Annotated in this window: 46 protein-coding genes and 2 tRNA genes (1 of these 48 running past the window's edge); 20 read left to right on the forward strand and 28 right to left on the reverse strand. The window is 72.9% G+C overall.

Translation table 11 applies throughout. The features are described from left to right. Window positions 1-224 (forward strand): hypothetical protein (locus tag MNZ39_RS05795; protein ID WP_374202546.1); only part of this gene is annotated, 224 nt, incomplete at its 5' end. Window positions 225-353: 129 nt separating this feature from the next. On the opposite strand, the gene MNZ39_RS05800 is transcribed toward MNZ39_RS05795, so the two are convergent. The 6 genes from MNZ39_RS05800 to MNZ39_RS05825 all read right to left on the reverse strand — a co-directional run bounded on the left by MNZ39_RS05800 (window position 354) and on the right by MNZ39_RS05825 (window position 4316). After that, window positions 354-428 (reverse strand) — tRNA-Glu (locus MNZ39_RS05800). A 67-nt stretch (window positions 429-495) separates the two neighbouring features. Beyond that, window positions 496-569 (reverse strand) — tRNA-Gln (locus tag MNZ39_RS05805). A gap of 5 nt (window positions 570-574) precedes the next feature. Next, window positions 575-916 (reverse strand): hypothetical protein, encoded by a 342-nt coding sequence (locus MNZ39_RS05810; RefSeq protein WP_242336092.1) that lies wholly within the window; start codon window positions 914-916, stop codon window positions 575-577. A gap of 74 nt (window positions 917-990) precedes the next feature. Next, window positions 991-1536 (reverse strand): hypothetical protein, encoded by a 546-nt coding sequence (locus tag MNZ39_RS05815; RefSeq protein WP_242335903.1) that lies wholly within the window; start codon window positions 1534-1536, stop codon window positions 991-993. A gap of 38 nt (window positions 1537-1574) precedes the next feature. After that, complete coding sequence (locus tag MNZ39_RS05820) at window positions 1575-2846, reverse strand: general secretion pathway protein GspE (protein ID WP_242335906.1); 1272 nt, start codon at window positions 2844-2846, stop codon at window positions 1575-1577. Between the two features lie 24 nt (window positions 2847-2870). Beyond that, entirely contained in the window at window positions 2871-4316 is a 1446-nt protein-coding gene (locus MNZ39_RS05825) for an aspartate ammonia-lyase (RefSeq protein WP_242335909.1), read from the reverse strand. Window positions 4317-4682: 366 nt separating this feature from the next. Between MNZ39_RS05825 and MNZ39_RS05830 the strand changes: the two genes are divergently transcribed. Further along, window positions 4683-6989: an OmcA/MtrC family decaheme c-type cytochrome gene (locus tag MNZ39_RS05830; protein ID WP_242335912.1), complete on the forward strand. Its 2307-nt coding sequence runs from the start codon at window positions 4683-4685 to the stop codon at window positions 6987-6989. Window positions 6990-7133: 144 nt separating this feature from the next. Continuing rightward, window positions 7134-7814, forward strand: coding sequence for a hypothetical protein (locus MNZ39_RS05835; RefSeq protein ID WP_242335915.1), 681 nt, complete (start codon window positions 7134-7136; stop codon window positions 7812-7814). 22 nt (window positions 7815-7836) lie between these two features. Here the strand turns inward: MNZ39_RS05835 and MNZ39_RS05840 are convergent, their stop codons facing one another. Next, on the reverse strand, window positions 7837-8511 hold the full coding sequence (locus MNZ39_RS05840) for an NUDIX hydrolase (protein WP_242335918.1): 675 nt from the start codon (window positions 8509-8511) through the stop codon (window positions 7837-7839). Window positions 8512-8667: 156 nt separating this feature from the next. Here MNZ39_RS05840 and MNZ39_RS05845 point away from each other — a divergent pair, with 156 nt between their 5' ends. Next, a complete protein-coding gene (locus MNZ39_RS05845; protein WP_242335920.1) occupies window positions 8668-9144 on the forward strand; it encodes a ferritin-like domain-containing protein in 477 nt (158 codons plus the stop codon). 72 nt (window positions 9145-9216) lie between these two features. Continuing rightward, complete coding sequence (locus MNZ39_RS05850; protein ID WP_242335923.1) at window positions 9217-9684, forward strand: ferritin-like domain-containing protein; 468 nt, start codon at window positions 9217-9219, stop codon at window positions 9682-9684. Between the two features lie 98 nt (window positions 9685-9782). Here the strand turns inward: MNZ39_RS05850 and acnB are convergent, their stop codons facing one another. From acnB to MNZ39_RS05880, 6 genes are all read right to left on the reverse strand, one after another. Continuing rightward, entirely contained in the window at window positions 9783-12332 is a 2550-nt protein-coding gene (gene acnB / locus MNZ39_RS05855) for a bifunctional aconitate hydratase 2/2-methylisocitrate dehydratase (protein WP_242335927.1), read from the reverse strand. 258 nt (window positions 12333-12590) lie between these two features. Then, window positions 12591-14888 carry a polysaccharide biosynthesis tyrosine autokinase gene (locus tag MNZ39_RS05860; protein ID WP_242335930.1) on the reverse strand — a complete coding sequence of 766 codons (2298 nt, stop codon included), beginning with the start codon at window positions 14886-14888 and terminating at the stop codon, window positions 12591-12593. Between the two features lie 17 nt (window positions 14889-14905). Further along, entirely contained in the window at window positions 14906-16942 is a 2037-nt protein-coding gene (locus MNZ39_RS05865) for a nucleoside-diphosphate sugar epimerase/dehydratase (RefSeq protein ID WP_242335933.1), read from the reverse strand. 367 nt (window positions 16943-17309) lie between these two features. Beyond that, window positions 17310-18629 (reverse strand): nucleotide sugar dehydrogenase, encoded by a 1320-nt coding sequence (locus MNZ39_RS05870; RefSeq protein WP_242335936.1) that lies wholly within the window; start codon window positions 18627-18629, stop codon window positions 17310-17312. Window positions 18630-18682: 53 nt separating this feature from the next. Beyond that, window positions 18683-19846 carry a DegT/DnrJ/EryC1/StrS aminotransferase family protein gene (locus MNZ39_RS05875; RefSeq protein WP_242335940.1) on the reverse strand — a complete coding sequence of 388 codons (1164 nt, stop codon included), beginning with the start codon at window positions 19844-19846 and terminating at the stop codon, window positions 18683-18685. A 33-nt stretch (window positions 19847-19879) separates the two neighbouring features. After that, a complete protein-coding gene (locus MNZ39_RS05880; protein WP_242335943.1) occupies window positions 19880-21439 on the reverse strand; it encodes a class I adenylate-forming enzyme family protein in 1560 nt (519 codons plus the stop codon). Window positions 21440-21653: 214 nt separating this feature from the next. Between MNZ39_RS05880 and nadE the strand changes: the two genes are divergently transcribed. Genes nadE through MNZ39_RS05895 form a run of 3 tightly spaced genes read left to right on the forward strand, consistent with a single transcriptional unit; the run spans window position 21654 to window position 24950 of the window. Further along, window positions 21654-22628: an NAD(+) synthase gene (gene nadE, locus MNZ39_RS05885; RefSeq protein ID WP_242335946.1), complete on the forward strand. Its 975-nt coding sequence runs from the start codon at window positions 21654-21656 to the stop codon at window positions 22626-22628. Window positions 22629-22630: 2 nt separating this feature from the next. Continuing rightward, complete coding sequence (gene asnB / locus MNZ39_RS05890) at window positions 22631-24661, forward strand: asparagine synthase (glutamine-hydrolyzing) (protein WP_242335949.1); 2031 nt, start codon at window positions 22631-22633, stop codon at window positions 24659-24661. 1 nt (window position 24662) lies between these two features. Next, entirely contained in the window at window positions 24663-24950 is a 288-nt protein-coding gene (locus MNZ39_RS05895) for an acyl carrier protein (RefSeq protein ID WP_242335952.1), read from the forward strand. A gap of 95 nt (window positions 24951-25045) precedes the next feature. Here MNZ39_RS05895 and MNZ39_RS05900 read toward each other — a convergent pair whose 3' ends face one another. The 3 genes from MNZ39_RS05900 to MNZ39_RS05910 form a co-directional block, all read right to left on the reverse strand. After that, window positions 25046-25687, reverse strand: coding sequence for a hypothetical protein (locus MNZ39_RS05900; protein ID WP_242335954.1), 642 nt, complete (start codon window positions 25685-25687; stop codon window positions 25046-25048). A gap of 76 nt (window positions 25688-25763) precedes the next feature. Beyond that, window positions 25764-26828: a GNAT family N-acetyltransferase gene (locus MNZ39_RS24825; protein ID WP_242335957.1), complete on the reverse strand. Its 1065-nt coding sequence runs from the start codon at window positions 26826-26828 to the stop codon at window positions 25764-25766. Next, complete coding sequence (locus tag MNZ39_RS05910) at window positions 26825-27550, reverse strand: sugar transferase (RefSeq protein ID WP_308197186.1); 726 nt, start codon at window positions 27548-27550, stop codon at window positions 26825-26827. The genes MNZ39_RS24825 and MNZ39_RS05910 overlap by 4 nt, the downstream gene beginning before the upstream one ends. A 434-nt stretch (window positions 27551-27984) precedes the next feature. Between MNZ39_RS05910 and MNZ39_RS05915 the strand changes: the two genes are divergently transcribed. Genes MNZ39_RS05915 through MNZ39_RS05930 form a run of 4 tightly spaced genes read left to right on the forward strand, consistent with a single transcriptional unit; the run spans window position 27985 to window position 33063 of the window. Then, window positions 27985-29346, forward strand: a complete 1362-nt coding sequence (locus MNZ39_RS05915) for a lipopolysaccharide biosynthesis protein (protein WP_242335960.1) — start codon at window positions 27985-27987, stop codon at window positions 29344-29346. Continuing rightward, the gene (locus MNZ39_RS05920) at window positions 29343-30584 is read left to right on the forward strand and encodes an O-antigen ligase (protein WP_242335963.1); all 1242 of its coding nucleotides are present in this window, start codon (window positions 29343-29345) and stop codon (window positions 30582-30584) included. Before MNZ39_RS05915 ends, MNZ39_RS05920 begins: the two co-directional genes overlap by 4 nt. Window positions 30585-30610: 26 nt before the next feature. Further along, window positions 30611-31792: a non-hydrolyzing UDP-N-acetylglucosamine 2-epimerase gene (gene wecB / locus MNZ39_RS05925; protein WP_242335966.1), complete on the forward strand. Its 1182-nt coding sequence runs from the start codon at window positions 30611-30613 to the stop codon at window positions 31790-31792. After that, window positions 31789-33063 (forward strand): glycosyltransferase family 4 protein, encoded by a 1275-nt coding sequence (locus MNZ39_RS05930; protein ID WP_242335969.1) that lies wholly within the window; start codon window positions 31789-31791, stop codon window positions 33061-33063. Before wecB ends, MNZ39_RS05930 begins: the two co-directional genes overlap by 4 nt. 71 nt (window positions 33064-33134) lie before the next feature. Here MNZ39_RS05930 and MNZ39_RS05935 read toward each other — a convergent pair whose 3' ends face one another. Next, window positions 33135-35426, reverse strand: coding sequence for a choice-of-anchor D domain-containing protein (locus tag MNZ39_RS05935; RefSeq protein WP_242335972.1), 2292 nt, complete (start codon window positions 35424-35426; stop codon window positions 33135-33137). Window positions 35427-36129: 703 nt separating this feature from the next. Between MNZ39_RS05935 and MNZ39_RS05940 the strand changes: the two genes are divergently transcribed. From MNZ39_RS05940 to MNZ39_RS05950, 3 genes are all read left to right on the forward strand, one after another. After that, on the forward strand, window positions 36130-36381 hold the full coding sequence (locus MNZ39_RS05940) for an acyl carrier protein (RefSeq protein ID WP_242335975.1): 252 nt from the start codon (window positions 36130-36132) through the stop codon (window positions 36379-36381). Between the two features lie 128 nt (window positions 36382-36509). Then, window positions 36510-37235: a GNAT family N-acetyltransferase gene (locus MNZ39_RS05945; protein ID WP_242335978.1), complete on the forward strand. Its 726-nt coding sequence runs from the start codon at window positions 36510-36512 to the stop codon at window positions 37233-37235. Between the two features lie 6 nt (window positions 37236-37241). Next, window positions 37242-38276 (forward strand): endonuclease/exonuclease/phosphatase family protein, encoded by a 1035-nt coding sequence (locus MNZ39_RS05950; RefSeq protein WP_242335981.1) that lies wholly within the window; start codon window positions 37242-37244, stop codon window positions 38274-38276. A gap of 21 nt (window positions 38277-38297) precedes the next feature. Here MNZ39_RS05950 and ccoS read toward each other — a convergent pair whose 3' ends face one another. The 11 genes from ccoS to MNZ39_RS06005 form a co-directional block, all read right to left on the reverse strand. Beyond that, on the reverse strand, window positions 38298-38501 hold the full coding sequence (ccoS, locus tag MNZ39_RS05955) for a cbb3-type cytochrome oxidase assembly protein CcoS (RefSeq protein ID WP_242335984.1): 204 nt from the start codon (window positions 38499-38501) through the stop codon (window positions 38298-38300). A 9-nt stretch (window positions 38502-38510) separates the two neighbouring features. Next, window positions 38511-40991, reverse strand: coding sequence for a heavy metal translocating P-type ATPase (locus MNZ39_RS05960; protein WP_242335987.1), 2481 nt, complete (start codon window positions 40989-40991; stop codon window positions 38511-38513). After that, complete coding sequence (locus tag MNZ39_RS05965; protein WP_242335990.1) at window positions 40988-41650, reverse strand: sulfite exporter TauE/SafE family protein; 663 nt, start codon at window positions 41648-41650, stop codon at window positions 40988-40990. Before MNZ39_RS05965 ends, MNZ39_RS05960 begins: the two co-directional genes overlap by 4 nt. Next, window positions 41647-42492: a FixH family protein gene (locus MNZ39_RS05970; protein WP_242335993.1), complete on the reverse strand. Its 846-nt coding sequence runs from the start codon at window positions 42490-42492 to the stop codon at window positions 41647-41649. The genes MNZ39_RS05965 and MNZ39_RS05970 overlap by 4 nt, the downstream gene beginning before the upstream one ends. Further along, window positions 42489-43715: a 4Fe-4S dicluster domain-containing protein gene (locus MNZ39_RS05975; protein ID WP_242335996.1), complete on the reverse strand. Its 1227-nt coding sequence runs from the start codon at window positions 43713-43715 to the stop codon at window positions 42489-42491. Before MNZ39_RS05975 ends, MNZ39_RS05970 begins: the two co-directional genes overlap by 4 nt. Beyond that, window positions 43699-43845 carry an LPXTG cell wall anchor domain-containing protein gene (locus MNZ39_RS05980; protein WP_242335999.1) on the reverse strand — a complete coding sequence of 49 codons (147 nt, stop codon included), beginning with the start codon at window positions 43843-43845 and terminating at the stop codon, window positions 43699-43701. The genes MNZ39_RS05975 and MNZ39_RS05980 overlap by 17 nt, the downstream gene beginning before the upstream one ends. Then, the gene (locus tag MNZ39_RS05985) at window positions 43842-44153 is read right to left on the reverse strand and encodes a cbb3-type cytochrome c oxidase N-terminal domain-containing protein (protein WP_242336002.1); all 312 of its coding nucleotides are present in this window, start codon (window positions 44151-44153) and stop codon (window positions 43842-43844) included. The genes MNZ39_RS05980 and MNZ39_RS05985 overlap by 4 nt, the downstream gene beginning before the upstream one ends. A 9-nt stretch (window positions 44154-44162) precedes the next feature. Further along, a complete protein-coding gene (locus MNZ39_RS05990; RefSeq protein ID WP_242336004.1) occupies window positions 44163-45194 on the reverse strand; it encodes a cbb3-type cytochrome c oxidase subunit II in 1032 nt (343 codons plus the stop codon). Between the two features lie 14 nt (window positions 45195-45208). Continuing rightward, the gene (locus MNZ39_RS05995) at window positions 45209-46642 is read right to left on the reverse strand and encodes a cbb3-type cytochrome c oxidase subunit I (protein WP_242336007.1); all 1434 of its coding nucleotides are present in this window, start codon (window positions 46640-46642) and stop codon (window positions 45209-45211) included. Window positions 46643-46921: 279 nt separating this feature from the next. Continuing rightward, on the reverse strand, window positions 46922-48922 hold the full coding sequence (locus MNZ39_RS06000; protein ID WP_242336010.1) for a molybdopterin oxidoreductase family protein: 2001 nt from the start codon (window positions 48920-48922) through the stop codon (window positions 46922-46924). A gap of 72 nt (window positions 48923-48994) precedes the next feature. Then, window positions 48995-49399, reverse strand: a complete 405-nt coding sequence (locus MNZ39_RS06005) for a hypothetical protein (RefSeq protein WP_242336013.1) — start codon at window positions 49397-49399, stop codon at window positions 48995-48997. Window positions 49400-49596: 197 nt separating this feature from the next. Between MNZ39_RS06005 and MNZ39_RS06010 the strand changes: the two genes are divergently transcribed. The 5 genes from MNZ39_RS06010 to MNZ39_RS06030 form a co-directional block, all read left to right on the forward strand. Beyond that, on the forward strand, window positions 49597-50568 hold the full coding sequence (locus MNZ39_RS06010) for an NAD(P)-dependent oxidoreductase (RefSeq protein WP_242336014.1): 972 nt from the start codon (window positions 49597-49599) through the stop codon (window positions 50566-50568). Between the two features lie 82 nt (window positions 50569-50650). Next, window positions 50651-51328, forward strand: coding sequence for an HAD family phosphatase (locus MNZ39_RS06015; protein ID WP_242336017.1), 678 nt, complete (start codon window positions 50651-50653; stop codon window positions 51326-51328). Window positions 51329-51331: 3 nt separating this feature from the next. Further along, complete coding sequence (locus MNZ39_RS06020; protein ID WP_242336020.1) at window positions 51332-52945, forward strand: lactate racemase domain-containing protein; 1614 nt, start codon at window positions 51332-51334, stop codon at window positions 52943-52945. After that, complete coding sequence (locus tag MNZ39_RS06025) at window positions 52942-57642, forward strand: AMP-binding protein (protein ID WP_242336023.1); 4701 nt, start codon at window positions 52942-52944, stop codon at window positions 57640-57642. The genes MNZ39_RS06020 and MNZ39_RS06025 overlap by 4 nt, the downstream gene beginning before the upstream one ends. Further along, window positions 57639-57671, forward strand: partial view of an NAD-dependent epimerase/dehydratase family protein gene (locus tag MNZ39_RS06030; RefSeq protein ID WP_242336026.1) — the 5' portion only. 1002 nt of this gene lie beyond the right edge of the window; the window shows 33 of its 1035 coding nt (coding positions 1-33); it begins with the start codon at window positions 57639-57641; its stop codon lies off the right edge, out of view. The genes MNZ39_RS06025 and MNZ39_RS06030 overlap by 4 nt, the downstream gene beginning before the upstream one ends.

The following is a 57671-nucleotide window of genomic DNA, read 5'->3' on the forward strand; positions in this document are numbered from 1 at the left end:
CCACGGGCGGGCGCGGCGGCGACGGCGGCGCCGGGGGCGCCGGCGGTGCGGGAGGCGCCGGCGGCGGGGGCGCGGGCGGGCCGTCGATCGGGATCTTCCAGGACCCGTCGAGCGCGAGCACGCGCCAGAACGTCGACTTCACGATCAGTTCGGGGGGCGCCGGCGGGGCGAGCCCGGGGATCGCGGGGCAGCCCGGCGTCGCGGCCAGCTTCTACCAGCTCTAGAGCGGTCCCGAGAGTCGAGCCCCGCCTCCTCTGCCCGAGGGGGCGGGGCTGCTCTTCTTCTGCGTCGCCGGGCAGGCGCTCAGCACTAAATGAAAAACCCCGCCTCCTGGACAAGGGAGGCGGGGCAAATGGTGACCCGTACGGGACTTGAACCCATGCTCTCGGCGTGAGAGGCCGATGTCCTAACCGCTAGACTAACGGGCCAACAGCGGGCGCTTATGTATCCGCGAGCGGTTCGGCAGTCAACGCTCGCCGTGCTTCTTTTTGATGCTGGCTGGGGGACTAGGATTCGAACCTAGATAGCCAGATCCAGAGTCTGGCGTCCTGCCGTTAGACGATCCCCCAGAAACCTATTTCCCCTTCACGAGCACGAAGACGCGGGTCTCGCCCTTCAGCTCGTAGACGTTCAGCCCTTCCCACTGCCCCGGCTTCGAGTCCGGGTTCTCGATGTGCACGGCCTTCACGGCGGGCTGGTCCGCGATCGGCCGTCTCCTGAACTTCCCCGGCGAGTAGACCGACCGGAAGAACTTCAGCGTGTCGTCGTAGCTCTTCGCGACCCGGTACCGGTTCTCGCCGACCTTCACCGCCTCGTCGGGGAGGACCGCTCCGGCGACTCGCTCCGCGAGCGCGACGCCCGGCAGCGTGAGGAGAACCGCTGCGAGCGCGGCCTTATAGCGAGGCGGAAGGGGCACAGTCAAGCGGCACGTGTACCGGTCCGGGCCGCCCGCGTCAACCGCCGAGATCGGCCCCGGCCAGCGGCCCGCGCTCACCGCCAGACCCCCACCAGCTTGCCCTTGTGGCCGGCCTCCCGCAGCTTCAGCTCGCCCCGCTTGAAGGCCGCGCCGGCGTGGGGGCCGACCCAGAAGCCCTTCGGATCGCTGCGCCGCCAGTTCTTGCGGAACAGGTCGTGGATCTCCTGGAAGAGCGCCTTCAGCGCGAGCGGCTTGCCGAGCTTGGTGTTCGCGTCGTCGGTCACGTCGAGCTCCGCCCAGACCCTCCCGGCGATGAGCTCCCCCTCCGCGTTGGGCAGCGAGCGCTCGTAGTGGAGCACGGGCGAGGGGACCTCCTCGATCGCCAGCATGCCCCTGTCTCGCCCGCGCTTCACCGGGTGGACGATCACGGGCCCGAGCCGCTCCATGGCGAGGTAGTAGGCGGACTGGTCGAGCTTCGCGACGAGGTCCGGCGCGACGCGAGGCGCCGTGTAGCCGGGCGGCACGAGCTCGGGGTAGACCGTGAGGTCGCGTCGCTCGAGGTGGCGGAAGAGCGCCCGCTCGTCGTCGGGGAGCATGAAGTAGTGGAGGGTCGCAGCCATGGGGTTCTGGAGGCCGGCGAGGGGCCGGGGGGCCCGTTCTACCGCACGCGGGCGACGAGCGTCTCGTAGCTCTTCGCGATGCGCGTCGCGAGGATGAGGAGCTCCCCCACGCCGCCCGCGTCGACGAGGCCGCCCCGCCCGTTGTCCGCATAGAAGACGTTCACGACCCGCCCGAGGGCCAGGATGGGGACGAGGAACGCGTTGCCCGGCACGCCGCCGCCGAGCCGCTTGAGGAGCCGGATGTTCGCCTCGGTCTTCGGGAGCGGCCCGAGGAAGTGCGCCCGGGTGCGGACCACGGTGTCGCCGACGCCCGGGGCGCCGAGCCCGAGCCGCAGGCGGCGGACCTGCTCCGCGTCCACCCCCTCGCCCAGCCCCGCCCAGCCTCGCAGCTCGCCTCGATTCACGGTGAGGAGCACGGCCCGCCGGAAGCGGGAGCGCGCGTGGCGCAGCACGATCCGGGCGATGGCGTCGCGCTCCGTGACGCCCTCGAGCGAGCGGAGCGCCTCGTCGAAGCCGAGCGGTGAGGGCTCGGGCTCCGCGCGCCGCGGCGCGGGCGCGACGAAGCGGGCCGGCGGCGCGTGCCCGGGCGCCCCCGCGAGCGACGCCAGCACCTCCGCCGCGAAGGGCGGCGCACCGGCGTCGTCCGGCAGCACGAGGTCGTCGAGCTCGATGATCTCCTCGTCGTCGGCGGGGACGGCCGGGGCAGCGGCGGCCGAGGGCGGCGCGAGCGCGAACGCGCCGGTGCCCGCGTAGAGCGCGTCGAACTCCCCCACTCCGAGCAGATCCTCCGGCGCCTCGGCGACGGGCGCCGCGGCGCCCTCGAGCGGCACCTCGGCCGTGAGCCGGCGCCGGAGCGACCCGAACTCCACCTCGATGCCGCGGAGCTGTCGCTCGATGCCGTAGCCTTGCTTGAGGAGCGCCCAGATCCGCGCCTCGGGGGCGACGATCGGGTGGACCTGCTTGCCCGTCGCGAAGGCGACCTCGTCGAGCATCGCGAGATCGGAGGGATCGCAGGCGAGGATCGCGAGGCGGCGGTCGGCGACGAGGTACGGGACGACGTCGTGCCGGTCGGCGACGTCGGCGCGCAGGAGCGCCAGCGCCTTGGGATCGAGCGGGAGCTCGCCCGAGAGCGCCGGCAGCCGGTGACGCCTGCCGAGGGCGGCCGCGAGCGCCTCCTCCGTCACCGCGCCCATCTCCAGCAGGTTCGTGCCGAGCCGCCCGCCGAAGATGACCTGGTTCTCGAGCGCGCCCCGGATCGCCTCGGGATCGCACGCGCCGTCCTGCAAGAGGATCTCGCCGAGCCGGGGCACGGCGCGATGATACCCCGGATCGGGTCAGGCCCTCCCCGGCCGCGTGAGCTTGGCCGCGTCGAGGATCCGGCGCACCTGCCGCGCGGGGAGGCCTCCGCGCTCCACCGCGACCTCGACGATCGACCGCCCGGTCCGCACCGACTCCTTCACGATCTCCGCGGAGGCGGCGTAGCCGAGCCGCGGCGCGAGGGCCGTCGCGAGGCTCACGGTCCGCTCGGCGTAGTGCCGGCAGCGGGCCTCGTCCGCCTCGAGGCCCCGCGCGCAGCGCTCGTCGAAGGCGCGCACCGCGTTCGCCAGGATCTGGAGCGCGTGGCAGAGATCGGCGGCCACGAGCGGCATCATGACGTTCAGCTCGAGCTGGCCCCCGCTCGCGGCCCAGGCGATGCCGGCGTCCATGGCGACGACCTGGTACGAGACCATCGCCAGCATCTCCGCCATCGAGGGGTTCACCTTGCCCGGCATGATCGACGAGCCCGGCTGGACCGGCGGGAGCCGCAGCTCGGCGAGGCCGGTGTTCGGGCCGCTGCCGAGGAGCCGGACGTCTCCGCCGATGCGGAGGAGCTCGAGCGCGGCCGCGCGGAGGGCGCCGGAGAGCGCCACGGCAGGGGCGAGGGACTGCATGGCGTAGAAGAGGTTCGGCGCGGGGGTGAGCGGGATCCCGGTCAGCCGCTCGAGCTCGCCGACCACGAGCCGCCCGTAGCGCGGATGTGCGTTCAGCCCCGTGCCCACGGCCGTACCGCCGAGGCCGATGACGGACAGCTCCGGCAGCGCGTCGCGGACCCGTCCGCCCGCGGCGCGGAGCGCGGCCGCCCACCCGGAGACCTCCTGGCCGAGCCGGATGGGTGTCGCGTCCATGAGGTGCGTCCTGCCCGACTTCACGACGCCGTCCCACGCCCGCGCCTTCTCCTCGAAGGTGCCGGCCAGGCCGGCGAGCGCCTCGATCACGGCGGGGGCGAGCTCGAGCGCGGCGAGCCGGATCGCGGTCGGCACGACGTCGTTCGTCGACTGCGCCATGTTCACGTCGTCGTTGGGGGAGACGAGCGGCGCGCCGCGGCGCCCGCCGAGGAGCTCGGTGGCGCGGTTCGCCAGCACCTCGTTCACGTTCATGTTGTGGGAGGTCCCCGCCCCGGCCTGGTACACGTCCACCACGAACTGGTCGCGGTGCCGGCCCGCGAGGACCTCGCGCGCGGCGGCCTCGATGGCCCGGGCCTTCGCCCGCGGGAGGAGGCCGAGCCTCGCGTTGACGCGAGCGGCGGCGAGCTTGACGCGCACCGTCGCGTCCACGAAGGCGGGGTGGGCGTGGAGCCCGGAGATGGGGAAGTTCTCCACGGCGCGCGCCGTCTGCGCGCCGTAGAGCGCGCCGGCGGGGACCGGCACCTCGCCCAGGGTGTCCTTCTCGATGCGCGTGCGCGGGCTCGCCCGCGGCGCGGGGCGCGCCGCGGGGCGGCGCGAGGATCGGGTCGTCGGCATGAAACGGATATTCACGGTTCGTCGCGTCCCGCGCAATCGCGCACGCGCGCCGCGAAGGGGCTCGGCGCTCGGTGGGCCGGGAGCCGGGCAGGCGCCGGCAGCGGGGTTGCGTGCGCACGTTCTGCGCCTACATTCACCTCGCGTGGTGGGCGCGCGACAACGCGCCCCGTTCGCCCGCCCGAAGCGCGGCCCGGCGATTAGCTCCGCATGCGTCTCGCCCCGCCGCGGGGTCTGCCTTCTCTCCCCAAGGTGGTGCAACGTGGCGTGAACGCGGGGCAACTTTCGCCTGCGGGGCACGTCGCGCATCCGGCGCTCCAGCGCTTCTCTCCGCGTCACGTGACCCACGGTGCACGTAAGGAGGACTCGATGACGTGGCGTGTGCGAGGCGCGGCGTGGAGCATCGCCGCTGCGGTGGTGATCGCGGCGATGGCGTGCGGCGACAACAACAACAAGGGCGGAGGTGGAGGCGGCGGCGGCGGCGGCACGGGCGACACGTCCTCGAACCAGAACGGCGCGCTCAAGGTCGAGATCCAGAACGTCGAGGTGCCCGAGAGCGGCGCGCCGGTGCTCACGTTCCGCGTGACCTCCGACGGGACCGCGGTGACCGACCTCGCACAGGAGGTGAAGAACGGCGTCGTCCCCTCCGGCTCGCCCCCGTCCACGACGTTTCCGTGGGTGAGCCCGATCCGCGTCGTGCTCTCGAAGTACGACCCCACGACGTCCGAGTTCACCTCCTATTACACCGTGAACGCGACCGGTCAGCCGTTCACGCCACCGGGCGGCACCGCGCAGCAGCCGAAGCAGGCGACCGCGACGCAGGCCACCTTCGACGCGGGACCCACGGACGCCACGCTCGATCAGCGCCTCACGCACCAGGGCGACGGCGTGTACAAGTACACGCTCGCGGCCATCCCCGCCGGCGCGCAGGTGGACCGGACGAAGACGCACACGGCAGGGATCTGGCTCACCCGGCACACGGCCGCTGGTGAGCCGGGCACGTCGTCGGCGACCTCGACCCGGAACTTCATCCCGGCGGGCGGGACCCCGAAGCGTCTGCAGATCGTGAGCAACGACGCGTGCAACGCGTGCCACGCTCCCGCGATCGCCGCGCACGACGAGCGGCTCGGCGCGACCGTCTGCCAGACCTGCCACTCCCCGCAGTCCACCGATCCCGAGTCGGGCAACAGCGTCGACTTCAAGGTGATGGTCCACAAGATCCACATGGGCGGCGACCTGCCCTCGGCGCAGGGCGCGACGGGCCAGCCGTACACGATCGTGGGCTTCCGCCAGAACGTGTTCGAGTTCGACAAGTCGTGGATGCACGACGTGCGCGACTGCACCGTGTGCCACAAGGGCACGGACGCCGACCGCTACAAGACCAACGCCAACCAGGCGGCGTGCACCTCCTGCCACGACACCGTCAAGTTCGACGGGTCGGGCGCCGCCGCGTGCGCGCTCGGGACCACCGAGACGGCGCCGTGCAACCACGCGCAGGTCGGGGCGACCGCGTGCACGACGTGCCACACGGCGGACGCGGCCGGCATCGGCGTCGCGACCGTGCACGTGCCGCTCGCCAAGAAGGCCGAGGCGTACAAGTACGAGATCGTCAACGTGACCACCGGCGCGGACCGTAAGCCGGTCGTGCAGGTGCGGGTCACGAAGAACGGGACGCCGGTCGACCTCGCAGCGGACCCCGCCTACAAGCAGACGCTGAGTCGGCTCAACGTGAAGATCGGCTGGCACCAGCCGGGCGCCGCGGACTACACGAACGTGGGCAGCGGCGCGACGTCGCCGGGGCAGCCGGTGGACATCCCGGTGGTCGGCGCGACCGGCCTGACGCCCGCGGCCACGCCCGTCTCCGGCCAGACGAACGTGTACCAGGTGACCTCGCCCACGGCGATCACCGACGGCGTCACCACCTACTCCGTCTTCATCGACGGCCGTCCCATCGAGAACGGGGAGGAGCTCCCGGTCAAGAACGTCATCCAGGACTACGCGATCGGCGGCGGTCAGGCGGCGGCGCGGCGCCAGGTGGTGGACATCGCGAAGTGCGACTCGTGCCACGGCCAGCTCTCGGCGCACGGCGCGAACCGGAACGACGTCATCCAGGTCTGCGCGGTCTGTCACAACCCGCGCGCGACCGACAAGGGCCGGCGCACGGCGACGGCGACGAACCCTGCGTGCGCCGCCACCACGACCGAGCAGTCCATCGACTTCAAGCGCATGATCCACGAGATCCACGGCGGGTCCATCCGCGGGAACGACCTGACGATCTGCGGGTTCGGTAGCAACCCGATCACCTTCGAGGCGGGTGCGGAGGTGCCGCAGCTCGACACGGTGCAGAACTGCACCCTCTGTCACACGGGCGAGACGTATCAGGTCCCGCCGGCGGGGAGCACGGTGCCGCTCGACACCACCTATGTCGCGAACGTCGTGGCGGACCAGACCGACGACACGACCACCCCGGCCGTCATCGCGGTGTGCACCGCCTGCCACGACAACGCGAAGTTCACGGCCACGGCGGGGCTGTCCTCGTGCAGCTCGCTCGCGACCGTGAACAGCGAGCCGTGCGCGCACACGGGCGGCGAGGCGACCGTCGGAACGACCTGCGTCGCCTGCCACGGCAAGGGGGCGCCGTTCGACATCGTGAAGTTCCACGACATCAAACCGTAGCGCGAAGGACCCCCGAGCCGCGGGGGCGGCGAGGGCCCGGCCGGACATCCGGCCGGGCTCTCGTGTTTTTTCGGCACGAGCTGCCCGACCGGGGATGGCGTTCGGTAGGCGCCGTCACGAGCGTTTGGGGCCGCGGAGGGGCACATGCGCACGGGACGGAGCGGGTCGTGGATGGCGGCGCTGGCGGCGCTCGCGGTGGGCGCGGCGTGTGGCGACGCCCGCGAGGTGTCCGACGGCGGCGGCTCCAACGCGGGGGACCTGACCCCGTCGCCAGGGGCGCAGGCGTCCTTCGAGCAGCAGATCCACCCGCTCTTGCAGGGGAAGTGCGGGGCGTGCCACGGCAGCGCCTGGGGCTCCAGCGACGTGAACGCGTCGTACCAGGCGGCCCTCGGCGAGGTGAACACCGCGAGTCCGGCCCAGAGCCCGCTCTACGTGCGTCCGACGGGCGGGAGCGGCCACGCGAAGGTGCTCTCCGACGCGGAGGCGCAGCTCGTCCTGAAGTGGATCCAGCAAGGGGCGAACGGACCGACCACACCGACCACGCCGACGACGCCGACGACGCCTACCACGCCGACCGTCTCGTTCTCGACGCAGGTCCACCCGTTCCTCGTCGCGAGCTGCGGCGGCTGCCACGGGAGCGCGTGGGGCTCGAACGACACCGCGATCTCGTACGCGGCGGCGCTGCAGAAGGTGGACACGGCGAATCCCACGCAGAGCGCGCTCTACGTGCGCGGGACCGGCGGAAGCGGCCACGCCAAACGGCTCTCGGACGCGGACGCCCAGACGCTGCTCACGTGGATCCAGGAGGGGGCGAAGAACGACTGAGCTCCGGAGACGGCGGCGCGGCTCAGGCGCCCAGGCGCGCCGCGAGCCGCCGCAGCGCGAGCTCGGTCTTCCCGTCCTCGATCTCCCCGGCCTCGCACGCCGCGATCGCCGCGTGGAGCTCGCGCCAGGCGAGCAGCGCTCCCTCCTCGAGCGGCGAGCCGTCTCCCTCGTGCGGCGCGTCGTGGATCCCGTCCACGTCGGGCCGCGGCACCTCGCCGGCGAGGAGGTGGATCTTCTCGGACACGATCCCGGGCAGCGGGAAGAACGGACCGCCGAGCAGCTCGAGGCGCTCCGGGACGATCTCGACGCCGGCCTCCTCGCGCGCCTCCTCCGCGCCGCGGCGGCGCAGCGCCTCGAGTCCTCGCTCTCCAGGCTCGAGCACCCCCGCCACGATCTCCTCCACGAGCAGGTACTCGGGCTCGGGGAGCGCGGCCGGCTTGCCGCGACGGAAGTACGCGGCGGGCCGCAGCCCGCGGCGCGTGAGGATCTCGATCCCGCGCGGCGTCCGTGCCCAGAGCACGACGGCCACCGCGTCCAGCGTCGGCCGGTCGATGACGTCGATCGGGTAGACGGGCGAGGTCGTCCCGTCGGCGCGGCGGTTTTGGGCCCGGTAGCGCTTCAGGCGGAGGAAGCCCTCGTCGCAGCGGGCGCGCCCGGTGTAGTCCTCGACGATCTCGATGGCGGCGATCTTCGGCATGCGGGAAAGCCTGCACGCGCTCCGCCCACGCGCAAGCGCAGACCTCGCCGGGGCACCCGCCCTGCTCTTCGCGATCGTCCGAGCGTCCCTCCGTCTCCCCGCCGGGGGGTAGTGGACTGGATCCATCGATGACAACCTTTTCCGCAGGAGGAACCGATGAAGCAGTCGGAGGTGAGCAGGGAGCTTGCGCGGCTGCTGGCGCTCGAGATCGACGCACTCCACGCTTACGACGCGGCCATCGCCTGGGTGGGCGGGCCGAGCAGCGCGATCGGCGGGGAGCTCGCGCTGTTCAAGGTGGAGCACCAGCGGCACGCGCTCGCGCTGCACGAGGCGCTCCTCGGGATGGGTGCCCGCCCCCCGGAGGTCGAGCCCGACGTGAAGGGGGTCGTCATCGGCGCGCTCACCCCGCCGCGGCGGCGCCTGAACCCGCAGGAGGTGCTCGAGGCGATGCGCAACAACGAGCAGCTCACGACTGCGGTGCACCGCAAGGTGCTCGCCGTGCCGTTGCCCGAGGACGTCCGCGCGCTCGTGGAAGGGGCGTACGCGGACGAGGAGCGCCACCTCGCCTGGATCGAGGAGGCGCTCGCCCGCGCGCTCTGGTTCCAGACGTCCCCCGTCGCCGCCCTGCCGTAGCCGGGGGCGCCCGTCCGAGGCGCGATGCGCCCGCCGCGACGCGTCACCAGCTTCTCGACGGGAGGACCGCAGATGAACGTGCACGAGATCGCCGAGGAGCTGACGAACCTCTTGCAGCTCGACGCCGACGCCGTCGTCGCCTACGACCGCGCCATCGAGGCGATCGGCGACGGCTGGATCGCGACCGAGCTGGCGCGCTTCAGGCTCGACCACCAGCGCCACATCCTCGAGCTCTCGAAGGCGCTGCTCGACATGAACGTGCGCCCGCCCGGGGCGAAGCCCGACATGAAGGGGGCCCTCCTCGGCAGCGTCACCGGCCTGCGGGCCCGGCTCGGGATGGAGCAGGCGCTCCGCGCGATGAAGCCGAACGAGGAGCTCACCACCTCCACCTACGCCCGCGCCGTCGCCAAGCCGTTCCCGGACGAGATCCTCGAGCTCGTGCGCAGGGGCTACGCCGACGAGCAGCGGCACCTCGCCTGGATCGAGCGCGCCATCGACCAGAGGACCTGGGAGCAGCACCAGCCCGGCGCGGCGACCTGACCCTCGACGCGCAGGTGCGCGTCGCAGAAACGAGAACGGCGCGCCGTCCTGGACGGCGCGCCGCTCAAGATCGCAGGCCCGGTATCGTGTGCCGCAGGCTACGCGACGACGCGGAGCCCCTGATACCCCTCGAGCTCGTCGAACTGCAGGTACCGGTACACCTGGCCCGCCTTCGGGGCGATCTTCTCCTGGTACGCCGCGAAGTACTCCGCCGGCGTGGGCAGGCGCCCGAGGGTCGCCGCGACGGCGCCGAGCTCCGCGGAGCCGAGGAACACCTTGGCGCCGTTGCCCATGCGGTCGTCGAAGTTGCGGGTCGAGGTCGAGAAGACCGTCGCCGCGTCCGGCACGCGCGCCTGGTTGCCCATGCAGAGCGAGCAGCCGGCGATCTCGATCCGGGCGCCGACGGCGCTGTAGGTCGAGTAGTACGCCTCGTCCTTCAGCTGCTGCTGGTCCATGCGCGTGGGGGGGCAGATCCAGGTGCGCACCGCGGGGTTGAACTTCTGGCCCTTCCAGAGCTCGCCGGCCGCGCGGAAGTGGCCGATGTTCGTCATGCACGAGCCGAGGAACACGTCGTCGATCTTGGTGTTCGCGACGTCGCTGAGCTTCTTCACGTCGTCCGGGTCGTTCGGGCAGGCGAGGATCGGCTCGGTGATCTGGGCGAGGTCGATCTCGATCACCGCGGCGTACTCGGCGCTCGCGTCGGCGGAGAGGAGCTCCGGCTTCGCGAGCCACGCCTCGGCGGCCGCGATGCGGCCGGCGAGCGTCTTCGCGTCGCCGTAGCCGTCGGCGATCATCTTCTTCATGAGCGCCACGTTCGAGCGCAGGTACTGGGCGACGCTCTTCTCGGAGAGCTTCACCGCCGCCGCCGCCGCGCTCCGCTCCGCCGCGGCGTCGGTCAGCTCGAACGCCTGCTCCACGGTGAGGTCCGGCAGCCCCTCCATCTCGAGGATCCGGCCGTTGAAGACGTTCTTCTTGTTCTTCTTCGGGACGGTGAGGAGGCCCTGCTGGATCGCCCAGAACGGGATGGCGTTCACGACGTCACGCAGCGTGATGCCGGGCTGGAGCTTGCCCTTGAAGCGGACGAGCACCGACTCCGGCATGTCGAGCGGCATGAACCCGAGCGCGCCCGCGAAGGCGACGAGGCCGGAGCCCGCCGGGAACGAGATGCCGAGGGGGAAGCGCGTGTGCGAGTCACCGCCCGTCCCGACGGTGTCGGGCAGGAGCAGGCGGTTCAGCCACGAGTGGATGACCCCGTCGCCCGGGCGGAGCGGCACGCCGCCGCGCTCCTGCACGAACTGCGGGAGCGTGCGGTGCATCTTCACGTCGGCCGCCTTCGGGTAGGCCGCCGTGTGGCAGAACGACTGCATGAACATCGGCGCCTGGAACTTGAGGCAGGCGAGCTCCTTCAGCTCGTCCGCCGTCATCGGGCCGGTCGTGTCCTGCGACCCGACCGTCGTCATCCGCGGCTCGTAGTAGCCGCCGGGCAGCGCGCCCGGGAGCCCGCACGCCTTGCCGACCATCTTCTGCGCGAGGGAGTAGCCCTGGCCCGGCTTCGGCGTGGGGTTCGTGACCTTCGCGAAGAGGTCGGTCGGCGGGAGGCCCGCGGCCTTGCGCGCCTTCTCGGTGACGGCGCGGCCGATGGTGAGCGGGATGCGGCCGCCGGCGCGGTACTCGTCGGCGAGCGTGTTCGGGGAGAGCTTGAAGGTCGAGAGGACCTCGCCCGCCTCGCTGCGGAGCTCGCCCTTCACGGTGTCGACGATGACGACGTCGCCCGTCTTCAGCTTCGTCACGTCGGCGCGGATCGGGAGGGCGCCGGAGTCCTGCGCCGTGGCGAAGAAGATCGGGGCGATGACGCCGCCGATGATGACGCCGCCGCGCTTCTTGTTCGGGACGAACGGGATGTCCTCGCCGATGGCCCACTGCACGCTGTTGCAGGCGGACTTGCGGGAGGAGCCGGTGCCGACCACGTCGCCCACGAAGGCGACCTGGAAGCCCTGCGCGCGGAACTCCGCGATGGTCTGGAGGCCGCCCTTGAAGCGGGTCTTGCCCATCGCGAGCGCGTGGAGCGGGATGTCGGGCCGCGTGGACGCGTCGCCCGCGGGAGAGAAGTCGTCGGTGTTGATCTCGCCGTCGACCTTGAAGACCTTCACCTTCACCTGGGCCGGGACGCCCGGGCGGCTCGTGAACCACTCCGCCTTGGCCCACGCGTCGAGCACCTTCTTCGCGGCGGCGTTCGTCTTCGCGAGCGCGACGATCTCGTCGAACGCGTCGTAGACGTAGGTCGTGTGGGAGAGCGCCTTCGCGGCCTCGTCGGCCAGCGCCGGGTCGGCGAGCGCCGCGACGAGCGGCGGCACGTTGTAGCCGCCCATCATCGTGCCGAGGAGCTGCACCGCCTCCTTCTTGGAGATGAGCGGCGAGCTCTTCGCGCCCTTCGCCACGTCGGCGAGGAAGCCGGCCTTCACCTCCGCGGCCGGGTCGACGCCCGGGGAGACGCGGTCGCGCAGGAGCCCGAGGAGGAAGGCCTCCTGGCCCTTGGGGGGGCTCTCGAGCAGCTTCACGAGCTCGCGCGTCTGCGCGGGGTCGAGGGGCTTGGGCGGGATGCCCTGCGCCTTCCGCTCCGCCTCGTGCTTCAGGTACGCCTCGATCACGGTCGCTCCTCCTCCCGACGGAACGTGGCGCCCGCCAAAGGGCGAGAAAGCCGGCGGCGAGCGCAGGTCGGGAAAGCTCGGGCCGTATAGCACGTCGGGTCGGCCGGCGTCACCGGCGACCCTGCCGAAAACCTCGCGAGAACGGGTGTTTGCGGGACCCCACCGGTCCACTTTCGAGCGGATCCGCGCGCGTGGACCCGGCCGGCGCGGCCGCGCCCTGGCGAGCTGCGGCGGGAGGGACGGGACCCCGAGGCCGGGTCAGGCCTTGCCCGGCGTCGTCTCCGACCGGTACTCGTACCGGCGGTACCGGCCCGAGCGGCCGTAGCGGCCGCGGTTCGTGTCGACCTGGTTGAGGATTGCGCCCTGGACCCGCACGCCCCCCTGGCCGAGCTGCTTCACCGCGAGCGTGATCTCGTGCACCGAGTGCGCCCCCGCCCGGAGGACGAGCAGGTTGACCCCGGCGTGGCGCGCCACGAGCGTGGGGTCGGTGACGGCGAGCACGGGCGGCGTGTCCACCAGCACGAGGTCGTAGCGCTTCGAGAGCTCGGCCAGCAGGTACTGGAAGCGGTGGCTCGCCAGGAGCTCGGCGGGGTTCGGCGGGATACGCCCCGTCGAGAGGACGTCGAGCCGCTCGACGGACGTGCGCCGGAGCGCCTGCTCGAGGGTGACCGCGCCGCTCACCACGTCGGAGAGCCCGGGGGCCCGCTCCAGCGAGAAGTAGCGATGGAGCCGGCCGCGGCGAAGGTCCCCGTCGACGAGCACGACGCGCCGGCCGGCCGCAGCGAGGAGGTGCGCGAGGTTGACGGACACGAAGGACTTGCCGACCGCGGGCGCCGGCGCGCCGAGGGCGATGATGTTGTTCCGGGCCTCCACGAGCGCGAACTGGAGCGCCGTGCGCAGGCTGCGCAGCCCCTCGACGGCGAGGTCGTCGGGGGCGGCCTGGGCGAGGGCCGCGCGGAACGAGCCGGGGATCTGCCGCGCCTCCCGATCGAGCTGCAGCTCCACCTCGGAGTGAGGGACCATCACGAACACGGGCAGGCCCGTGCGCGCCTCGATCTCGTCCGGGTCGTCGGAGCCCTCCGTGAACGCGTTGCGCGCGAGCGCGACTCCGACGCCGAGGCCCAGCCCGACGAGCAGCGCGACCACGAGCACGAGCGGCTTGTTCGGCCGGGCCGGGTCCTTCGCCGTCTCGGCGGGATCGAGGACCGTGACGTTCCCGATCACGCCCGAGCGGGCCACCTTCAGCTCCTGCGCCTTGTTGAGCACGAGGACGTAGAGCTCCGACGCGACCTTGACGTCGCGCGCGAGGCGCGCCGCGTCGAGCTCCAGCTCCGGCAGCGCGCGCATCTCCTCGTCGAGGGAGACGTGCTCCTTCTGCATGCGCGCGATCTTCTGCTGGACCGCGATGACCGCGGGGTGACTATCGGTGAAGCGCTGGCGCAGGTCCATGAGCTGCAGCTGCAGCTCCTGCAGCGCCGTCTCGATGCGCACCGCGCGGCCGAGCACCGCCTCGGTCGCGGCGGAGATGTCCATCGAGCGCTTCTGCTGCTGGTAGGCGTTGAGGGCCGCCTCGGCCTGGTCGACGTTCCCCTTGAGCTGGGGAAGCTGCGACTCCAGGAAGGCGAGCATCTGGCCGTTCTCCGCGTTCTTCCGCTCCACGTTGCGGCGCAGGTACGCCGCCCCGATGGCGTTGAGCGTCGCGGCGACCTGCTGCGGGTCCCGCCCCTCGAGCTCGGCCACGAGGACGTTCGTCTTCTTCGCCGTCTCCCGCACGGTGAGCGCGTCGCGCAGCTCGGTGATCACGTCCGGCCGGTCCCGCTTCAGGAGGACGAACTCCGTGCCGGGCCGGGCCACGAGCTCGCGGATCACGACCTCGACGGCGGAGCCCCCCTCCCCTCCCGACGCCCGGGCGCCCACCGCCCCCTCGACGAGCGCCGACCCCTCGGCCGCGAGCCGGTAGCGCCCGCCCTCGAGCGCGGTGAGCACGAGGGGGACGTCCACGAGATCCTCCCCGACCGCGAGCTCCTGCACTCGGACGCGCTCGCCGCCCCAGCCGTAATGCGCGAGCCCGAGCCGCGGCGCCGCCGGAGCGCCGCCGCGCCAGTGGCGCGCGAGCGTGGCGCCCACCAGGGGCGCGCGGCGCGGCTCCGCCTGCACGTCGAGCCCGAGCTCGTCCACGACCGCGCCGATGAGGGTCCGCGAGCGGATGATCTCGATCTCCGTCTCGGCCGGCGACGCGGCGTCGCCGATGAACCCCGAGAGGTCCTCGAGGCCCGTCAACGTCTGCTTGCGATCCTCCATCTGGAGCACGAGCGCGGCCTGGTACACCGGGGTCGCGAGGATGAGGTAGGCGACGGCCAGCGCGACCACGGCGAGCGCGACGCCCACGACGCCGCGGTGGCGCTCCCGCAGGACGCGGAACACGTCCGTCAACGGCACTTCCTCGCGCGCCCGCGGCAGCGGCGGCGGCAGCTGCTGCTGCACCACGTCGCCGATCGTCCCCGCTCCGAAGTTCACCTCGACGACCGCGTCGTCGTTCGCCCGATCGTGTGGCATCTCTGGTTCCTTGCGCATCACAGCGGCGATGCGACCCCGGAGTCCCTGCCGTCCAGGCCGCCCACGCGGCCGCGTGGACCGCCGCGCTCGGTCGTCGCGCGCGAGCTCGTGCCGTCGCGGCCGTTCCGCGCCGGGCCGCGGTAGGTGGGGACGATCGTGCGCAGCGCGGCGAGGATGCCGGCGGCGTCCCCTCGGTCGGCGAGCCGTTGCAGCTCGTCCATCCGCTCGTGGAGGTCCGGCGGCGGCGCCGGGCTGTGCGTCACCCGGATGCGGTTCCTCACCACGAGCGAGCGCTCCTCCTGCTCGGTGAGGACCTCCTCGCACAGCTTCTCGCCCGGGCGGAGGCCGGTGTAGACGATGTCGACGTCCTCGCCCGGCACGTGGCCCGACAGCGTGATCATGCTGCCCGCGAGGTCGGCGATCCGGATCGGCTCGCCCATGTCGAGCACGCAGAGGTCTCCGTGGCCGCCGAGCCCGGCGAGCAGCACGAGGCCGCACGCCTCCGGGATGGTCATGAAGTAGCGCGTGCAGTCCGGGTGCGTCACCGTCACCGGACCGCCGCGGGCGATCTGGCGCTTGAAGATGGGGACGACGCTGCCCGCCGACCCGAGCACGTTCCCGAACCGGACGGCGGTGACGCGCACGCGGGAGCGCCGGGCCAGGTCGCGCACCACGAGCTCGGCCACCCGCTTGGTCGCGCCCATCACCGAGGTCGGGTTCACCGCCTTGTCCGTCGAGATGAGGACGAAGCGCTCGGCGCCGCACGCGTCCGCCATCCGCACCGCGTTGAGCGTGCCGAACACGTTGTTCTTCACCGCCTCCGCGGGCGCGTCCTCCATGAGGGGCACGTGCTTGTGCGCCGCCGCGTGGAAGACGTCCTGCGGCCGGTAGCGCAGGCCGAGCCGGCGGAGCGGCTCCGCCTCGCGCACGTCGGCCACTTCGGCGTGGAGGTCGAGGCCCGGGAAGTCCTCGGCGAGCGCGAGCCGGCGGAGATAGAGCTCGTTCTCGTTCATGTCGACCATCACGAGCTGGTCGACGCCGTTCCGCGCGAGCTGGCGGCACAGCTCGCCGCCGATGCTCCCGCCGGCGCCGGTGACGAGGGCTCGCCGGCCCTCCACGAGCCGCCGGACCTCCGACTCGTCGAACGCGACCGCGGCGCGTGGGAGGAGGTCCTCGGGCGAGATGTCGTCGAGCCTCGCCCCGGAGAGGCGCCCCTCGAGGTCGGCCCACGACGCGGGGACGATCTTGAACCGGACGCGCGAGGTGGCGCAGAGCGCGATGATCTCGCGTACGCGCGCCGCGGGGGTTCGCGGATCCGCGAGGAGCACCGACGCGACCCGATGCTGCCGGATGATCTTCGGGAGGTGCTGGATCCCGCCCAGGATCGGGATCCCGGCGATCCGGCAGCGCGCCATGTGCCCGTCCTCCTCGACGAACCCGACGAGCTGGTAGCCCGGGTTCGGGGAGCGGAGCAGGTCGCGTGCGAGCAGCTCGGTGGCGTGACCGGCGCCGACGATGACCGCGCGCGGCGCGCCGGCGAGCGACTGGGACCAGATCCCCGCCCACCGGAACGCCGCCCGGGGCAGGAAGCGCGTGGCGCCGAAGGCGCTCGCGGAGAGGAAGAGCTCGAGCGCGAAGACGGTCCGCGGCAGCGGGAGCTCCAGGAGCTTCGTCGCGGCGACGAACAGCACGGAGCCGGCGACGCAGGCCGCGGCGATCCGGAGCGCCTCGGCGAGGCCCGCGAGCCGGAAGGACCAGCGGTGCAGCCGGGCGAAGCCGTTGCACGAGACGCGGATCGCCATCAGCGCGGCCGTCGCGACCGGCAGCATCTGCTCGTACCGCAGTGGGATCTCGCCGTCGAAGCGGAGCCAGATCGCGGTCCGGAGCGCGACCATCGCCGCGATGCCGTCCACGGCGAACATGACCGCGTAGCGCGCCCCCGCGGACGCTCGCGCGCCCGCCTCGGCCACGCGCATCGCTCCCGCCACGACGGCGCGCAGCCTGCGCAGGGAAGCCTCCCCGCCGTCCAGCTGGACGGATCCCCCTTGGCCCATCCTTCCTCCCTCCCAACCCGTACCCGTCCTTCGATGGTGCACGCTTGCAGGTATGCGCGTTGTGCTCACACGTCGAGTCCTTTGGCCCTCGGGCATGAGAGTTCGCCCGGCCGGCGCAATCTGAATGGGGCCGACCTCGTCCGGTGCTCTCGCGACGGCGGCGGTGAAGCGTTCGTTTCCCGCGCGATGGCGCGCGCGGTGAGTGAACGCAAGCCCACGCGGGCGCGTCCCACGAACCACATGCACGCTCGGTGGATGCCCGCCTGCTCGGATCCCCGGGAAGGCTCGCGATCGAGGAGCGCGCACGCGGCCCGCCCGTGGAGGCGAGGGCGTCCGGGCCCATCCGGCGGCGCGTGGACGTCGGTCCTCACGCGCGTACGATGCGCGGGCCCTCGCGCCCCGTGAACAGCGGCGCGACGGCGTTCCGGGTGTCCACGACGAGGCGCACCCCCTCGTAGAGCGCGGGGTCCTTGAACACGTCGTGCGCGGTCGAGACCACGACCGCGTCGTGGCTCGCGAACGTCGCCGCGTCGCACCGGACCGAGCGGAGCCCGAGATCGTGCTTCCGCACCTTGCGCGCCGTGGGGAAGTGCGGATCGCAGTACGCCACGCGCGCGCCGCGCTCCTGGAGCAGCTCCAGGATCTCGTACGAGGGGGACTCGCGATCGTCGTCGATGTTCGCCTTGTAGGCGAGCCCGAGGACGAGCACGGCGGAGCCCCGGAGCGCCTTCCCGTCCTCGTTCAGGGCCTCCGCGATCCGCTCCACCACGTACCGCGGCATGCGCGAGTTGATCTCCCCGGCGAGCTCGATGAACCGCGCCCACTCACCGTGCTCGGCCGCCTTCCACGCGAGGTAGAACGGATCGAGGGGGATGCAGTGGCCGCCCAGCCCCGGGCCCGGGTGGAAGGGCATGTAGCCGAAGGGCTTGGTGGACGCGGCCCGGATCACCTCCCACACGTCGATGCCCATGTGCTCGAAGATGACCTTCAGCTCGTTCACGAGCGCGATGTTCACCGACCGGAAGACGTTCTCCAGGAGCTTCGTGGACTCCGCCACGCGCGCGCCCCGCACCGGGACCACCCGATCCAGCGCCCCCGCGTACAGCGCCGCCGCGATCTCCGTGGACGCGGGGTTCACGCCGCCGACGACCTTCGGGATGGTCTTCGTGGTGAAGTCGCTCCGGCCCGGGTCCTCCCGCTCGGGCGAGAAGGCGAGCAGGAAGTCCTCGGGGGTGCGGAGGCCGCTCTCCTCCAGGATCGGACGCACCTCCTCGTCGGTGGTGCCTGGGTAGGTGGTCGACTCGAGCACGACGAGCTGTCCCCGCCGGAGCCTGGGCGCGATCTGCCGGGCCGTCGCGTGGATGAACGAGTTGTCCGGCTCGCGGTGGCGGCCGAGCGGGGTGGGCACGCAGATGAGGATGGCGTCGCAGTCGGCGAGCCGGCCGAAGTCGGTCGTGGGGGTGAACCCGCCGCTCGCCACGGCCGCGCGGACGCGCTCCGGGCCGATGTGGCGGATGTAGCACTCGCCGCGGGAGAGCGCCTCGACCTTGGCCGAGTCGACGTCGAGCCCGATCACCGGGAAGCCCGCCTCGCGGAAGACGAGCGCGAGCGGCAGCCCGACGTACCCCTGGCCGATCACGCCCACGACCGCGGTGCGCGATCGGATCCGTTCCCGGAGCTGTTGCATGGAAGCCTCCTCTAGGCCGCTCGGCGGCGGAGCGAAGCTGGGCACGACGCACCTCACGCGAAGGCGCCCCAGGGGGTCTCGTGTTGACCGAGGGTGGGGCGTGCGACCGAGCGGACGACCTCGACGACCCGGTCCTGCTCCTGGCGCGAGAGGCTGCTCGAGCTCGGCAGGCACAGCCCGTGCTCGAACAGCGCGGCGGCGACCTCGCCGCCGTACCGCTCGCACGTACGGTAGAGGGGCTGGAGGTGCATCGGCTTCCAGAGCGGCCGTGCCTCGATGTCCCGCGCCTCGAGGGCACGCAGCAGGTCGTCCCGGGAGGCGCCGAACGCGCGCGGCGCGACGAGGAAGCAGGAGAGCCAGTTCGTGTGCAGGCCGTACGGCGCCTGCGGCATGAGCCCGATGCCGGGCAGATCCGCGAAGGCGTCGCGGTAGCGGAACGCGACGGCGCGGCGCTGGGCCACCCGCTCGTCGAGCACCTCGAGCTGGCCTCGACCGATCCCCGCCAGCACGTTCGAGAGCCGGTAGTTGTGGCCCACCTCCGTGTGGTGGTACGCGGCGCCCGGCTCGCGCGCCTGCGTGGACCAGAACCGCGCGCGGTCGACCCAGTCCCGTCGCGCGGCGACGAGCATCCCGCCGCCCGTCGTGGTGATGATCTTGTTCCCGTTGAACGAGAACGCGGCGACGTCGCCGAACGACCCCGCGGGCGCCCCGTGGTACGTCGCCCCGAGCGCCTCGGCGGCGTCCTCGAGCAGCGGCACGCCGTGCGCGCGGCACGCCTCCAGGATCGGCGCGAGGTCGGCGCACTGGCCGTAGAGGTGGACCACCACGACCGCCCGCGGCGGCCTCCCTCGGCGGGCGCGGTCCTCGAGCGCCTCGGCGAGGAGCGCCGGGCTCATCATCCAGGTCGCGGGATCGCTGTCCACGAACACGGGCGTGGCGCCGAGGTAGCGGATGGGGTTCACGCTCGCGACGAACGTGAAGTCCGAGACGAGCACCTCGTCGCCGGGCGCGACCCCGAGGAGCCGCAGGCCGAGGTGCATGGCGGCGGTGCCGCTCGCGAGCGCCACCGCGGGCCGCCCGATGCGCTCCGCGAACGCGCGCTCGAAGGCGTCGAGGTTCGGGCCGACGGTGGAGAGCCAGTTCGAGGCGAACGCCTCGCGCACGTAGCGCTCCTCGCTGCGTCCCATGTGCGGCACCGACAGGTACGTCCGCGTCATCCGCTCGCCCTCCCCCGTCGCGCGACCCCGCCCTCAGCCCGCGGCGTGGCGCGCGGCGAGCTCCGTCCGCAGGAGCTTGCCCGCCTCGTTCCGAGGCAACGCCTCCACCCACGTGAACGTGGCGGGGACCTTGTAAGGCGGCAGCTGCTCGCGGCAGTGCCGGCGCAGGTCCGCCTCGCTGGGCGTGTTGCCGGGGCGACCGACGACGAACGCAGCGGCGACCTCGCCCATCAGGTCCTGCTTCACGCCGATGACGGCCGCCTCCGCGACCGCGGGGTGGGTCGCGATGACGTGCTCGATCTCCACGGGGCTCACCCGGTGACCGCCGATCTTGAGGATCTCCTTCGAGCGCCCCTGGTGGAAGAGGAAGCCGTCGGCGTCGCGCAGCGCGAGGTCACCCGTCCAGAGCCACCCGTCGCGGAGGATGGCCGCGGTCTCGGCGGGCTCGTCGAGGTAGCCCTGGGTCACGTTGTCGCCGCGCGCCACGAGGTGGCCCACCGCTCCAGGCGGCAGCTCGCGGCCCGCGTCGTCCACGACGCGGAGCTCGACGCCGGGGATGGGGACGCCGATGGAGCCCTTCTTCTCCTCCGCGCGGTCGGGCGGGAGGTAGGCGAGCCGCGCCGTCGCCTCCGTCTGGCCGTACATGACGAACAGCTCCGCGGGTCGAAAGGCCTCGCGCACCCAGGCGATCGTGTCGGGCGCCATGGCGCCCCCGGCCTGCGTGAGGTAGCGCAGCCGCGGGAACGCCATGGACGAGACGTCCACCTGCCTGCGGACGATCTCGAACGTGAGCGGGACGCCGGCGAACCCCGTGCACCCCTCCGACGCGAGGGACTCCAGGACCACGCGCGGGAAGGCGAAGCGATTGTCGAGGAACACCGAGCCGCCCGCGAACAGGTGCGTCTGCAGCACGCTGCGGCCGTAGCAGTAGTAGAGCGGCAGGACGAGCAGCGCGCGATCGTCGGCGCACAGCCGGAGGTACTGCACGATCGAGCGGGTGTTCGCGTCGACGTTCCGGAACGTCTGCACGACCCCGCGTGGCCTCCCCGTGCTGCCCGAGGTGTAGAGGATGAGCGCGGGCCAGTCGGCGCGCGGCTCGGCCCGCGGCGGCGACGGCGCGGGCTCGACGCTGCCGTCCTCGAGGACGAGGGACACCGGCGCGCCGCGCAGCCCGTCCGGAACCGTTCGGGTCGCGTCGCCCTGCAGCACCCAGAGGTGCTCGAGCCGTCCCTGCGCGAGCACCTGCCCCCAGAGGCGCGCGTCGCGGCCCCAGACGACCGCGTGCCGGGCACGGCTCTGCGCCACTACGCCCGAGAGCACCTCGGCGCCGAACTCCCGGTTCACCTCGACGCACGTCCCGCCGAGCATGTTCACCGCGAGCCCCGCGACGACCGTGGCGGGGGTGTTGGGCAGCGCGAGGACGACCCGATCGTGCGGCCCGACGCCGTTCGCCGCGAGGTGACCCGCGAGGGCCCGCACGCGCGCAGCGAGGTCGCCGTAGGTGAGGCGCACCGCGGGGGTGGCGATCGCCGGCGCGTCGGGCTGGCGCTCGGCGTGCGAGAAGAGCCACTCGTGCAGGAGCGAGGATTCCACCGGGCCTCCGTCGCGGACGCGAGCGCGTCGCGCGCCGCGTACGTACGCGTCCCAACGTGTGCACCGGAACGGCTCGCGTGCACGCCTCGCGAGGAGTCCCGTGCTCGCCCGAGGCGCTCGGGGACATCGCGCCGCGCGCCCCAGGATTGCGATCGCATTCCCCCGATGCCCGGGACATGTCGCCGAACCCGTCGTGATTATTCTCGACCGCACGATGTTCTCGCGAGACGTGCTGCGGATCGACCCTGCCGGTGTCGCCGAGCAGATCCAGACGACCCTGCGGGAGCAGGTCCTCGGGTCGCTGCGCCGGCGGGGCGCCGTCGTGGGCCTGTCGGGCGGGGTCGACAGCTCCGTGGTGGCGACGCTGTGCACGCGCGCCCTCGGCCCGGATCGCGTGGTCGGGCTGCTGATGCCGGAGCGCGACTCCTCGGGCGACGCCCTCAGGCTCGGCGCGATGGTGGCGGACCGCCTGGGGATCCGCCACGTCGTCGAGGACGTCGGCCCCGCCCTGGAGGCGCTCGGCTGCTACGAGCGGCAGCTCGAGGCGATCCGGGCCGTCTACCCCGAGTACGGGCCCGGATGGCAGTGCAAGCTCACGCTGCCTTCCCTGCTCGAGGGCGATCGCCTCAACGTCACGACGCTGACGGTCGCGGACCCGCGCGGGATGCAGCGGAGCTCGCGGATGCCGCCCGCCGCCTACCTGCAGCTCGTGGCCGCCACGAACTTCAAGCAGCGGGTGCGCGCGATGGTGGAGTACTACCACGCGGATCGCCTGAACTTCGCGGTGGTGGGCACCCCGAATCGCCTGGAGTACGACCAGGGCTTCTTCGTGAAGCAGGGGGACGGCGCCGCCGACCTGAAGCCCATCGCGCACCTGTACAAGACCCAGGTCTACGCGCTCGCCGAGCACCTCGGGGTGCCGGCGGAGGTCCGCAGCCGACCGCCCACCACGGACACCTTCTCCCTCGCCCAGACCCAGGAGGAGTTCTACTTCGCGTTGCCTTACGCCGACATGGATCTGTGCCTCTGGGCGCACGACCACGGCACGGCGCCCGCGGAGGTCGGCGCCGTCACCGGGCTCACCGCCGAGCAGGTGGAGCGGGTCTACCGGGACATCGAGGCGAAGCGCCGGGCGAGCCGGTACCTGCACCAGGCTCCGCTGCTCGCGGACGACCGCCGGGGGCCGTAGGGATGTGCGGGATCGCCGGCTTCGTGGCGCTGCGCGAAGGCCTGCCTCCGCAGTCGCTCGACGAGCTCACGGCCATGGTCTCCGCCCTGCGCCATCGCGGGCCGGACGAGTTCGGCCTGTATCGGGACGCGCACGCGGGCCTGGGCCACGCGCGGCTCTCGGTCATCGATCTCCTCACCGGGCAGCAGCCGCTCTGCAACGAGGACGGATCGCTGTGGGTGACGTTCAACGGAGAGATCTTCAACTACGTCGAGCTGCGCGCGGAGCTCGAGGCGCTGGGGCACCGCTTCCGGACCCGGAGCGACACGGAGGTCATCGTCCACGCGTACGAGTCGTGGGCCGAGCAGGCCTTCGAGCGCTTCAACGGACAGTTCGCCATCGCGCTCTGGGACTCGGCGGAGGAGACGCTGATCCTCGCCCGCGACCGGCTCGGGGTCCGCCCGCTGTACCTGTGCGAGCACGGCGGCCGGCTGTGGTTCGCGAGCGAGGTGAAGGCGATCTTCGCCGGCGCTCCCGCGCTCACGCGCGCGTTCGACCCCGTGGGCCTCGCCGAGACGTTCACCTTCTGGACCGTGGTGCCCCCCCAGTCCGTGTTCCAGGGGGTCACGGAGCTCGAGCCGGGTCACGTGCGCAGGATCTCGCGGCGGGGCACGGTGGACCGGGCGTTCTGGACGCCCCGCTACGCCGAGGGGGCCGCGCCGGCGAGCTCGCCCGGCGAGGCCGCGGAGCGCGTCCGCGCGGCGCTCGAGGACGCCGTGCGCCTGCGCATGCTGCGCGCCGACGTGCCGGTGGGGAGCTACCTCTCCGGCGGCCTCGACAGCTCGCTCGTCGCCGCGCTGGGACGCCGCGTGAGCGGCGGGAGGTTCTGCACGTTCTCGGTGCGGTTCGAGGATCTCGAGTTCGACGAGACGCCCTACCAGCGCGCCGTCGCGGAGCGCCTCGAGAGCGAGCACCACGAGCTCGTCGTCAGCCGCGAGGACATCCGCGCGGCGTTCCCCGCGGTGGTCGCGCACGCGGAGCGTCCGCTGCTCCGCACCGGTCCGGCGCCGCTCTTCCTGCTCTCGCGGCAGGTGCGAGAGGCGGGCATCAAGGTGGTCCTGACCGGCGAGGGCGCCGACGAGATGTTCGCCGGGTACGACCTCTTCCGGGAGGGAAAGATCCGGCGCTTCTGGGGTCGCCAGCCCGAGTCGGCGCTGCGCCCGCGCCTGCTCGAGCGGCTCTACCCCTACCTGGTCCGTTCACCGGTCTCGCAGCGAACCCTTGCCCGAGAGTTCTTCGGGCGCGGGCGAGCCCAGTGGGACACACCCGGCTTCGCGCACCAGCCGCGCTGGCAGAGCGCGGCGGCCCTGCAGCGGCTCTTCAGCGCCGAGCTGCGAGATCGGCTGCGGCGCGTGGACGTCGTGGAGCGGCTGCTCGCCTCGGTTCCCGCCGAGTTCCCCCGCTGGTCTTCCCTGGCCCAGGATCAATATCTGGAGGCGCGGACCCTCCTCTCCGGCTACCTGCTCTCGTCGCAGGGCGACCGGATGCTCATGGCCCACTCGATCGAGGGCCGGTTCCCGTTCCTCGACGCCCACGTGGTGGAGCTCGCGAACGGGCTGCCCGACGCGTTCAAGCTGCGCGGCCTCGACGAGAAGCACGTCCTGAAGCGTGTCGCGCGAGGCCTCGTCCCGGACGGAGTCGTCGAGCGATCCAAGCAGCCCTATCGCGCTCCCGACGCGCAGGCCTTCGTGGGCCCCGGCGCTCCGGGCTGGATCGAGGACCTGACGAGCGAGCGGGCAGTCGGGGACGCCGGCGTCTTCGATCGCGGCGCGGTCGCGCGCCTGTGGCGCAAGTGCCAGGCGTCGGCGGCCGGCGGGCAGCTCTCCAATTTCGACAACATGGCCCTCGTCGGCGTGCTTTCGACGGCGCTGCTCCATGAGCAACTCATCCGGCAGGTGCCTTCGCGGGCGCCGGGGGTGGAGTTCCGGACGTTCGTCGACAGGTTGTCCGGAGCGTGCGGCCGGCCCGGATCGGGCATGGCAGCGGGGGTGTGAGGTGACGGTCCAGCAACGCATCAGGGCGTTCATCCTCGAGAACTTCTACGTGAGCGATCCGGCGGAGCTCGCCGACGACGCCCTCCTGGTCACGAGCGGATTGGTGGACTCCACCGGGGTGCTCGAGATCATCGCCTTCGTCGAGGAGGAGTTCGGCATCCGCGTCCGCGACGACGAGACGACGCCCGACAACCTCGAGTCCATCGAGCGGATCGCCTCCTTCGTCGCGCGGAAGCGGCAGGCGAACGGCCCGACGTCGTTCACGAGCGGGGACGTCTCAGCGGCGTGAGGGACGCCGCGGAAGCGGCGAAGCCGCTCGCGGCGGCGCACGGGACCCGGCGGGCAGGGGCGGGGGCGCAGCCACCGTTCGAACAGCCGGCACGCTCACAGGTTCCTCCACGAGAGCCCCGCCAGGTTGTAGCCCGTGAGCAGCTTCTGGATCTGGAAGCCCAGCCCCATGAACGCGTTGAGCGACGGGACGTTGTCCTTGCGGATGTAGGCGTTGCAGGCGCGGAACCCCTCGCGCTTCGCGAGGTCGAGCACGAAGTGGTTCACGGTGGGGAACACCGACAGCCCCCTGAACCGGGGGAAGATGAAGATGTTCTCGACCATGGCCTCGTCGCTCCGCAGCGGGTAGTAGAGGCGCCGGCGCTGCCGCTCCAGCAGCGCGTTGTCCTGCGGGCGGAGCAACCACTGCATCGAGACGAGCTCGTTCTGCGGGCTCCGCCCGATGTAGCAGCTGGAGAACCCGGCCCGATGGAAGAGGACGCGGGCGACGACCTCCTTGCGGGAGGCCAGGTCGAGCGCTCCGAGACCTCTCACGATCTCGTCGAGGTCCGCCTCGGTCGCCAGCTCGCAGCGAATGTCGGAGCGCAGCCGAGGGAAGCGAAGGCGTCCCATCGGCGCTCTCAGATGATAGAAGTGATCCTGATAGGCGACGCGCTTCAGCAGGTACACCAGCGGGACGGTGAACCCCAGGCTGGACACGACCAGGCGGACTCTGTCGAGCGACGACGAAGCTGGCATGTCGACCACCTTCCACCTCGCCAGCGCCCGGAAGTCGTGCCGGTGGGCGCGAACCCTCTTCGCCTCTCCGTGCGCGTCAGGCGCGGTACGCAGGGAAGAAGCCGGTCCTCGGGCGCCAGGGCTTCCCCTCGCGTGAGGCGTGCGCCGCGCGAGCGTCGGCGAGCTCGCGGCAGGCGACCTCGTCGTGGACGAGCGCGGCGACGCGAAAAGGCACCGCTCCGCGCCGGTCGAAGGCCCGCTTGTACCGGTACAGCCCGTCGTCCGGCTCGTGCCCGCCGCCGAGCACGTACCGGCGCTTCCCCTCGCCCATCGACCACTCGGCGATCCGGTGCTTGACGAGGTAGCTCGGTCCGAGCGCGAACGCCTCCTCGAGCGTGCCGCCGAGGAAGTAGTACACGTGCTCGTCCGCGCAGAGCACGAGGTCCGAGGAGACCACCTTCCCCCCGGCGCGCGCGTGGAAGAAGACGAAGCGGCCGCCGAGCCGCGTCACGATCGACTCGAAGAACGACCGAGGGAAGAAGTAGAACTCGTCCGCGCGCCGCCGCTGCATGGTGTGCGTGTACACCTCGAAGAACGCGTCGAGCCCGCTGCCGTCGCGGTCGACCTCGACCGTCACGCCGGCGGCCTCCGCGAGCCGCACCCACTTGCGCACCTTCGACTCGTAGTTGCGCCACAGGCCCTCGCTGCCGCCGTCGAGGCGCACGACCACGTTCTGCGATCTCACCTCGACCCGACCCGGCATGGGGGCGAGCTGCTCCGCGAACAGCGACAGGCGGGCGAAGGTCGTGACGATCCGCTCGTCGCGGCACCACTCTCCGTACGCGGCCCAGAACGCGGCCTGATCCCGCACTCCGCCGCCGCACACGAAGGGCCCCCCGTAGCCATAGGGCGTGATCGCGTCCCGGCGCAGCTCCCCCCGGCGCGCCCAGGGCTCGAGGGCGAGCGGCCGGAGGATGAGCGGGAACAGGATGGCGCCACCCTCGTCCTCCCCCACCACGCACACGGCGCGATCCCCGGGCCGCGCGAACAGCTGCGCGTATTCGGGGCGAGTCACGACCTCCTTGGCCGGCCAGGCGCTCCAGATCGCGAGCCAGGCGGCGACGTCGCCCGCGTCTGCTGCGTCGAGGACCCGGAACCTCACCCGCGGCCACCTTCCGCGCCCGGGGCGCTGCGCCCGCCCGCCTGCATCCCGGGCTGCGCGCGCGCGGCGGCGGGCTCGCCGCCCGCGGGAGCGCCGCTCGTGCGGACCGTTCCTGGGAGCGGGAACCCGATCTCGGCGATGTCCTGAGTCTCGTGGACGTCCGAGCGGCGCAGCACCTGATACACCGTCAGCGCGAGGATCCGGAGGTCGAGCCGGAGGCTCCAGTGGTCGACGTACCAGACGTCGAGCGCGAGCCGCTCCTTGAACTTGAGCGCATGGCGGCCGTTGACGGCCGCCCACCCCGTGACCCCCGGGCGCACGTCGTGCCGGCGCCGCTCGTCCGGCGTGTACTGGTCCAGGTACTCGACGAGCAGGGGCCTGGGCCCCACGAGGCTCATCTCGCCTCGGAGGACGTTCCAGAACTCGGGGAGCTCGTCCAGGCTGGTGGCGCGCAGGAAGCGTCCGAGGCGGGTCACCCGCTGCGCGTCCGTCTGGTACCAGACCTCGTCCGCGCGCGGAGGGCGCATCGTCCGGAGCTTGTAGATCGTGAAGGGCGCGCCGCCGAGCCCCGGCCGAGCCTGACGGAACAGGATGGGGCGCCCCTGCGTGACGAGGATCGCGGCTCCGGCGACCGCGAGGACCGGCGAGGCGAGCACGAGCCCCACCCCGGCTCCGCAGACGTCGAGCGCCCGCTTCACCTTCAGCGCGATGCCCCTGCTCACGTTCAGGACGGGCTCCCTGCCGTGGTGAACCGGCCGCTGGAGGCGAGGGCGCGAGCCCTGTTCCACCCGGCGTTCCCTTGCGCGGCACTTGACGGTATTGCCGGAGCCCTCCCCTTACACGAGCCATCATGGGACCGGACCGCGGACCGCGGCCCAGCGGCGCTCCGCGGCGGCCGGGCTTCCGCGCGCGATCCGCCCGAAGCGGTCGCCCCGCTCGAGCTCGCCTCCTCGCCGCCCCATTCGCGCTCATTGCCGTTCGCCTGCCGCGCCCAGATCGTCGGCGGTGCGGTCTCGTCGAGTTCGGGCCAGCCGCGAGGACCCATGCCGCCCGTCTCCATCCACGCCCGGCTCGTCTCCGGCACGCCGGGCAGCACGCCCCCCGGCGGACGCGCTCCCCATGCACCGAGCGTGACCCGAGCCCCGGGGACACGCGCATGACCTCGGGCACTCGCTCGGTCGAGCGCCGGGACGCGCCGGAGTCCGGGCGGCCGGCACCGCACGTCGTCGCCCTCCCCCCGGAGCAGGCCGCGCCCGCCGTGGCGGTGCCCCGGGCCCGCATGAGCCTCCGGCGAAACGTGCTGTGGACCCTCGCCGGCAACGGCGTCTACGGCGGCTGCCAGTGGGCGATGCTGATCGTGATCGCGAAGCTCGGGACGCCCGAGATGGTCGGCCAGTTCGCGCTGGCCTTCGCGGTGACCGCCCCCGTGATCATGGCCGCGAACCTGAACCTGCGCGGCGTGCAGGCGACCGACGCGCGCGAGGCCTACGGCTTCGGCGACTACCTCGCCCTCCGCCTGCTCTCGCTGTCCCTGGCGGTCGCGCTGCTCGTGACGCTGGCGGTGGTCGTGTACCCCGGCGCCACCGGGATCGCGATCGTGACCGTCGCCGCGGCCAAGAGCGCGGAGTCCCTGAGCGACGTGTACTTCGGGTTCATGCAGCGCCACGAGCGGATGAGCCTCATCTCCCGCTCCCACATGGTGAAGGGGCTGTCGTCGCTCGCCGGGCTCGCGGCCGGCCTCCGCTTCGGACGGTCCCTGACGTGGGCCGTGGTCGGCGTGGCCGCCGCCTGGATCGCCGTGCTGGTGCTCTACGACATCCCCCAGGCCAACCGGCTCGCGAGGGCCGTGCACGGCGGCCCGCTGCGCGCCCGCTGGCGGTGGCCGGCGTTGCGCACGCTCTCCCGGATGGCGCTGCCGCTCGGGTTCGCCGCGCTCCTGTCGTCGCTCCTGACGAACATCCCGCGCCTCTTCGTCGAGCGGCTGCTCGGGGCGCGAGAGCTCGGCTTCTTCGCGGCGGCCGGGTACCTCATGATCATCGGGGCGCGCTTCATGACGGCCCTCGGCGAGTCCGCGAGCCCCCGGCTGGCGTCGTACCACGCGAGCGGCGAGGGGCGGCGCTTCCGTCGCCTCCTCCTGCGGATGATCGGGCTCGTCTCGGGCGTCGGCGCCGTCGCGCTCGCGGTCGTCGCGCTCCTGGGCCGGCCCCTGCTCGCGGCGCTCTACCGCCCGGAGTACGCCACGCAGGCGTACGTGCTGCTCGTCCTCATCCTCGCCGCCGTCATGGGCTACGCGGCCGTGCTGCTCCAGTACGCCATGACCGCGCTGCGCGCGCTCCGGATCCAGCCGCTCATCCTGGCCGCCAGCGCGATCGTGTCGGCGCTCGCCTGCGCCGTGCTGGTGCCGCGCCACGGCAACATGGGCGCGGCGGTCGCGATGTGCTGCGGGGCCGCCGTCCAGGTGGCGGGGAACGCCTGGGCGACCCGCGTCGCGCTGCGGGACCTCCGGTCGGCGGCATGACGGGCACGCCTGGCACCTCGAGGCTCGCTGCCGCCGCGTGCGGCGTGCTCACCGCGGTGTACCTGCTCGTCGGTCGCTGGACGCTCTCCCGCCTCGGCGACGCCGCCACGGAGCACCCGTTCTACACCGAGGTTCGCTTCTGGGTGGTGCTGCTGCTCGTGTGCGTGTCGCTCATGGCGAAGGCCCAGCCGTCGGCGGGGGCGCGCGGCCGCGGAGGGCTGACCGTCCCGGCCCTCTTCGTGTTCTTCACGTACTGGGTGGCCACGGCCGCGTGGGCTCCGGACCCCGCGCTCGCCGCCGTCAAGCTGTACGAGGTCGTGCTCGTCGCGGCGGCCACCTTCGGCCTCGCCCGGGCGCTCTGGAGCGACGACTCGGGGCGGGTGCTGCGCTGGATGTGGGCGGGCGTGCTGGCGGTGGCCGGGCTCCTGGCGACGGTCGCGCTGGTGCGTCTCGTCACCTCTGGCGCGGTCGGGGAGCGCCTGTCCGTGATGGGCGGCGGGCCGAACTCCTTCGCGCGGCTCATGGGCTACCTCGCGCTGGCGGCGCTGTTCTTCTGGAGGCGCCACGGCCGCTCCTGGCTGTTCATGCCGATCGCCGCGATCTCGCTCGTGCTCGTGATGCTGAGCGGCTCACGCGGGGGGCTCATCGCGCTCGTCCTCGGGGTCGGCGTGTTCCTCGTGTCGGAGCTGCGGAACGCGAGGCGCCTCGTGCCCGGCTTCGTGCTCGCCGCGGTGGTGTTCGCGATCACCGCCACCTACTCGCCCATCGGCGCGGCGGCGCTCGAGACCTACGAGCGCCGCGTCAACCAGCTGCTGCTGCAGGAGCAGTACACGTCCGGACGGACCCGGCTCTACCGCTCCGCCTACCAGCTCGCGCTCAAGGAGCCGGTGTTCGGCGACGGGCTCGCCGCGTTCTCCGGGCGGCGGCTCGGGGTGTACCCCCACAACCTGTTCCTGGAGGCGTTCTGCGAGGCCGGGATCCTCGGCGTGGCGCTGCTCTCGCTGACGTTCGGGGCGGGCGCCGTCGCCTCCCTCCGGGGGGAGCGCCGGCCGGACGGCTCCGCGCTCGCGGGGTTCGCCTTCATGCTCGTCGCGGCGCAGTTCAGCGGCGACCTGTTCGACAGCCGGGCGCTGTTCGCGTTCCTCCTGCTGTCCAGCGTCCAGCCGCCGGCGGCGGCCCCGGTCGCCGCCGGGCCGCCATCACTCCGGGCGGAGCTCGCCTCCCGAGCCGGTCCGTGATCGGACGCGGCGTAGAGATGAGGACCATGCGCGAACGAAGAAAGATCCTGCACGTCGTCGGGGCGCGGCCGAACTTCATGAAGATCGCGCCCGTGATGCGGGCGATCGCCGGCGCGGGGTTCGCCGATCAGCGGCTCGTCCACACCGGCCAGCACTACGACGCGGCGATGTCGGACGTGTTCTTCTCCGACCTGGGGCTCCCCGAGCCCGACCTCCACCTCGGAGTGGGCTCGGGCTCGCACGCGGAGCAGACCGCGAGGGTCATGGTGGCGTTCGAGCGCGTGTGCGTGGACGAGCGGCCCGACCTCGTCGTGGTCGCCGGCGACGTCAACTCCACGATGGCGTGCGCGATCGACTGCGCCAAGCTGCGCATCCCGTGCGCGCACGTCGAGGCGGGGCTCCGGTCCTTCGACCTGGAGATGCCGGAGGAGGTGAACCGGATCGTCACCGACCGCCTCTGCGACGTCCTCTTCACGCCCTCGGCCGACGGCGACGAGAACCTGCGGAACGAGGGCGTCGATCCGGCCCGGATCTTTCGCGTCGGGAACGTGATGATCGACTCGTTGCTCGAGCACCTGCCGAGGGCGCGCGAGACGCGCGCGCTCTCGAGGGCGGGGGTCCGGGCCGGCGACTACGCGGTCCTGACGCTCCACCGGCCCTCGAACGTGGACGATCCGGAGGTGCTCCGGGGCATCTTCGACGCCCTGGAGGAGGTCCAGCGGCGGCTCCCCGTCGTGTTCCCCGTGCATCCGCGCACGCGCGCCCGGCTCCAGGAGTTCGGCCTCGGCGGGCGGGTCGAGGCGCTGCGCGGACTGCACCTCTGCGAGCCGCTCGGTTATCTCGACTTCCTGGGGCTCACCTCGCAGGCGAGGCTCGTCCTCACCGACTCGGGCGGTCTCCAGGAGGAGACGACGGCGCTGGGCATCCCCTGCCTCACGCTCCGCGAGAACACCGAGCGCCCGATCACCGTCACCGAGGGGACGAACGAGCTCGTGGGCACCGACCCGGGGGCGATCGCCGCCGCGGCGTCACGCGCGCTCGACGGAGGGAGCCGGCCGGGCCGCGTCCCGGCCCTCTGGGACGGGAAGGCGAGCGAACGGATCGCCCGCGTGATCGCGAGCCTCGCGTGGACACGAGCCGGAGAGACGGACGGGCCGGGCGAGCCGCCCCGGCTGGCTGCCGGCGTGAGGCACGGGAGGGGAACGTGAGGATCCTCGTCATCCACCAGTACTACGGCATGCCCGGGCGCGCCTGCGGGTCGCGCTTCAACGAGCTCTCGCGGCTCTGGTCCGAGGCCGGTCACCACGTGACGGTCGTGGCCGGGACGATCCAGCACTCCACCGGCAAGGTGCCCGAGCAGTACAAGGGGCGCTGGAACACCCGCGAGCGGGACGGCAAGGTCGACGTCTGGCGCTGCTACGTCCCGGAGCTCTACGGCAAGGGCTATCTCGGGCGCGCGTGGGGGTTCTTCGCCTTCATGTTCTCCGCCGCGACGGCGGCGCTCCGCGCCGGAAGCCCCGACGTGGTCATCGCCACCTCGCCGCCGATCGTGGTGGCGGTGCCGGGCTGGCTCGCAGCCAGGGCGCGCGGCGCGCGGCTCATCTTCGAGATCCGCGATCTCTGGCCCGAGAGCGCGGTCACGACGGGCGTGCTCCGCGAGAAGGCCGTCTTGACGCGCCTCCTCTACCGTCTCGAGCGCTGGTCGTGCCGGGTGGCGGACCGCATCAACGTGCTCACCCCCGCCTTCCGCGACGATCTCCTGCGCCGCGGCCTCGCCCCGGCCGAGAAGATCATCTGCGTCCCGAACGGCGCCGATCTCGACCAGTTCTGGCCGGGCCCCCGGGAGAATGCGGTGCGCCGCGAGCAGGGCTGGGGCGATCGCTTCGTCGTCATGTACGCCGGCGCCCACGGCAGGGCCAACGCCCTCGGCCAGCTCGTCGACGCGGCGGAGCGGCTGCGGGACCGCCCCGACATCCTCATCGCGACCGTCGGAGACGGCACCGAGCGCGCCAGGCACGAGCGCGCGGCTCGCGAGAAGGGCCTGACGAACATCGTCTTCTGCGGAGAGCAGCCGAAGGCGCGCATGCCCGAGTTCGTCAACGCCTGCGACGTCGGCGCCGCGGTGCTGCAGGACAACCCGACCTTCCGCACCGTCTACCCGAACAAGGTCTTCGACTACATGGCCTGTGCTCGCCCGACGCTCCTCGCCATCGACGGCGTGGCGCGCGCGATGGTGTGCACGGACGCGCGCGCCGGGGTCTTCGTTCCCCCGGAGGACGGGCGGGCGATCGCCGAGGCGATCCGGCGGCTCGCCGACGATCCCGTGGCGTGCGCGGAGATGGGGCGCAACGGGCGAGCCTGGGTCGAGGCGAACGCCGCTCGCCAGGCGCTCGCGGCGCGGTATCTCGAGTCGATGAAGGAGCTGGTCGGCACGCCGCGAGCCGGCCGCCGGCCGCACGAGAGCGCCGCCCAGACCTGAACGCGCGAGGGCCTCCAGCGACCGGAGCCGCTGGAGGCCCTCATCGCGGATCGAGGACGACCCGCGAGCCGCTACCGACCGTTGAGGATCTTCGCGTTCAGCGCCGCGTTCCCGTAGAGCTGCATGCCCTGCCCGACCGGATGCGACTCGAGCCGCTTCTGGACGGCGACGTCGTAGCGGCCGAGCTTGCAGAAGCCGTCGTTGAACCAGCCGTTCCCCGCGCCGCTGCCGTCCACGTACTGCCCGTACTGGTAGCCGGTCGAGGTGGAGATCCAGATGTGGTCGAGGAGCGTCTTCGACAGCGCGTGAACGTCGGCGTCGGTCCACTCGATGCCGAGGTCGTGCGCCTCCACGATGTAGGCGATGACGTTGTTGCCGTGGCTGACGTCCTGCCCGGGGGCGGCGCTGGAGCCCCAGACGTCGCTCCAGAAGTACGCGCCCGGGTCTCCGGCGGCGGGCTTCATCTGCTGCCGCAGCGACGAGGAGTAGTTGGGCAGGTGGAGGTTGACGTTGTCCACCACGGTCCGGTACGTCGCGCGCTCGGCGGGATCCGAGCTGAGCACCCAGAGATCCGCCGCGATGAACGCCCAGTGGGACGCCATGTGGGTCCTGCTGCGGTACAGGTTCTCCGAACCGCGGGTTGCCCACTTCTCGAAGATGTTCTTCTTCGTGAACGCGAGGACGTCGTCGTAGGTCTTCCGGTAGCCGGGATCCGCGTAGACCGCCGGGTTGTTGCGCATGACCCGGAGCAGCTTCGTCACGTACCTGAAGCAGTAGCTCTCCGTGAGCGGGTACTCGCCGCCGACCAGGCTCGTGTCGTACGGGTGATCCCACGCCCCCCAGCCCAGGTAGCCGTCCTTGAACTGGCTGTTCGGCAGGGACGAGGAGGGGACGGCGCTGGCGATGACGTTGTGGATGTAGAGGAGCGCGCGATCGAGGTACTTCGTGTTCCCCGTCGCCTCGAACATCGCGGTCAGGCCGTCGATGCCGTACGCGAGGTTGTAGTACTTCCAGCTGTTCCCCGAGGTGCTCAGCGGGAGGTACGTGTTCACGTTCTCGCTGTCCCAGCTCTGCAGGAACAGGCTCTCCCACTGCGCCACGGTCCGCAGGCTCGGGTCCGCGGGGGTCGTCGGGCCGGACGGCGCGGGCGTCGGGGCGACCACCGGCGCGGACACCGTCACGGAGCCGGTGGCCTTCCGGGTCGGGTCGGCGACGCTCGTCGCCGAGACCCGGTACGTGCCGCCGGTCGCGGGCGCGGTGTAGACGCCGGTCTGGGCGTCCACCGTGCCGAGGGAGCCGCTCTCCACGGCCCACCGGACCGAGCGATCGATGGTCCCGACCACGACCACGTCGGCGACGAGCTGAACCGTCTGCCCCGCGGCCACGGCGGTATCACGTACCGTCACGCTCGTGATGCTCGCGGCGGGGACGCCGGTGCCCGCGAAGTCGACGGCGGCGAGCGGATCCGCCTGGGTCGCGCTCTTCACGACGAGCCTGCCGCTCGACGGCCCGCTGGCGGTGGGCGTGAACCTCACCGTCACCGTCGCAGCGGCGCCGGGCGCGAGGGTGGTGGGCAGGCTTCCGCTGGAAGCCGTGAACCCCGTCCCGGTCGTCGCGACCTCGGACACGGTCACCGGCGCGCTGGAGGGGTTCGTGAGCGTGACGCTCTGCGCGCTGTAGCTCCCGATCGTCACGTCCCGGAAGTCCAGGGCGGTCGGCGTCGTGCCGAGCGACACGGCCGGGGACAGCCCGTTCCCGCTGAACTCCACGACGGCGAGCGGACGCGGCTGGGTGCCGTTGATGGACACGCTGCCAGCCACCGCGCCCGCGATGCTCGGGGCGAACGCGACCGTGAGGGTGGCGCTCTCCCCCGCCGCGATGGTGGCGGGCAGCGTGAGCCCGCTGGCGGTGACGTCCCGGCCGAGCACCGAGATGCTCGTGACCTGGGCGGGGCGGCTCGAGGAGTTGGTCACCGTGACGACCTGCTGGGCGATCGCCCCGACCGGCACGTCCGGGAACGCGAGCGCACCCGGTGCCGCGTCCAGCTGGTTCGCGTACTTCACGCCCCTTCCGTTGAACCGGACGAGCGTGGTCGAGCCGGTCTGGGCGGAGCTGCTCACAGAGATCGCGCCGGCGACGTCACCCGACGTCACGGGGGCGAGCTCCACGAACAGGCTCGTCTGCTCGCCCGGGGCGAGCGTCACCGGCAGCGCCCGACCGGAGGTGATGGCCCACTTCCCGGTGGGGGTCACGTCGGTGATCGTGAGCGGAGCGGCGGAGGTGTTGGTGAGCGTGACCGTCTGCGCCGCGTCGCCAGCCACGTCCACCTCGCCGAAGGACACCTCCGACGGGGTCGCCGTCACTGGCTGTGACGACGTATCCCCGCCGCCGCAGGCGACGAGAGCGAGCAGTCCAGCGAGTGTCAGCAAGGCAGCGTGTCCGGCGAAGAACTTGTGCATTCGGGCGTTCCCTTTCATCCCTCTTGGCGGCTCAGCTGCAGACCCAGCAGGGCTTTCCACGGCTGCTTGCTCCGTGGTCCTGGGGCCGTAGAGACCACGGCAGCCGTGTAGGCGCGAAAGGGTAGTAGGTACGAATATGGCGGAGATTGCTCAGGATTTTGGCAAATGACCTGATCTGAATGTCATAGCCGTAAACTTATCGTACGGGTACAAACGAACCCCTGAGTGCATGCGCACTCAGGAATTCGCTCGTGGTACCGGTGAGTTGACGACCCGCTGCTCCCTCATCCGTGGAGCCCGTGCCGAGAAGGCGCTCGCGGTGCGGGGCGGCGGCCAGGCGGAAGAACGCCGACGAGCTCCGACGATGCGGGGGTGGTGCGAGGGGACGCCGCAGCGACCTGGCAGCGACGACGCGCGCCCGCCGGGCCCCGGCGGGTCCGCGCCTGCGCCATCCGCGCCCCGAAGCGCACCGTCCGCAGTGGGGGCTTGCCGGGCGTGGACGCGAGACGGAAACAAACATCCGCTCCACGCGCCCGTGGCGGGCTCGAGGGTGGAGTCACGGCCTCCGGCGCGGAGGCGACGCAATGAGCATGAAGAGGAGAATCGGATGACGGGAGGCGAGGTGCGTCACGCGGTCCGAGGCTTCATCACGGGGGAGCTCATGAAGGCCTCCGAGCACCTCCAGATCGGAGATCGGGACGACCTCATCACCGGGGGTGTCATCGACTCGATGGGGATCATGCACCTCATCGGCTTCCTGGAGTCGACCTTCGCGATCCGGGTCCGGGAGAGCGAGATTCTCCCCGAGAACTTCTCTTCGGTGGAGGCGATCGCGTCCTTCGTGGCCCGCCACCACTGACGCGCTCGCCGCTCCTCGGGAACGACCATGGCCCCCTCGCTCCCGGTCGCACGGCACGCCTCGCTCGGCCCCTCACAGCGCGACCGCACGGAGGTCCTCGCGCGCGTCCCGCCGGAAGACGAACGGAAATGACCAGCGCCTGGCGGTTCCGGTACCTCCAGTTCCGCGAGTACGCGCGCGACCACGGCCTCGCCGCGGCCTGCCGGTTCGCGCTCCATCGCAGCGAGGAGGCGGTCCCGATCGAGAAGGACCTCTCCGCCCTGAAGCCCGTCGCTGCGCCGCCCGGCCCCGGGCTCGAGCTCTTCGAGATCGGCCCGGAGAACGTGGACCGCTTCGCGCTGGACCACCCGGAGGAAAGCCGCGGCGCGCGCGTGAAGCGCTACCTCGAGCGCGGCTACCGGACCCTCGTGATGACGCGCGGGAGGAAGGTGATCGCCGACTACTGGTACGTGGGCCGGCGCACGGCCCGGACGCGCGGGATCCACCCGCACCTCCGGTGGTTCGGGATAGACCTCGGCGAGGACGACGTCTACATGTTCGACATGCACCTCGCCGCGGACGAGCGCGGCGGCGGCATGGCCACCTACTTCATGTCGCGCGCGCTCCACCACCTCCGCGCCGCGGGCGTGCGCAGGGCGTACGGCTACTACGACGCCGGCAACCTGCCGGCGCTGTGGGTTCATCGCCTCCTCGGCTACCGGGAGCTTCCGCGCGTCACGATCCACAAGTTCCTCTGGCTCGAGACGGCGTTCCCGAAGGTCGCGCGCGTCTCCGGGCGCCCCGCGGGTCCCGACGCGGCCCCTGCGCTCCCGGCGCGCTCGCCATCGTCCGGCGTGGACACCCCGCAGCCCTGACGGATGATGGCCTCACGCGCCGAGATGCGTCCGGTCCTCGTCATGGCAGGGTGGCTCCTCGGCTCGACCGTCCTCGCCGGGCTCGCCCTGCGCCCCGCGTTCGGCGACGCGTTCCTCGTCACCCGCTACACCGGCTACGTGATGCCGTGGCTGCTTGCCGTCCTCGTACCCGGCGCCGCCGCCGCGTGGCTCACGCACCACCGGGCCCTCGCGGCCGTGGCGGGCGCCTCGATCGCCATCATCACCGCCGCCCATGCGCCGCTGTTCCGATCGAAGCCCGCCCCTCCGGCACCCTCCGGCTTCTCCCTCCGGGTGATGAGCTACAACACCTGGTCGAGGAACCTGGACGTGCAGCGGATCGCGCGCGCCATCGATCGACAGCGCCCGGATCTCCTCCTCGTTCAGGAGATCCGGCCGAAGATCTTCGCGGGGGTCGTCGAGGCGCTCCGGGAGGCGCGCGGCGGCGCGGAGGTCCACGTCGCGTACGACCCGCAGCTCCTGCAAGGGATCGTGAGCCGGTACCCCGTGGAGGCGTCCGGCAGCATGAGGACGAAGGGCAAGGCGCAACGAGCGGTGCTGCGCTCCCCGGCGGGTCCCATCGCCATCTACAACGTCCACCCGCTGCGCCGCGGCGGATGGCATGACCGTTACTCGCAGATCGAGGCGCTCCTGCAGGAGGACGTGCTCCGGGAGACGGGGCCCGTGATCCTGGGAGGAGACTTCAACGCGCCGGACCGCTCCCAGCTCTACGGCATGGTGACGCGCGCGCTCCACAGCGCCCACGACGATCGCGGGTTCGGGTTCGGCTTCACGTATCCGGCGCGCGTCTGGCTCCCGTTCGGCGCGGTCCCCGCCGTGCCGCTCGTGCGCATCGACCACATCTTCTTCTCGGAGGCGCTCGTCGCGATCCGGGCCGAGACGCTCGACGACAGCGGCGGATCCGACCACCGGCCGGTCCTCGCGGAGCTCGCGCCGCGCGCCGCCGAGCCGCAGGGCGTGACGGGCCGCGCGCTCGGCGCGGCCGCCCGACGCCGCCCGTGAGGGCGTTTCGCCCGCGCGACCCTACCCGCCGCCGCCTCCGGGGGGCGGCCGCGGCGCCTCCCCGCCCTCGGACGGCGGCGGCCTCTCTCCTTCGTCGTCGTCGAGCATCCGGTACTTCGGCCCCTCGGGATCGTCGTACTGCCCGCTCCTCACCGTCCAGATGAAGAACAGCCACGCGGCGACCCCGAGCGCCAGCGACAGGACGACGAGGAAGCCGATCGACATGCGGACTCTCTAGCCCAGCGCGCCGCGCAGGCGCACCGAGTTCAGCACGACGAAGAGCGAGCTCGCCGCCATCGCCCCGGCCGCCACGATCGGGTGGAGCAGGCCCGCCATGGCGAGCGGGATCGCGACCGCGTTGTAGAAGAAGGCCCAGAACACGTTCTGGCGGATGACGGCCAGCGTCCGGCGCGAGAGCCGGACGAGCTCCGCGACGAGCCGGAGGTCGTCGCGGACGAGCACCGCGTCGGCGCTCTCCATCGTCACGTCGGTGCCGCGCCCCATCGCCGCTCCGACGTCGGCCTGCGTGAGCGCGGGGGCGTCGTTGATACCGTCGCCCGCGAAGAGCACGCGCCTGCCCTTCGCCTGGCGCCGGGCGACCACGGCGCGCTTCTCCACCGGGCTCGCCTCGGCGATCGCCTCCACCCCGAGCGCGGCCGCGACGGCGCCGGTCGTGATCTGCGTGTCGCCGCTCACGAGGGCGACGCGGACGCCCAGCGCCCGGAGGCGCGCGATCGCCTCGGGCGCCTCGTCGCGCACCACGTCGGCGACCGACAGGAGCGCGGCGACCGCGCCCCGCACCGCGAGGAACGCCACCGTCTCGCCGCGCTCCTCGAGCCCCCGGGCGCGGGTGTCGGCGTCCGCGCCGAGGGAGACGCCGTGGTCGGCGAGGAGGGCGCGGTTGCCGATGAGGATGGAAGCGGCGTCGGTCGGGGTCGAGGTCGGGGTCGGCCACCCGCCCATCTCCCGCACCCGCGCCACCACTCCCCTCCCCGGCACCGCCCGGAACCCCTCCACCTCGACCGCGGCCTCGGGCAGCGCCCTTGCCGCCTCCACGATCGCCCGGCCGACGTGGTGCTCGCTGCGCGACTCCACCGCGGCCGCCAGCGCCAGCGCCGCCTCCCGCCCGAGCGCGGGGTCCACCACGACCACCTCGCGCAAGACCGGCCTGCCGCGCGTGACCGTGCCCGTCTTGTCGAGCAGCACGTCCGTCACCCGCCCGGCGCGCTCGACCACGTCTCCCCCCTTCACGAGGAGCCCGCGCTGCGTCGCGAGCCCGGTGGAGACGATGACCGCGATCGGCGTCGCGAGCCCGAGGGCGCAGGGGCAGGCGATCACCACCACCGAGATGCCGGTCATGAGCGCCCGGTCCACGGGCGCGCCGCGCGCCAGCCAGAAGACGAGCGTCCCCGCGGCGAGGACGAGCATCGCCGGCACGAACACGCCGACGACCCGGTCCGCCACCGCCTGGATGCGCGGCTTCGCGACCTGCGCCTCCTCGACGGCCCGGACGATCCCGGCGAGGACGGTGTCCTTCCCGACGCGCGTGACCTCCACGACGAGGGCGCCCGTCCCGTTCACCGTCCCGCCGATCACGGCCGCGCCGGGCGCCTTCGCGACCGGCCGCGACTCTCCCGTGACGAGCGACTCGTCCACCTCCGACGCGCCGTCGACGACCGTGCCGTCGAGCGGGATCAGCTCGCCGGGCACGACCGCGAGGCGATCGCCCGGACGGATCTCCGCGACCGGGACGCTCCGCGGCTCCTCCCACCCGCCGGCGCCGCGCGCGAGGCGCCGCGCCTCGCGCGGCGCGAGCCGGGCGAGGCGCGCCACCGCCTCGGAGGCCCGGCCCTTCGCGCTCGCCTCCACGAACCGGCCGACGAGCACGAGGGTGGGGATCATCGCGGCGGTGTCGAAGTAGACCTCGCCTCCGCGGAGCATCTGGAACACGGAGTACACGAGCGCCGCGCCGGAGCCGAAGACGACCAGCGAGTCCATGTTGAAGCGCAGGTGGCGGAGCCCGCTCGCGGTCGCGCGGAGGAACGGCGCGCCCGCGTAGAAGAAGACCGGCAGCGTGAGCCCGAGCGAGATCCACTCCATGAGCCGGCGCGTCCCCGCGTCGATCCCCTGGAAGTACCCGGCGTAGAGGGCCGCCTGGTAGATCATGAGCTGCGAGGCGAGGAACCCGGCGGTGCCGAGCCGGACGAGCAGATCCCTCGCCTCCGCCCGCTGCGCCGCCGCCTGCTCCGTGTCGGACCACGGCTTCGGGAGGTACCCCGCGGCGCGGATGCGGCCGAGCACCGTCTCGAGCCCGGCGCGCGCCGGATCCCAGCGCACGCGCGCGCGGTGGGTCGCGTAGTTCACGCGCGCGAAGGTGACGCCCGGCGTCCGCGAGAGGAGCCGCTCGTTCAGCCACACGCACGACGCGCAGCGGATGCCGTCGACGTAGACCTCGATCTCGTCGCCCTCCTCGCCGTGGCGGACCGCCTCGCGGAACGCGGGCAGGTCCGCCTCGAGCCCGTCCGGCCTCACCGGCGCGCCCGGCCCCTCCCACCGCCGCGTGTCGTAGTAGGCGCCGAGCCCCTCCGCGTGCACGAGCTCGAAGACGCCGCGGCAGCCGCCGCAGCAGAACACGTGCGCCCGCCCCGCGATCTCGACGCGGACCGCCTCGCGCTCGGGGAACTCGAGCAGGCAGTGGTCGCAGACCGGCTTCACAGGCCGAGCCCGCGGGCGACGAACACGCCGCCCAGCACCGCGACGAGGAGCCCGCCCGCCCGGTAGAGGACGCCCCGCGCGCGCGCGCCGAGGAGCGCCCCCAGGGCGCCGGCGAGGAGCAGGGCCGGGACGGTGCCGAGCCCGAAGGCGAGCGCGAGGAGGAGCCCCTCGGACGGGCTGCCCGTGCCCGCCGCGCCGAGGAACAGGGTCCACGAGAGGCCGCACGGGAGGAGCCCGAGCGCGAGGCCCGTCGGGTAGAGCCGCCCGGGGCCGCCGCCGGAGAGGAGCCCGCGCACGAGCCGCACGACCCGGGCGGACGCGCGCGCCTCCAGGCGCTTCAGCCCGCCCGAGAGGCCCGCCGCGCCGAGGCCGACCAGGATCATGAGCACGCCCGCGACGACGGCGACGACGTCCTGCAGCCCGGCCAGCCTGCCCGCCACGTTCACGAACGAGCCCGTGAGCCCCATCACCGCGCCGAGCGTCGCGTAGGTGGTGACCCGGCCCGCGTGGTAGGCGAGCTGCCCCGCCAGCGAGCGGCGCGGTCCGAGCGCACCGCTCGCGAGCGCGAACGAGCCGACGAGCGGCCCGCACATCCCGATGCAGTGGCCGAACCCGCCGAGCAGGCCGGTCACGAACGCCATCGCGACGGCGTCGGTCACTCGGCCACCGTGAGCTCGAACCTCGCCGTCCGCGCCGGCGCTTCCGGCGAGGTCACCCTGACCTCCGCCGTCCAGTCCCTCCGCCCGCTCGGGCAGCGCACGAGCACCGCCTTCCCGGCGTGGCGCCCCTCCCCCGCGGGCGCGAGCGCGCTCGCGTTCCGGCCCATCTCCATCCCGTTCATCGCGAAGGAGACCTCCACGGCGGCGCCCGGCGCGCCGCGCACCTCGGCGGCGACCGCGAGCGTGCGCATGGTGCGCAGCGGGCGCGGGCCGAGCTCGAGCGTCACCTCGCCGCCGCCGTCGAGCGGGAGCGTGCAGGGGCCCCGGCCCAGATCGCAGGGGGCCGCGCTCTCCCCTGCGGCGGCGCGCCGGGGGTCCGCCGTGGGCGCGCCGACGTGGACGACCTTCTCGATCCGCACCCGGTCGCCGCCGCGCCGCACGTCGAACCGCAGGAGCCACGGGCCGGCGGCGGGGAGGTCCACCTCCGCCGCATACCGCCCGATCCCGTCCGGCCGCGCCGCCACGGTCTCCACCCCCCGGCTCGTGTCGAGCCGCGCCACGCTCACCGCGATGACGGCCCCGGCGACCGGCCTGCCCTGCCCGTCCGCCACGGCGAACGGGAGCGTCACCTCGCCCGGCGAGGACGGCTTCGCGGCGAGCGACACGTCCCAGCCGAGCGTCGCGCGCGCGTGGCGCTCGGCGTCGTAGCGGAGCCCTTCCTCGTAGGGGTCGGCGACGATCGTCTCCTCCTTCACGCGGGCGCCGATCCAGATCGTCCCGACGACGGCGCCGAGCCCGGCGACCACCGCCCCCGCGAACGCGAGCCTCGTTGCGTGGATCACCTGACCTCCGGGACGACGAGGGAGACCGACTGGCGGTCGCGCTCGACCGCCGCGCCGCCGCGGCGGACCTCGGCGACGAGCTCGGCCGGCACGCGCCCCGCGCGGTCGAGCCCGCGCGCGCTCGCGACGAGCCGGACCTGCCGCCGCTCGCCCGGGCCGAGCTCCACGACGTCCGGGCGGACGGCCACCTCGGCGGCGCCGGCGCGGAGCGCGAGGCCGACGGTGACGGGCGCGCGGCCGTGGTTCTCGAGCGCGACGCTGAAGGCGTTCACGACCCGCCCGTCGGCGGCGCGCCGCGGCGCGAACGCCGCCTCGGCGAGCGCGTTCATGTCCACGAGCCCTCGTCCCGCGACGACCGCGACGAGGAGCGCGAGCGCGGCGGCGGTCGCGCCGGCGAGCGCGAGGACGCCCGGGCGCGCGAGCCTGCGCGGGGTGCCGGGCTCGCCGAGGAAGTAGCCGACGAGATCCGGCGGGCGGCGGAGCTTCGCCATGATGGGCGCACACGCGTCCACGCACGCGGCGCAGGCGATGCACTCCATCTGCAGCCCGTCGCGGATGTCGATGCCGGTCGGGCACACGCGCACGCACGCGCCGCAGTCGACGCAGTCCGCGGCGCGGCGCCGGTCGTACGCCACGACGAGCGTGTGCCGGTCGAAGAGGACGCCCTGCAGCTTCGCGTACGGGCAGACCGTGGCGCAGAACGTCTGGCGCAGGAAGACGAGGTCCGCGAACAGGACGCCGCCCATCGCGAGCCAGGCGCCGCCGAGCACCGGCCCGAGCGTGCCCGCGCCGAGCCTGCGGAAGAACTCCCCGGGCGGCACGAAGTACCAGAGCAGGTTCGCCGCGACGAGGGCGGACGCGAGCGCGACGAGCGCGAGCCCCGCCGGGCGCCGCCAGCGCGGGCGCTTCCGCCGGGGGTCCGGCTCGACGAGGCGGGTGAGCTCGCCGAGGAGCGTCTGCGGACAGGACCAGCCGCACCACACCCGCCCCAGCACGAGCGTCACGAGCAGGAACGCGGCGGTGAGGAGGAGCGTCGCGGCGAGGACCACGAACGCCTCGTCGATCGCGAACGACGCTCCGAAGGCGTGCAGCCGCCCGGCCGGCACGTCGAGGCGCAGCGCGCTCTCGCCCCCGACGGAGACGAAGGGCAGCCCGAGCCAGAGGAGCCCCTGGGCGGCGAGAGCGAGCCGGCGCCACCGCTGGAAGCTACCGCTCGTCGTCATCCTCCAGCATCCGGTACTTCGCCTGCTCCACCGTGTGCTTGCGCTTGCGCGAGTAGTAGAAGAGCGCGATCCCGGCGAGCGCGGCGCAGAGCGTGAGGCCGAAGACGAAGTAGGCGGTCTCCGGGCTCATGCCTGCTTCTTCCCCTTCCGGCGCTGGGCGGCGACGAGGAGGACCGCCGCGGTCGCGGGGATCACGGTGAAGGCGAGCGTGGCGAGCACGTTCAGGCCCATCGACGCCCCGCCGCCCTCGAGGTCCTGCGCCTGGGACCAGCCGCCGAGCCCCGGGGTGAACGACCACGCGTACCAGACGCCCCAGACGACGAGGCCCCAGAACAGGACGAGCCAGCCGACGGGGAGCTTGTTCGCGGTCTCCTTCGGCGCCTCGAGCTGGGAGAGATCGTCGTCGAACTGCGGATCGAGCTGCTGCCGTTCGGCCATGGCGTCTCCCTAGCGGTTCCCGTGCTCCGCCGCGTCGTCGTGGTGCCCCTCGGAGGCCTCGTGCGCCTTCTGGTTCCGGAGCCACGCGACGATCGACCAGATGTCCTCGTCGGACAGCTCGCTCCCGAACGGCTGCATGCCGCCGTCCGCGAGCCCGGGCCGGCCGAGCTGCCGCTTCACGTCGCTGCCGCCCTTGATCATCCCGAAGTACGCCGCGTCGGGCAGGTCGCCCTTCGCGCCGAGGAACGCGTCGTCGATGAGGCTCGGCGCGACGCCCTCCTGCCCCTGCGCCTCGTCGCCGTGGCAGGCGGAGCAGCCCTGCGCGTCGAAGAGCTGGCGCCCCTTCGTGATCGCGGCGACGTCGGTCGCGACGGGGTTCTTCTCCTCGAGGTCGAGCTCGAGCCCACCCTTTCCGCCCCGGTCCACCGCCTTCCCGAGCGACAGCATGTACGCCACGATCGCGTCCATCTCGGTCTTGCCCTGGAGCGCCGCCGCGGCGCCCTCGAGGTCCGCGTCGGTGTACGGCACGCCGAGGCGCCGGAGCGTCCGCATGTGCGCGCGGAGGTCGTCCCCGTCCACCGCGGCGTCCTTCAGGAACGCGTACGCCGGCATGTTCGACCTCGGCACGACCGACTGCGGGTTCTCGAAGTGCGCCACGTGCCAGGCGGCGCTCTTCAGCCACCCCTCGAACGCGAGATCGGGGCCCGTCCGCTTCGAGCCCCACAGGAACGGGTGGTCGTAGGCGAACTCGCCGGCGAGCGAGTAGCGCCCCGACGGCTCGGCGGCGCGGTTGCCCTTGTAGCGCACCACCTCGCTCTGGAGCGGGCGGACGGTCTGCGTGTGGCAGTTCACGCAGCCCTCGCGCTGGTAGATGGCGCGCCCCGCGAGCTCGAGCGCGCCGAGCGGCACGAGGCCCTCGACCTTCGGGTGCATGTCCGAGCGCAGCATCGGGTAGGCCATCATGACGATCGAGCCCGCGAGCACGGCGAGGGTCGCGGCGATCGAGAAGGCGAGCGGCTTCGAGTAGATCTTTCCGGCCATGGTCTTCTCCGCTCCTACGCCGCCGTGACGTGGGCCGCCGGCGTCGCGGGCGCGGCCTGCCGCTCGAGCGCCCTGCCTTTACGGATGGTCATGAGGACGTTGTAGACGAAGAAGAGCATGCCGACGGTGAAGACGATCCCGGCGAGCGTGCGCGTGTGCCAGTACGGGTAGTTGCCCGCCACGGTGTCCACGAAGTTCCGGTAGACGAGCTTCCCCTGCGCGTCGGTCGCCTTCCACATCCAGCCCTGACGGATGCCGGTGATCCACATGGTGATCGAGAACAGGAGCTGGCCGACGAGGACCAGCCAGAAGTGGACGTTCGCGAGCTTCACCGAGTGGATCTCGGTCCCGTAGATCTTCGGGATGACGTAGTAGACCGACGCCGTGATCACCATCGTCACCCAGCCCATCGTGCCCATGTGCACGTGGCCGGGGACCCAGTCCGTGAAGTGGATGAGCTGCGAGACGACGCGGAGCGCCTGCGTCGGGCCCTGCACGGTCTGCAGGCCGTAGAAGGTGATGCCGAGGATGAAGAACTTGGTCAGGTAGTTCGACCGCATCTTCGACCAGTCCTGACCCACCGTGTAGTAGCCGTTCACGACCGAGCCCCAGCTCGGCGCGATGAGGAACAGGGTGAACACGATCGCGAGGGTCTGGATCCAGTCCGGCAGCGGCGTGTAGACGAGGTGGTGCGCGCCGGTCCAGAGGTACGCGAACACGAGCGACCAGAACGCCACGATCGACAGGCGGTGGCTCCAGATCGGCAGCCCGGTCGCCTTCGGGAGGAAGTAGTAGAACATCGCCAGGATCGGCGTCGTGAACACGAAGCCGACCGCGTTGTGCCCGTACCACCACTGCACGTTCGCGGAGTTCACGCCCGCGAACACCGGGTAGCTCTTCGTGAGGCTCACCGGGAGGGCGAGGTTGTTCACGAGGTAGAGGACGGCCACGGCGATGACCGTCGCGATGACGTACCAGAGCGACACGTACATCTGCTGCTCGCGCCGCTTCAGCACCGTCCCGAAGACGTTCACGGCGAACATCACCCACAGGACGACGATCGCGACGTCGAGCGGCCACTCGAGCTCCGCGTACTCGAGCGACTGCGTGTACCCCGCCATGAGCGAGAGCGCCGCGAGCGCGATGCCGGCATTGAAGAGCCAGAGCTGGACGCGCGCGAGCCGGGGGAACAGGAGCGGCCGCTTGCAGAGCCGCATCACGATCCAGTAGCTCAGCCCGAAGATCGCGCCGACGCCCAGCCCGAACGCGAGGCCGTTCGTGTGCACGGGCCGCAGCCGGCCGAAGGTGAGGTACGGCGGGAAGTTCGCGGCGGGCAGCCACATCTGCACCGAGATGAGCAGCCCGATGAGGATGCCGACGACCCCCCAGAAGATGGCCGAGAGGATGAACCCCTGGACCGTCCGGTGGTCGTAGCGATACTCGTTCATGTGCACGTCCCCTGTGGGTTGATCGCGCGCAAGAATACAGGACCTCCCGGCCGCCGAGTAGAGGCTCGTTGCGCACCCGTTAGGGCCAGCAATTCTCCGCAAGACGCAATGATTTCGCGTTGATGGCTTACCCTTGCGCCAGCAGGTCCGCTGACGCAAATGCTGCGGCAAGTTGCCGCCCTTGATGGGAGTCAGCGTCCGATGACAGCGGCACCGGCCAGGCGGAAGCCCCCGCGGCCTGCGCCGGCGGGAACGTGGACGCCCGGCGAGCGCTCGGGCCTAGGCGCCGCGCACGTCCACCCGGTTGTCGTAGAACGTCGAGCCGCCCGCGGCGTCGGTGAGCCGCTGCGCGGTGAGCGCGTTCACGTTCCGCGCACCCGGCGCGTGCGCGAGCCACCACACGCCCTCGGCGACCGCGATCCCGTCGGGCAGGCCGGGCGTGACGCGGAGCGCGAAGGTCGCCTCGCCGAGGCCGTTCCAGGCGACCACCGCGGCGCCGTCCGCGAGGCCGCGCGCGGACGCCTCGGCGGGCGAGAGCCTGAGGCTCATGCCGCCGTTGCGCTCGCGAAGCTCGGGCCGCTCCATGAACGTCGAGTTCAGCGTGTGGATCGCGGGCGCGGTGACGAGCCGGAGCGGTAGGCCCCGCTCCTCGTGGGTCGGGAGGTGCCGCGGCAACGGCTCGGCGAGCGCGTCGTTCCGGAGCTCGATCTTCCCGGAGCGGGTGCGCCAGCGCGGCCCGGCCGGCGGCCGGAGCATCACCGCGCGCCCGGCGGCGAGCCGCTCGAGGTCGAGCCCCGCGCGCCAGGACGGGGAGAGCCGCTCCAGCACCGCGTCGATGAGGGCGTCCTCCGTCATCCGGAACACCGGCTCCTCGAAGCCCATCGCGGCGGCGAGGAGGCGGAACACCTCCCAGTTCGCCTTCGCCTCTCCGGGCGGCGGCACGACCGGCTGCGCCCGCTGCAGGCAGTACTGGCCGTAGGAGCGGTACAGGTCGGCGTGCTCGAGCGAGTACGTGGCCGGGAGCACGACGTCGGCGAAGCGCGCGGTGTCGGTCATGAACCGCTCGTGCACGACGAGGAACAGGTCCTCGCGCGCGAGCCCGGCGAGCACCGCGTTCTGATCCGGGGCGACCGCGGCCGGGTTCGCCGCGTAGACCATCATCGAGCGGATCGGCGGATCGCGGAGCTCCGCGAGCGCCGCGCCGAGCTGGTTCATGTTCACGACGCGGGTGGGCCTCGGCAGGAGGTCCTCCCGCGTCACCGGCGACAGGTCGAGCGCCTGGGACGAGCTCGCGTCGGCGAAGCAGCCCCCGCCCTTCCTCCCGAACGCGCCCAGCACCGCCGCGAGCGAGACGATGCAGCGGACCGTCATCGCGCCGTTCGCGTACCGCGAGAGCCCGCTCCCCACCCGGAGGAACGGCGCCCGCGCGCGCGCCAGCGCCCGCGCGAGCTCCTCGATCTCAGCCGGCGCGAGGCCGGTCAGCCGGCTCACCGCCTCCGGCGGGTACTCGGCGAGCGCCCGCGCGCGCAGCTCCGGCCACCCGACCGCCTCGGCCGCGAGGAACGCCTCGTCCGCGAGGCCCTCGCGCGCGAGGACGTGGACGAGCCCGAGCGCCAGCGCGCCGTCGGACCCGGGCCGGACGAGGATCGTCCGGTCCGCCACCGCCGCGGTCTCGCTCGGCCACACCTCGACGAGCAGCACCCTCGCGCCCCGGCGCCGCGCCTCCTTCACGCGCTGGACGAAGTGCAGGTTCGTCGCGACCGCGTGGATGCCCCACAGGACGACGAGGTCGGAGTCGAGCACCTCGTCCGGATCCGGGCCGGCGGTCGCGCCCATCACCTGGCTCCAGCCGGCGCCCTTCGCGGGAGAGCAGATGGTCCGGTCGAGCCGCGACGCGCCGAGCCGGTGGAAGAACGCGTGCCCCGCGTTCCGCTGCACGACACCCATCGTCCCCGCGTACGAGTAGGGGAGGATCGCCTCGCTGCCGTGCTCGCGGGCGAGGTCCTTCCAGCGCGCGGCGACGAGCTGGATCGCCTCCTCCCAGCTCGCGCGCCGGAACCGGCCCTCCCCCTTCGCGCCGGTGCGGACGAGCGGGTGGAGCAGCCGATCGGGCGAGCCCACGCTCCGCTCGTAGCCGTTCATCTTCGGGCACAGCGTGCCCTGGCTGTACGGGTGCTCCGGGTCGCCGCGCACCTTCACTGCACGTCCATCCTCGACCTGGACGAGGAGCCCGCAGGCGTCGGGGCAGTCGAACGGGCAGACGGAGCGGAGCGCGGTCATCCCCGGAGGATAACAAAAGGGCGAGGCCGGCTCCCGCCGGCCCCGCCCCAAGGCCCCTCCCGCTGCGGCGCCTCAGAAGCGCCGGGACAGGAGTCCCATCGTCACCTTGTTGCTCTGGTCCCTGCCGCGGTTCAGCGTGAGCGACTGGCCGTCGTGGACCGGTGTCCGCGCCGCGTAGGTCGTGTCGGAGGCCGACGCGGCGTCGACGATGCCCCACACCAGGCCGGCGCCGAGGCCGATCACGGCGCCCCACGCGAGCGTGCGGCCCCAGTCGTAGTTGTCGTCACCCTGGATCCCCATGTTGTAGAGGATCACGCCTCCCGACACGGCCGAGCCGACGAGCCCGCCGGCGATCGTGTCCTTTAGGACGATGCCCGCGGTGCTGTGCCGCCGCTCGACTCGCACCACCTCGTCGGCGTGCGCCACCCCGAACCCGAGCAGCGTCGCCGCCACCACCAGCGCCTTGGCAATCCTCATCCGTTCCCCCCCTTTGTCGTTCCCCCGGGCCCCTCCGGCCCGTCCTTCCGGGCCTCCCCGGCCCGTCCTCGTAAAAAACTGTAAGGACGCCCCTCCGAGAGCGACAAGGGACCCCAGCGCACGCACGCACGCACCGGGGGCGCACGGCGCCGGGAGGGATTGACGGGCGCCCGGCCGCATGGTTCCGTCCGCCGGCGATGCGCGCGCTCGTGACCGGTGCCGGCGGGTTCCTCGGGTCGGCGCTCGTGCGCCGGCTCGCCGCGCGCGGCGAGCGCGTGCGCGCCCTCGTCCGCGCGACGGCTCCCGCCCTCGAGGCCCTCCCCGGCGTCGACGTCCTCTTCGGAGACGCGACGAGCCCGGCGTCGCTGCGCGCCGCGGTGCGCGGCTGCGACGTCGTGTTCCACCTCGCGGGCGTCCGCCGCGCGACGGCTCCCGACGAGTTCCTGCGGGTGAACGCGGGCTCGACCCGGCTGGCGCTCGACGCCTGCCTCGCCGAGGCGCAGGGCCTCTCGCGCTTCGTGCTCGCGGGCTCGATCGCCGCGGCGGGCCCCTCGCGGACGCCCCGCGGCGAGGACGAGCCGCTCGAGCCCGTGGAGCCCTACGGCGCGTCGAAGGCGGAGGCGGAGCGGATCGCCTTCGCCTACGCCGATCGCCTGCCGGTGGCGGTCGCCCGGCCGCCGCGGATCATGGGGCCGGGCGATCGCGAGAACCTCTTCCTGTTCCGGCTGGCGCGTGCTGGGCTGGCGATCGGTCTCCGCGGCCCGGAGCGGCCGCTCTCCTGGATCGACGTGGACGACTGCGCGCGCGGGATGATCCTGCTCGCCGAGAAGCCGGAGGCCGCCGGGGAGGCGTTCTTCCTCGCCTCCCCGGTCACCACCGACGCGCTCTCGATCCAGCTCGAGGCCGCGCGCGCGCTCGGCGTCCGCGCGCGGACCGTGAAGGTGCCCCCCGCGGCGGTGCGCGGCGCCGCGGCGCTCGCAGAGCTCGTCACGAGCACGACCGGTCGCCGCCTCCCGCTGAACCGCAAGCTCGCGGCGCAGGCCCTCGCGCCGGGCTGGGTGTGCGATCCTGGGAAGGCGCGCGCCCGGCTCGGCTTCGAGGCGAGGACGCCGCTCTCCGACTCGATCGCCCGCGCCGCCGCCTGGTACCGCGCCCGCGGGTGGCTCTGACGCATCACGGCGCGGCACCGCACCGAGGGGCCCCTCGCCGCGCTTGCCAAGCCGCACCACGACAGTCTACAGAGGCTCACCTATGGCGGGAACGGAGAGGGCCGCCTTCTTCGACGTGGACGGGACGCTCGTGCGCACGAACATCGTGCACGCGTTCGCGTTCTACGCGATGAACCAGGGCTCCATCCTCGGCACGGCCTGGCAGACCGCCCGGACGGTGCTGTCGCTGCCGCTCTTCGCGGCGGCGGACCGGATGAACCGGAAGCTCTTCAACGAGGTCTTCTACCGGTACTACTCCGGCCAGAGCGAGGACCGCCTGGAGACGCTCGCCGGGGAGCTCTTCGAGGACGTGCTCCGGCCGGCGATCTTCCCCGGCACGCCGCGCCTCATCGACGAGACGCGCCGCGCCGGCTGCCGGGTGGTCCTCGTGACCGGCGCCCTCGACTTCACGGTGCGGCGCCTCGCCGAGCACCTCGGGGCCGACGACCTCATCGCGAACCGGATGCGGTTCGTGCAGGGCGTCGCCACCGGCCGCGTCATCCCGCCCATCATCGAGGGCGCGCACAAGGCGCTCGCGATGCGCGACTACTGCGTGCGCGAGGGGCTGGCGCTCGAGAAGAGCTTCGCGTACTCCGACTCCTTCTCCGACTACCCGATGCTCGCCGTCGTGGGCCACCCCGCCGCGGTGAACCCCGACGTGCGGCTCGCGCGCGTCGCGCGGGCCTACCAGTGGCCCATCCTCAGGACCACGGAGGCGTGACGCATGCGTGACCCGAAGAGCCTCGCGCGGTTCTACGAGACGACCGAGCAGATCGTCACCATCGACAAGGACTCGCCCCCGCGCGTCCTCTTCTCCGGCGAGGACCTGCTCGTCGAGGACCTGCCCGTCGGCACCCGCGTCATCTACCCGAAGCCGCCGCTCGAGGGGCTGCCGAACGTGAAGGCGGCGATCCGGAGCGCGATCAACCGGCCGGAGGGCTGCGATCCGCTGCACGCGCTCCTGCGCCCCGGGATGCGGGTGACGATCGCCATCGATGACATCTCGCTCCCCCTGCCCCCGATGCGGACGCCCGACGTCCGCCAGCAGGTGCTCGAGGTGATCCTGCCGCTCCTCGCGGAGTCCGGCGTCGACGACGTCCACCTCGTCATCGCGATCGCCCTCCACCGCCGCATGACCGAGGCGGAGATGCGGCGGATGGTGGGCGACCAGATCTTCGACGCCTACTACCCCGACCGCTACTACAACCACGACGCCGAGGACCCCGACGGCTGCGTCGTCCTCGGCACCACCGCGCACGGCGAGAAGGTCATCGTGAACCGCCGCGCGGCGGAGTCGGACCTGCTCATCTACGTGAACCTGAACCTCGTCCCCATGGACGGCGGCCACAAGTCGGTCTCGACCGGGCTCACGAACTACGAGGGCGTGAAGGCGCACCACACGCCGCACCACATCCGCAAGAGCCACTCGTACATGGACCCGGAGCGCTCCGAGATGCACCGCTCCGTGGACCGGATCGGCCGCTACGTCGACGAGCACCTCCAGGTCTTCCACATCGAGACGACCATCAACAACCGGATGTTCGACGGGCCGCTCGAGTTCCTCATGAAGAAGGAGGAGGACTACACCGAGCTCGATCGGCTCAAGCTCGCGGGTATGCGCGCGACCCTGAAGCGGCTCCCGCCCGTGGCGAAGCGCAAGATCTTCCAGGCCGTGCCGGCGCCGTACGACGTGATCGCCGTGCACGCGGGCCTGACCGAGCCCACGCACGCGAAGATCCTCGAGAAGAGCTGGGCGCAGTACGCCGTGGACGTGGACTTCCAGGCGGACGTGCTCATCTACGGCATCCCGTACGTCTCGCCGTACAACGTGAACTCGATCCTGAACCCGCTGCTCGTCCAGGTCATGGCCTGCGGGTACTTCTTCAACTTCTACCGGGGCAAGCCGCTCGTGAAGAAGGGCGGCACGCTCATCGTCACGCACCCGTGCTCGGACTCGTTCGACCCCGAGCACCACCCGAGCTACATCGAGTTCTTCCACCGGCTCCTGCCGGAGACCCGCGACGCGCAGGTGCTCGAGGCGCGCTACGAGCGCGAGCTCGCCGAGAACCCGACCTACGTCCACATGTACCGGACCGGCCACGCGTACCACGGGGCGCACCCGTTCTTCATGTGGTACTGGGGCGAGAACGGGCGCCAGCACGTCGGCAAGGTGATCGCCGCGGGGGCGGACAACGCGCACGTGCCGCGCATGATGGGCTGGGACCACGCGGAGACGCTCTCGGAGGCCATCGACATGGCGCGCGCGATCCACGGCCGCAGCGCGTCCATCGCGCTCCTCCACCACCCGCCGATCGTCATGACGCAGAACCTCGGATGAGCGAGCGCCGCGACAGATCCCGCCCCGCGCACCAGCACCCGGGCCCGCGCCCGGGCGCCGGCCGCACCGCCTCGACCGCCGCCGACCCCCTCGACGTCGGCCGCGCGCTCGCCGGGCGCAAGATCCTCGTCACCGGCGCGACCGGCTTCGTGGGCAAGGTCGCGCTCTCGATGCTCCTCGACCGGTACCCCGACGTCGGCCGGGTCTTCGTGCTCGTCCGCCCCGGGACCGGCGGCACCGCCGAGGCCCGCTTCTTCGACAAGGTCGCCCCGAGCCGCCCGTTCGACACGCTGCGCGCGCGCCACGGGGCCGGCTTCGAGGCCTTCCTCCGCGAGAAGTGCGTGCCGCTCGCCGGCGACGTGACCGATCCGCTCCTCGGCCTCTCCGAGGCGGACCTCGCGCGCCTGGAGGGGCTCGACGCGGTCGTGAACAGCGCCGGCCTCGTCGACTTCGACCCCTCGCTCGAGCTCGCGCTCGCCGTGAACGTCCGCGGGCCGCGGAGCGCGGTCGAGCTCTGCCGGACCACCGGCGCGGCGCTCCTGCACGTGTCCACCTGCTTCGTCGCGGGGAACCGCGACGGCGTCGTCCACGAGGACGAGGAGCTCCCGGGCTACTTCCCGCGCCGCGAGGGCGTCGAGGGCCGGCCGAAGGCGGGCGCCCTCGCCGCCGCCGACTTCGACGTGGACGGCGAGCTCGCCGACGCCACGCGGCGCATCGAGGAGCTCCGCGCGCGCGCCGACGACCGCGTGCTCCAGTCCGAGTTCCGCGATCGCGCGCTGGAGCGGCTCCGCGCCGAGGGGCGCGCGGGCGACGAGAAGGCCCTGCGGCTCGCCGTCGGCCGCGAGAGGCGGCTGTGGCTGTCCGGGCAGCTCGTCGAGGCGGGCATGACCCGCGCCCGCCACTGGGGCTGGCCCAACACGTACACCTACACGAAGTCGCTCGGCGAGCAGGTCATCGCCGCGAGCGCGCTCGGAGGCGCCCGGGGCGAGCGGGTGGTCTGGTCGATCGTCCGGCCGTCGATCGTCGAGAGCGCGCTCCGCTTCCCGTTCCCCGGCTGGAACGAGGGGTTCACGACGAGCGCGCCGCTCGCCTTCATGGCGCTCAAGGGGCACCGCAGCTTCCCCGCCGCGGAGAAGGCGATCCTGGACGTCGTGCCGGTCGATCTCGTCGCGGCGGCGATGATCGCGGCGACCGCCGAGCTCGTGGAGCGCCGCGACGCCTCGCGGGCGTCCGGGGCCCGGGAGCTCCCGGAGGGCCGCGTCTACCACCTCGCCTCGGGCGACGTGAACCCCCTCTGGGCGCGGCGCGCGGTCGAGCTCACGGCGCTCTACCGGCGCCGCTTCTTCCGCGAGCGCGAGGAGGGGAACCGCACCTGGAACCGGCTCCTCTCCCGGCTCGAGCCCTACTCCGTCTCGCGCGCCCACTACGAGGCGGCGAGCGCGCCCGCGATCTCCGCGCTCGCCCGCGGGGCGAAGCGGCTCCTCCTGGAGGCGTCGCCGCGCTGGGGCGCGCCGCGGCTCACGGCGCTCGCCGAGGGGGCCGCCGAGAGCCTCGACGAGCTCGGCGCCCGGCTCGAGAAGACGAAGGCCATGTGGGACCTCTACATGCCGTTCGTCTGGGACAACCGCTACGTCTTCCGCTGCGCCGCGATCCGCGCGCTGTACGCGCGGCTCGGCGACGCGGACCGCGCGCGCGTGCCGTGGGATCCGGAGGCGCTCGACTGGCGGCGCTACTGGCTCGACGTGCACATGAAGGGCATGGAGGAGTGGGTGTTCCCGGGCCTCGAGGAGGAGTCCGGCAAGCGCGTCCACGCCCCCAAGGCCCACCGCGACCTGCTCGAGCTCCTCGACGCCGGGTGCGAGCGCTGGAAGGACCGCGCCGCGCTGCGGATGCAGGGCGCCGCCAAGACGCGGGTCACGTACGGCGAGCTGCGGCGGGGCGCCGGCGCGGTCGCCGCGTTCCTGCACGCGGCCGGGGTCGCGAAGGGCGACCGCGTGCTGCTCGCGAGCGAGAACCGGCCCGAGTGGGCGATCGCCTACTTCGGGATCCTCCGCGCCGGCGCGGCGGCGGTCCCGGTGGATCCGCAGCTCACCGAGCGCGAGCTCGCGAACCTCTGGCGGACCGCCGGAGCGCGCCTCGCGCTCCTCTCCGACGACGCCGCCGAGCGCAGCCCCGGCCTCGCGGCGCTCGCCGCCGCGGCGGTGCCCGGCGCGCGCACCGCGCTCCTCGGGGAGGCGCTCGCGGGCGGCCCCCCCGGCGCGGGCGCGCCGCCCGTGAAGATCGGCCCGGACGACCTCGCCTCGCTCATCTTCACGAGCGGGACGACCGGCACGCCCAAGGGCGTCATGCTCTCGCACCGCAACTTCGCGAGCCTCGTCGCGAAGCTCGTCGGCACGTTCGAGCTCGGCCCGGGCGACGGCATGCTGTCCGTGCTCCCGCTGCACCACACCTTCGAGTTCACCTGCGGGCTGCTCGTGCCGCTCTCGCGCGGCGCGGAGATCGAGTACCTCGACGAGCTCACCTCGGACCGCATCTCCGAGGCGCTCTCCGCCGGGCGCGTGACGGCGATGATCGGGGTGCCGGCGCTCTGGTCGCTCCTCCACCGCCGCATCACGCAGGAGCTCGCGGCGAAGCCCGGCGTGGTCGAGGCCGCGTTCCGCGCGCTCATGAAGGGCAACGCCGCGCTGCGCGACTCCGAGCTCGGGGTGAACCTCGGCAAGCTCCTCTTCTGGCCGGTGCACCGCCGCTTCGGCGGCCGCCTGCGCCTGCTCGTGTCGGGCGGCTCCGCGCTCGATCCCGAGGTCCAGAAGGCGTTCCGCGAGCTCGGCTTCGACCTGTACGAGGGCTACGGGCTCACGGAGGCGGCGCCGGTCCTCGCGGTGTCGCAGCCCGAGGAGGAGGCGCCGAAGGGGAGCGTCGGTCCGGCGCTGCCCGGCGTCGAGCTCAGGATCTCCGAGCCGGACGCGGACGGCGTCGGCGAGGTGCTCGCCCGCGGGCCGAACGTCATGCTCGGCTACTGGCGCGGCGGCGAGCACGCCGGCGTCGATCCCGAGCTCACCGGCCAGGTGCTCGAGGGCGGCTGGCTGCGGACCGGCGACCTCGGCAAGCTCGACGCGAACGGCAACCTCACCCTCGTCGGGCGCAAGAAGGACGTCATCATCGACGCCAACGGGAAGAACGTCTACCCGGACGAGGTCGAGGACGCCTACCGCGAGCCGGAGCTCGTGAAGGAGCTGTGCGTCGTGGGGCTCCCCGACGGCACGGGCGAGAAGGTCGCGCTCATCGTCGTGCCCGAGTACGGCGAGGACGATCGCGAGGAGGTGCGCGCCCGCCTCGAGGCCCACGTGCGCGCGGTGTCGGCGTCCCTCCCGTTCGCGAAGCGCGCGAAGGTCTGGCACGTCGTGGACGGCGAGCTGCCGAAGACGGCGACGCGGAAGGTGAAGCGCGGCCTCGTGCGCGAGGAGCTGCTCCGGCTCGAGACGGCCGCGCAGAAGGGGCGGCGCGCGCGGGAGTCGGCGAAGGACCGCGGCGCGGGCGAGGGCTGGCTCCTCGATCTCCTCGCCGAGGTCTCGCGCCGCCCGCGGGCCGAGGTGACGCACGAGTCGCACCTCGCGACCGATCTCGGCTTCGACAGCCTGATGCTCACCGAGCTCACCGCCGCGCTGGAGGAGGCGGGCGTGCCCGCGTCCGCCGCCGAGCACCTGCAGGACGTCCAGACCGCGGGCGAGCTCGCGCGCGTCGTCTCGGCGGCGGTCCACCGCCACGCGCCGGAGCCGGAGCGCGCCGCCCCGCCGCCGCCCGCCGGCGACGCGGAGATCGCGGTGCCGGCGGCGCTGGCGAAGCTCGGTCGTCGCCTGCTCGGGCTCGGCCAGCGCGCCCTCTACCACGGGCTCTACGAGGCGAAGGTCGTCGGCGCCGCGAACATCCCGCACGATCGCAACGTGCTCGTCGTCGCGAACCACGCGAGCCACCTCGACATGGGGCTCGTCAAGATCGCGCTCGGCGAGGAGGGCCGGCGCCTCGCCGCGCTCGCCGCGCGGGACTACTTCTTCGACACCCGCGTGAAGCGCGCCTACTTCGAGAACTTCACGAACCTCATCCCGATGGAGCGCGAGGGCTCGCTCAAGGCGAGCCTCAAGGCCGCGGCCGAGGCGCTCCGCCGCGGGTACCACCTCCTCATCTTCCCCGAGGGGACGCGCACCCGCGACGGCGCGCTGCGGCCGTTCTTCCCGACCGCGGGCTACCTCGCGCTGCAGTGCAACGTGGACGTGCTGCCGCTCCACCTCGACGGCACCTTCGAGGCGCTGCCGCCGGGCAAGAGCGTCCCGCGCAACGCCGAGCTCGAGGTGCGCATCGGCCGCCCCATCGCCGTCGAGGAGCTGCGCCAGCGCATCGCCGGCCTGCCGCGGAGCGAGGGGTACAAGGTCGCGACGCGGGTGATCGAGGACGCCGTCCGCGCCCTGCGGGAGGCGGCGAAGGGCGAGCGGAAGGCCTCGACCGGCGGCGCGACCGCGACCTCGACCGGCGGCGCGACCGCGACCTCGATCGCCAAGGCGACCGCGACGCCGACGCCGGCGCCGGCCCCCGCCTCCCCCGCCACTCCGACTCCGACCCCGAGCTCGACCCCGCACGCCACCCAGACCGGCGCCGCGACCGCCACGCGTACCCGCGCCCGGCGGCGGAAGGACGAGCCATGAACGTCCTCGTCACCGGCGCGACCGGGTTC

This window comes from Anaeromyxobacter sp. SG66 (assembly GCF_022690805.1).
In the GTDB taxonomy this organism is placed as follows: domain Bacteria; phylum Myxococcota; class Myxococcia; order Myxococcales; family Anaeromyxobacteraceae; genus Anaeromyxobacter; species Anaeromyxobacter soli.

Coding starts and splice junctions, on each gene's coding strand:
- MNZ39_RS05815 (WP_242335903.1), bottom strand. CDS start 1,536: ATGGCTGCGACCCTCCACTACTTCATGCTCCCCGACGACGAGCGGGCG.
- MNZ39_RS05825 (WP_242335909.1), bottom strand. CDS start 4,316: ATGCCGACGACCCGATCCTCGCGCCGCCCCGCGGCGCGCCCCGCGCCG.
- MNZ39_RS05830 (WP_242335912.1), top strand. CDS start 4,683: ATGACGTGGCGTGTGCGAGGCGCGGCGTGGAGCATCGCCGCTGCGGTG.
- MNZ39_RS05835 (WP_242335915.1), top strand. CDS start 7,134: ATGCGCACGGGACGGAGCGGGTCGTGGATGGCGGCGCTGGCGGCGCTC.
- MNZ39_RS05840 (WP_242335918.1), bottom strand. CDS start 8,511: ATGCCGAAGATCGCCGCCATCGAGATCGTCGAGGACTACACCGGGCGC.
- MNZ39_RS05845 (WP_242335920.1), top strand. CDS start 8,668: ATGAAGCAGTCGGAGGTGAGCAGGGAGCTTGCGCGGCTGCTGGCGCTC.
- MNZ39_RS05850 (WP_242335923.1), top strand. CDS start 9,217: ATGAACGTGCACGAGATCGCCGAGGAGCTGACGAACCTCTTGCAGCTC.
- MNZ39_RS05860 (WP_242335930.1), bottom strand. CDS start 14,888: ATGCCACACGATCGGGCGAACGACGACGCGGTCGTCGAGGTGAACTTC.
- MNZ39_RS05865 (WP_242335933.1), bottom strand. CDS start 16,942: ATGGGCCAAGGGGGATCCGTCCAGCTGGACGGCGGGGAGGCTTCCCTG.
- MNZ39_RS05870 (WP_242335936.1), bottom strand. CDS start 18,629: ATGCAACAGCTCCGGGAACGGATCCGATCGCGCACCGCGGTCGTGGGC.
- MNZ39_RS05875 (WP_242335940.1), bottom strand. CDS start 19,846: ATGACGCGGACGTACCTGTCGGTGCCGCACATGGGACGCAGCGAGGAG.
- nadE (WP_242335946.1), top strand. CDS start 21,654: ATGTTCTCGCGAGACGTGCTGCGGATCGACCCTGCCGGTGTCGCCGAG.
- asnB (WP_242335949.1), top strand. CDS start 22,631: ATGTGCGGGATCGCCGGCTTCGTGGCGCTGCGCGAAGGCCTGCCTCCG.
- MNZ39_RS05900 (WP_242335954.1), bottom strand. CDS start 25,687: ATGCCAGCTTCGTCGTCGCTCGACAGAGTCCGCCTGGTCGTGTCCAGC.
- MNZ39_RS05915 (WP_242335960.1), top strand. CDS start 27,985: ATGACCTCGGGCACTCGCTCGGTCGAGCGCCGGGACGCGCCGGAGTCC.
- MNZ39_RS05920 (WP_242335963.1), top strand. CDS start 29,343: ATGACGGGCACGCCTGGCACCTCGAGGCTCGCTGCCGCCGCGTGCGGC.
- wecB (WP_242335966.1), top strand. CDS start 30,611: ATGCGCGAACGAAGAAAGATCCTGCACGTCGTCGGGGCGCGGCCGAAC.
- MNZ39_RS05940 (WP_242335975.1), top strand. CDS start 36,130: ATGACGGGAGGCGAGGTGCGTCACGCGGTCCGAGGCTTCATCACGGGG.
- MNZ39_RS05945 (WP_242335978.1), top strand. CDS start 36,510: ATGACCAGCGCCTGGCGGTTCCGGTACCTCCAGTTCCGCGAGTACGCG.
- MNZ39_RS05950 (WP_242335981.1), top strand. CDS start 37,242: ATGGCCTCACGCGCCGAGATGCGTCCGGTCCTCGTCATGGCAGGGTGG.
- ccoS (WP_242335984.1), bottom strand. CDS start 38,501: ATGTCGATCGGCTTCCTCGTCGTCCTGTCGCTGGCGCTCGGGGTCGCC.
- MNZ39_RS05975 (WP_242335996.1), bottom strand. CDS start 43,715: ATGACGACGAGCGGTAGCTTCCAGCGGTGGCGCCGGCTCGCTCTCGCC.
- MNZ39_RS05980 (WP_242335999.1), bottom strand. CDS start 43,845: ATGAGCCCGGAGACCGCCTACTTCGTCTTCGGCCTCACGCTCTGCGCC.
- MNZ39_RS05985 (WP_242336002.1), bottom strand. CDS start 44,153: ATGGCCGAACGGCAGCAGCTCGATCCGCAGTTCGACGACGATCTCTCC.
- MNZ39_RS05990 (WP_242336004.1), bottom strand. CDS start 45,194: ATGGCCGGAAAGATCTACTCGAAGCCGCTCGCCTTCTCGATCGCCGCG.
- MNZ39_RS05995 (WP_242336007.1), bottom strand. CDS start 46,642: ATGAACGAGTATCGCTACGACCACCGGACGGTCCAGGGGTTCATCCTC.
- MNZ39_RS06000 (WP_242336010.1), bottom strand. CDS start 48,922: ATGACCGCGCTCCGCTCCGTCTGCCCGTTCGACTGCCCCGACGCCTGC.
- MNZ39_RS06005 (WP_242336013.1), bottom strand. CDS start 49,399: ATGAGGATTGCCAAGGCGCTGGTGGTGGCGGCGACGCTGCTCGGGTTC.
- MNZ39_RS06010 (WP_242336014.1), top strand. CDS start 49,597: ATGCGCGCGCTCGTGACCGGTGCCGGCGGGTTCCTCGGGTCGGCGCTC.
- MNZ39_RS06015 (WP_242336017.1), top strand. CDS start 50,651: ATGGCGGGAACGGAGAGGGCCGCCTTCTTCGACGTGGACGGGACGCTC.
- MNZ39_RS06020 (WP_242336020.1), top strand. CDS start 51,332: ATGCGTGACCCGAAGAGCCTCGCGCGGTTCTACGAGACGACCGAGCAG.
- MNZ39_RS06025 (WP_242336023.1), top strand. CDS start 52,942: ATGAGCGAGCGCCGCGACAGATCCCGCCCCGCGCACCAGCACCCGGGC.